General features: G+C 51.4%; 53 protein-coding genes and 1 pseudogene (1 of these 54 running past the window's edge). 34 read left to right on the forward strand and 20 right to left on the reverse strand.

The annotated features are described in order from the left end of the window. The 4 genes from phoR to malZ form a co-directional block, all read left to right on the forward strand. A protein-coding gene (gene phoR / locus A31E_RS20165) for a phosphate regulon sensor histidine kinase PhoR (protein ID WP_000893630.1) crosses the window boundary here: on the forward strand, positions 1–843 show its 3' portion. 453 nt of this gene lie to the left of the window's left edge; only the last 843 of its 1,296 coding nucleotides appear in the window; its start codon lies off the left edge, out of view; the stop codon is at positions 841–843. A gap of 406 nt (positions 844–1,249) precedes the next feature. Then, positions 1,250–2,569, forward strand: coding sequence for a branched-chain amino acid transporter carrier protein BrnQ (gene brnQ, locus A31E_RS20160; RefSeq protein ID WP_001515877.1), 1,320 nt, complete (start codon positions 1,250–1,252; stop codon positions 2,567–2,569). A gap of 75 nt (positions 2,570–2,644) precedes the next feature. Then, entirely contained in the window at positions 2,645–4,018 is a 1,374-nt protein-coding gene (gene proY, locus A31E_RS20155; RefSeq protein WP_001515878.1) for a proline-specific permease ProY, read from the forward strand. A gap of 154 nt (positions 4,019–4,172) precedes the next feature. Next, on the forward strand, positions 4,173–5,990 hold the full coding sequence (gene malZ, locus A31E_RS20150) for a maltodextrin glucosidase (protein WP_016248415.1): 1,818 nt from the start codon (positions 4,173–4,175) through the stop codon (positions 5,988–5,990). Positions 5,991–5,994: 4 nt separating this feature from the next. On the opposite strand, the gene acpH is transcribed toward malZ, so the two are convergent. Beyond that, positions 5,995–6,576, reverse strand: coding sequence for an ACP phosphodiesterase (gene acpH / locus A31E_RS20145; protein ID WP_001009874.1), 582 nt, complete (start codon positions 6,574–6,576; stop codon positions 5,995–5,997). 295 nt (positions 6,577–6,871) lie between these two features. Here acpH and queA point away from each other — a divergent pair, with 295 nt between their 5' ends. The 7 genes and pseudogenes from queA (at position 6,872) to yajD (ending at position 13,116) form a co-directional block, all read left to right on the forward strand. Further along, complete coding sequence (gene queA, locus A31E_RS20140; protein WP_001266487.1) at positions 6,872–7,942, forward strand: tRNA preQ1(34) S-adenosylmethionine ribosyltransferase-isomerase QueA; 1,071 nt, start codon at positions 6,872–6,874, stop codon at positions 7,940–7,942. A 54-nt stretch (positions 7,943–7,996) separates the two neighbouring features. Then, positions 7,997–9,124, forward strand: coding sequence for a tRNA guanosine(34) transglycosylase Tgt (tgt, locus tag A31E_RS20135; protein ID WP_000667317.1), 1,128 nt, complete (start codon positions 7,997–7,999; stop codon positions 9,122–9,124). A 22-nt stretch (positions 9,125–9,146) separates the two neighbouring features. After that, entirely contained in the window at positions 9,147–9,479 is a 333-nt protein-coding gene (yajC, locus tag A31E_RS20130) for a preprotein translocase subunit YajC (protein WP_000007629.1), read from the forward strand. Positions 9,480–9,506: 27 nt separating this feature from the next. Beyond that, positions 9,507–11,354 carry a protein translocase subunit SecD gene (gene secD / locus A31E_RS20125; RefSeq protein WP_032141503.1) on the forward strand — a complete coding sequence of 616 codons (1,848 nt, stop codon included), beginning with the start codon at positions 9,507–9,509 and terminating at the stop codon, positions 11,352–11,354. 10 nt (positions 11,355–11,364) lie between these two features. Then, a complete protein-coding gene (gene secF, locus A31E_RS20120; protein WP_000046634.1) occupies positions 11,365–12,336 on the forward strand; it encodes a protein translocase subunit SecF in 972 nt (323 codons plus the stop codon). Between the two features lie 192 nt (positions 12,337–12,528). Beyond that, a pseudogene (locus A31E_RS0122150) lies at positions 12,529–12,681 on the forward strand (type II toxin-antitoxin system RelE/ParE family toxin); the annotation flags it as partial. Between the two features lie 87 nt (positions 12,682–12,768). Continuing rightward, positions 12,769–13,116, forward strand: a complete 348-nt coding sequence (yajD, locus tag A31E_RS20115; protein ID WP_001515882.1) for an HNH nuclease YajD — start codon at positions 12,769–12,771, stop codon at positions 13,114–13,116. 38 nt (positions 13,117–13,154) lie between these two features. Here yajD and tsx read toward each other — a convergent pair whose 3' ends face one another. Next, entirely contained in the window at positions 13,155–14,039 is an 885-nt protein-coding gene (tsx, locus tag A31E_RS20110) for a nucleoside-specific channel-forming protein Tsx (protein ID WP_001515883.1), read from the reverse strand. Positions 14,040–14,336: 297 nt separating this feature from the next. Further along, on the reverse strand, positions 14,337–14,876 hold the full coding sequence (locus A31E_RS20105) for a SadB/YajI family lipoprotein (protein WP_016248416.1): 540 nt from the start codon (positions 14,874–14,876) through the stop codon (positions 14,337–14,339). Between the two features lie 149 nt (positions 14,877–15,025). Here A31E_RS20105 and nrdR point away from each other — a divergent pair, with 149 nt between their 5' ends. The 6 genes from nrdR to pgpA all read left to right on the forward strand — a co-directional run bounded on the left by nrdR (position 15,026) and on the right by pgpA (position 19,128). Continuing rightward, positions 15,026–15,475, forward strand: a complete 450-nt coding sequence (nrdR, locus tag A31E_RS20100; RefSeq protein WP_000543535.1) for a transcriptional regulator NrdR — start codon at positions 15,026–15,028, stop codon at positions 15,473–15,475. A 3-nt stretch (positions 15,476–15,478) separates the two neighbouring features. Then, positions 15,479–16,582 (forward strand): bifunctional diaminohydroxyphosphoribosylaminopyrimidine deaminase/5-amino-6-(5-phosphoribosylamino)uracil reductase RibD, encoded by a 1,104-nt coding sequence (gene ribD, locus A31E_RS20095; protein WP_001150410.1) that lies wholly within the window; start codon positions 15,479–15,481, stop codon positions 16,580–16,582. Positions 16,583–16,670: 88 nt separating this feature from the next. Beyond that, on the forward strand, positions 16,671–17,141 hold the full coding sequence (ribE, locus tag A31E_RS20090; RefSeq protein ID WP_001021161.1) for a 6,7-dimethyl-8-ribityllumazine synthase: 471 nt from the start codon (positions 16,671–16,673) through the stop codon (positions 17,139–17,141). 19 nt (positions 17,142–17,160) lie between these two features. Then, the gene (gene nusB, locus A31E_RS20085; protein WP_000801121.1) at positions 17,161–17,580 is read left to right on the forward strand and encodes a transcription antitermination factor NusB; all 420 of its coding nucleotides are present in this window, start codon (positions 17,161–17,163) and stop codon (positions 17,578–17,580) included. 77 nt (positions 17,581–17,657) lie between these two features. Next, positions 17,658–18,635 carry a thiamine-phosphate kinase gene (gene thiL / locus A31E_RS20080; protein ID WP_001515885.1) on the forward strand — a complete coding sequence of 326 codons (978 nt, stop codon included), beginning with the start codon at positions 17,658–17,660 and terminating at the stop codon, positions 18,633–18,635. After that, the gene (pgpA, locus tag A31E_RS20075; protein ID WP_001515886.1) at positions 18,613–19,128 is read left to right on the forward strand and encodes a phosphatidylglycerophosphatase A; all 516 of its coding nucleotides are present in this window, start codon (positions 18,613–18,615) and stop codon (positions 19,126–19,128) included. Before thiL ends, pgpA begins: the two co-directional genes overlap by 23 nt. A gap of 87 nt (positions 19,129–19,215) precedes the next feature. Here pgpA and yajO read toward each other — a convergent pair whose 3' ends face one another. The 4 genes from yajO to xseB form a co-directional block, all read right to left on the reverse strand. Further along, the gene (gene yajO, locus A31E_RS20070; protein WP_001199769.1) at positions 19,216–20,190 is read right to left on the reverse strand and encodes a 1-deoxyxylulose-5-phosphate synthase YajO; all 975 of its coding nucleotides are present in this window, start codon (positions 20,188–20,190) and stop codon (positions 19,216–19,218) included. Between the two features lie 256 nt (positions 20,191–20,446). Then, the gene (gene dxs, locus A31E_RS20065; RefSeq protein ID WP_000006775.1) at positions 20,447–22,309 is read right to left on the reverse strand and encodes a 1-deoxy-D-xylulose-5-phosphate synthase; all 1,863 of its coding nucleotides are present in this window, start codon (positions 22,307–22,309) and stop codon (positions 20,447–20,449) included. 24 nt (positions 22,310–22,333) lie between these two features. After that, positions 22,334–23,233 carry a (2E,6E)-farnesyl diphosphate synthase gene (gene ispA / locus A31E_RS20060; protein WP_000347244.1) on the reverse strand — a complete coding sequence of 300 codons (900 nt, stop codon included), beginning with the start codon at positions 23,231–23,233 and terminating at the stop codon, positions 22,334–22,336. Then, complete coding sequence (gene xseB, locus A31E_RS20055; protein WP_001124936.1) at positions 23,233–23,475, reverse strand: exodeoxyribonuclease VII small subunit; 243 nt, start codon at positions 23,473–23,475, stop codon at positions 23,233–23,235. The genes ispA and xseB overlap by 1 nt, the downstream gene beginning before the upstream one ends. Positions 23,476–23,680: 205 nt before the next feature. Here xseB and thiI point away from each other — a divergent pair, with 205 nt between their 5' ends. Further along, a complete protein-coding gene (thiI, locus tag A31E_RS20050; RefSeq protein WP_000668664.1) occupies positions 23,681–25,129 on the forward strand; it encodes a tRNA uracil 4-sulfurtransferase ThiI in 1,449 nt (482 codons plus the stop codon). Between the two features lie 52 nt (positions 25,130–25,181). On the opposite strand, the gene yajL is transcribed toward thiI, so the two are convergent. After that, entirely contained in the window at positions 25,182–25,772 is a 591-nt protein-coding gene (gene yajL / locus A31E_RS20045; protein ID WP_001276331.1) for a protein deglycase YajL, read from the reverse strand. Next, positions 25,735–26,646, reverse strand: a complete 912-nt coding sequence (gene panE, locus A31E_RS20040) for a 2-dehydropantoate 2-reductase (RefSeq protein WP_000705856.1) — start codon at positions 26,644–26,646, stop codon at positions 25,735–25,737. The genes yajL and panE overlap by 38 nt, the downstream gene beginning before the upstream one ends. Positions 26,647–26,813: 167 nt before the next feature. Between panE and yajQ the strand changes: the two genes are divergently transcribed. After that, positions 26,814–27,305 carry a nucleotide binding protein YajQ gene (gene yajQ, locus A31E_RS20035; protein WP_001138904.1) on the forward strand — a complete coding sequence of 164 codons (492 nt, stop codon included), beginning with the start codon at positions 26,814–26,816 and terminating at the stop codon, positions 27,303–27,305. A 138-nt stretch (positions 27,306–27,443) separates the two neighbouring features. Here yajQ and A31E_RS20030 read toward each other — a convergent pair whose 3' ends face one another. The 8 genes from A31E_RS20030 to A31E_RS19995 all read right to left on the reverse strand — a co-directional run bounded on the left by A31E_RS20030 (position 27,444) and on the right by A31E_RS19995 (position 36,309). Then, positions 27,444–28,808, reverse strand: a complete 1,365-nt coding sequence (locus A31E_RS20030; RefSeq protein WP_016248417.1) for an MFS transporter — start codon at positions 28,806–28,808, stop codon at positions 27,444–27,446. A gap of 149 nt (positions 28,809–28,957) precedes the next feature. Further along, entirely contained in the window at positions 28,958–29,848 is an 891-nt protein-coding gene (gene cyoE, locus A31E_RS20025) for a heme o synthase (RefSeq protein ID WP_000971348.1), read from the reverse strand. Between the two features lie 11 nt (positions 29,849–29,859). Beyond that, complete coding sequence (locus A31E_RS20020; RefSeq protein ID WP_000019804.1) at positions 29,860–30,189, reverse strand: cytochrome o ubiquinol oxidase subunit IV; 330 nt, start codon at positions 30,187–30,189, stop codon at positions 29,860–29,862. Further along, positions 30,189–30,803: a cytochrome o ubiquinol oxidase subunit III gene (locus A31E_RS20015; protein ID WP_000179822.1), complete on the reverse strand. Its 615-nt coding sequence runs from the start codon at positions 30,801–30,803 to the stop codon at positions 30,189–30,191. Before A31E_RS20015 ends, A31E_RS20020 begins: the two co-directional genes overlap by 1 nt. Further along, the gene (cyoB, locus tag A31E_RS20010; RefSeq protein WP_000467192.1) at positions 30,793–32,784 is read right to left on the reverse strand and encodes a cytochrome o ubiquinol oxidase subunit I; all 1,992 of its coding nucleotides are present in this window, start codon (positions 32,782–32,784) and stop codon (positions 30,793–30,795) included. The genes A31E_RS20015 and cyoB overlap by 11 nt, the downstream gene beginning before the upstream one ends. A 21-nt stretch (positions 32,785–32,805) precedes the next feature. Next, positions 32,806–33,753, reverse strand: coding sequence for a cytochrome o ubiquinol oxidase subunit II (gene cyoA / locus A31E_RS20005; protein ID WP_016248418.1), 948 nt, complete (start codon positions 33,751–33,753; stop codon positions 32,806–32,808). A gap of 458 nt (positions 33,754–34,211) precedes the next feature. Further along, positions 34,212–35,687 (reverse strand): muropeptide MFS transporter AmpG, encoded by a 1,476-nt coding sequence (gene ampG, locus A31E_RS20000; protein ID WP_016248419.1) that lies wholly within the window; start codon positions 35,685–35,687, stop codon positions 34,212–34,214. A 43-nt stretch (positions 35,688–35,730) separates the two neighbouring features. Next, the gene (locus A31E_RS19995; protein WP_000473501.1) at positions 35,731–36,309 is read right to left on the reverse strand and encodes a lipoprotein; all 579 of its coding nucleotides are present in this window, start codon (positions 36,307–36,309) and stop codon (positions 35,731–35,733) included. A gap of 304 nt (positions 36,310–36,613) precedes the next feature. Between A31E_RS19995 and bolA the strand changes: the two genes are divergently transcribed. The 9 genes from bolA to fadM all read left to right on the forward strand — a co-directional run bounded on the left by bolA (position 36,614) and on the right by fadM (position 46,954). Further along, positions 36,614–36,931: a transcriptional regulator BolA gene (gene bolA, locus A31E_RS19990; protein WP_032240659.1), complete on the forward strand. Its 318-nt coding sequence runs from the start codon at positions 36,614–36,616 to the stop codon at positions 36,929–36,931. A gap of 343 nt (positions 36,932–37,274) precedes the next feature. After that, a complete protein-coding gene (gene tig / locus A31E_RS19985; protein WP_001198397.1) occupies positions 37,275–38,573 on the forward strand; it encodes a trigger factor in 1,299 nt (432 codons plus the stop codon). A gap of 245 nt (positions 38,574–38,818) precedes the next feature. Beyond that, entirely contained in the window at positions 38,819–39,442 is a 624-nt protein-coding gene (clpP, locus tag A31E_RS19980; RefSeq protein ID WP_000122253.1) for an ATP-dependent Clp endopeptidase proteolytic subunit ClpP, read from the forward strand. Positions 39,443–39,567: 125 nt separating this feature from the next. After that, positions 39,568–40,842, forward strand: coding sequence for an ATP-dependent protease ATP-binding subunit ClpX (clpX, locus tag A31E_RS19975; protein ID WP_000130317.1), 1,275 nt, complete (start codon positions 39,568–39,570; stop codon positions 40,840–40,842). A gap of 187 nt (positions 40,843–41,029) precedes the next feature. After that, complete coding sequence (lon, locus tag A31E_RS19970; RefSeq protein WP_001295325.1) at positions 41,030–43,384, forward strand: endopeptidase La; 2,355 nt, start codon at positions 41,030–41,032, stop codon at positions 43,382–43,384. Between the two features lie 190 nt (positions 43,385–43,574). Beyond that, on the forward strand, positions 43,575–43,865 hold the full coding sequence (gene hupB, locus A31E_RS19965) for a nucleoid-associated protein HU-beta (protein WP_254892905.1): 291 nt from the start codon (positions 43,575–43,577) through the stop codon (positions 43,863–43,865). A gap of 191 nt (positions 43,866–44,056) precedes the next feature. Further along, positions 44,057–45,928: a peptidylprolyl isomerase gene (gene ppiD, locus A31E_RS19960; protein WP_000969351.1), complete on the forward strand. Its 1,872-nt coding sequence runs from the start codon at positions 44,057–44,059 to the stop codon at positions 45,926–45,928. A 150-nt stretch (positions 45,929–46,078) separates the two neighbouring features. Further along, on the forward strand, positions 46,079–46,450 hold the full coding sequence (locus tag A31E_RS19955; protein ID WP_000680305.1) for a helix-hairpin-helix domain-containing protein: 372 nt from the start codon (positions 46,079–46,081) through the stop codon (positions 46,448–46,450). A 105-nt stretch (positions 46,451–46,555) separates the two neighbouring features. After that, a complete protein-coding gene (gene fadM / locus A31E_RS19950; protein ID WP_001194532.1) occupies positions 46,556–46,954 on the forward strand; it encodes a long-chain acyl-CoA thioesterase FadM in 399 nt (132 codons plus the stop codon). Positions 46,955–47,048: 94 nt separating this feature from the next. Here the strand turns inward: fadM and queC are convergent, their stop codons facing one another. Both queC and A31E_RS19940 read right to left on the reverse strand, forming a co-directional pair. After that, complete coding sequence (gene queC / locus A31E_RS19945; RefSeq protein WP_001515891.1) at positions 47,049–47,744, reverse strand: 7-cyano-7-deazaguanine synthase QueC; 696 nt, start codon at positions 47,742–47,744, stop codon at positions 47,049–47,051. Positions 47,745–47,808: 64 nt separating this feature from the next. After that, positions 47,809–49,509, reverse strand: coding sequence for an SgrR family transcriptional regulator (locus A31E_RS19940; RefSeq protein ID WP_001238185.1), 1,701 nt, complete (start codon positions 49,507–49,509; stop codon positions 47,809–47,811). 99 nt (positions 49,510–49,608) lie between these two features. Here A31E_RS19940 and cof point away from each other — a divergent pair, with 99 nt between their 5' ends. From cof to amtB, 6 genes are all read left to right on the forward strand, one after another. Beyond that, a complete protein-coding gene (cof, locus tag A31E_RS19935) occupies positions 49,609–50,427 on the forward strand; it encodes an HMP-PP phosphatase (RefSeq protein WP_001515892.1) in 819 nt (272 codons plus the stop codon). A gap of 151 nt (positions 50,428–50,578) precedes the next feature. Beyond that, entirely contained in the window at positions 50,579–51,037 is a 459-nt protein-coding gene (gene decR / locus A31E_RS19930) for a DNA-binding transcriptional regulator DecR (RefSeq protein ID WP_000884589.1), read from the forward strand. Between the two features lie 29 nt (positions 51,038–51,066). Further along, positions 51,067–52,839 (forward strand): SmdA family multidrug ABC transporter permease/ATP-binding protein, encoded by a 1,773-nt coding sequence (locus A31E_RS19925; RefSeq protein ID WP_001515893.1) that lies wholly within the window; start codon positions 51,067–51,069, stop codon positions 52,837–52,839. After that, positions 52,832–54,613: a SmdB family multidrug efflux ABC transporter permease/ATP-binding protein gene (locus A31E_RS19920; RefSeq protein WP_001256183.1), complete on the forward strand. Its 1,782-nt coding sequence runs from the start codon at positions 52,832–52,834 to the stop codon at positions 54,611–54,613. The genes A31E_RS19925 and A31E_RS19920 overlap by 8 nt, the downstream gene beginning before the upstream one ends. A gap of 180 nt (positions 54,614–54,793) precedes the next feature. Beyond that, a complete protein-coding gene (gene glnK / locus A31E_RS19915; RefSeq protein ID WP_000780338.1) occupies positions 54,794–55,132 on the forward strand; it encodes a P-II family nitrogen regulator in 339 nt (112 codons plus the stop codon). A 29-nt stretch (positions 55,133–55,161) separates the two neighbouring features. Further along, the gene (gene amtB, locus A31E_RS19910) at positions 55,162–56,448 is read left to right on the forward strand and encodes an ammonium transporter AmtB (protein ID WP_000685045.1); all 1,287 of its coding nucleotides are present in this window, start codon (positions 55,162–55,164) and stop codon (positions 56,446–56,448) included. 181 nt (positions 56,449–56,629) lie between these two features. Here amtB and tesB read toward each other — a convergent pair whose 3' ends face one another. After that, a complete protein-coding gene (tesB, locus tag A31E_RS19905; protein WP_000075873.1) occupies positions 56,630–57,490 on the reverse strand; it encodes an acyl-CoA thioesterase II in 861 nt (286 codons plus the stop codon). Between the last annotated feature and the right edge of the window lie 181 nt (positions 57,491–57,671).

A 57,671-nucleotide genomic window follows, 5' to 3' on the forward strand; every position in this document is an offset into this window, starting at 1 on the left:
TTTACGCAATATCTGAAAACGCGTGATTTTTCTCGCCCGCTCAATCTGGTGCTCAACACCGGGCGGCATCTGGAAATTCGCGTCATGCCTTATACGCATAAACAACTGTTAATGGTGGCGCGTGATGTCACGCAAATGCATCAACTGGAAGGGGCTCGGCGCAACTTTTTTGCCAACGTGAGCCATGAGTTACGCACGCCATTGACTGTGTTGCAGGGTTACCTGGAAATGATGCATGAGCAGCCGCTGGAAGGTGCGGTACGTGAAAAAGCGTTGCACACAATGCGCGAGCAAACCCAGAGAATGGAAGGACTGGTGAAGCAGTTGCTGACGTTGTCGAAAATTGAAGCTGCGCCAACACAGTTACTCAATGAAAAGGTTGATGTACCTATGATGCTGCGTGTCGTTGAGCGTGAAGCCCAGACTCTGAGTCAGCACAAACAGACATTTACCTTTGAAATAGATAATGACCTAAAAGTGTCTGGCAATGAAGATCAGCTACGCAGTGCGATTTCGAATCTGGTCTATAACGCGGTGAATCATACGCCAGAAGGTACACATATCACGGTGCGCTGGCAGCGAGTGCCGCACGGTGCCGAGTTTAGTGTTGAAGATAATGGGCCGGGTATCGCACCGGAGCATATTCCACGGCTGACCGAGCGTTTTTATCGTGTTGATAAAGCGCGTTCCCGACAAACCGGTGGTAGTGGACTGGGGTTAGCAATTGTTAAACATGCGGTGAATCACCACGAAAGCCGCCTGAATATTGACAGTACGGTGGGCAAAGGTACGCGTTTCAGTTTTGTTCTGCCGGAACGTTTAATTGCCAAAAACAACGATTAATCTGCCTTTGTCATTTTTTGTTGCCATAAGCCAGCCGACGCTGGCTTTTTTTCTTTGCAGCCAAAAAATAAGCGCTAAATCTTACAAGGGTTGGTTATTTTTTGTTCGCATGATTAGCCATGACTTTTTCGCTGAAATAGCGTTTTATACTGGTTAGTGATTTCTTATCGTTATATCCCTCTGGTTTTTAGATCCCATCTTGCTTTAAAACGTTATAAGCGTTTAAATTGCGCTTCAGGTGCTGTCATACTGACTGCATTCAAGCGGTAAATCGAAAAACTATTCTTCGCCGCGTCAGGTTGGGAGTATTTCCCGCTGAAATTGTTTAAAAATACCGCTGTATCATCCCCAGGGATTGGCACAAAAATTTAACGTTACAACACCACATCCACAGGCAGTATGATTTATGACCCATCAATTAAGATCGCGCGATATTATCGCTCTGGGCTTTATGACATTTGCGTTGTTCGTCGGCGCAGGTAACATTATTTTCCCTCCTATGGTCGGCTTACAGGCAGGCGAACACGTCTGGACTGCTGCGTTTGGCTTTCTCATTACCGCCGTTGGTCTGCCGGTATTAACGGTAGTGGCGCTGGCGAAAGTTGGCGGCGGCGTTGATAGCCTGAGCACCCCCATCGGTAAAGTTGCTGGCGTGTTACTGGCAACCGTCTGCTATCTGGCGGTGGGGCCGCTGTTCGCTACGCCACGTACGGCAACCGTCTCCTTTGAAGTCGGTATTGCGCCGCTGACGGGTGATTCTGCACTGCCGCTGTTTATCTACAGCCTGGTCTATTTCGCTATCGTCATTCTGGTTTCGCTCTATCCGGGCAAACTGCTGGATACCGTCGGTAACTTCCTTGCGCCGCTGAAAATTATCGCGCTGGTCATTCTGTCTGTTGCTGCAATTGTCTGGCCTGCGGGTTCTATTAGCACCGCGACTGAGGCTTATCAAAACGCTGCGTTTTCTAACGGCTTTGTTAATGGCTATCTGACGATGGATACGCTGGGTGCGATGGTGTTTGGTATCGTTATTGTTAACGCGGCGCGTTCTCGCGGCGTTACTGAAGCGCGTCTGCTAACCCGTTACACCGTCTGGGCTGGCCTGATGGCGGGCGTTGGTTTAACTCTGCTTTATCTGGCGTTGTTCCGTCTGGGTTCAGACAGCGCGTCGTTGGTTGACCAATCCGCAAACGGTGCGGCTATTCTGCATGCTTACGTTCAGCACACCTTTGGCGGCGGCGGGAGCTTCCTGCTGGCAGCGTTAATCTTCATCGCCTGCCTGGTCACGGCGGTTGGCCTGACCTGTGCCTGTGCGGAGTTCTTCGCCCAGTATGTACCGCTCTCTTATCGTACCCTGGTATTTATCCTCGGCGGCTTCTCGATGGTGGTGTCTAACCTTGGTTTGAGCCAGTTGATTCAGATCTCTGTGCCGGTGCTGACTGCCATTTATCCGCCATGTATCGCACTGGTTGTATTAAGTTTTACACGCTCATGGTGGCATAATTCGTCCCGTGTGATTGCTCCGCCGATGTTTATCAGTCTGCTTTTTGGTATTCTCGACGGGATCAAAGCATCTGCATTCAGCGATATCTTACCGTCCTGGGCGCAGCGTTTACCGCTGGCCGAACAAGGTCTGGCGTGGTTAATGCCAACAGTGGTGATGGTGGTTCTGGCCATTATCTGGGATCGCGCGGCAGGTCGTCAGGTGGCCTCCAGCGCTCACTAAATCACTGAAAATTTGTTTTAACCACGGGGCTGCGATGCCCCGTGGTTTTTTATTGTGTTGATGGGTTAGGAATTGATGGAAAGTAAGAACAAGCTAAAGCGTGGGCTAAGTACCCGACACATACGCTTTATGGCACTGGGTTCAGCAATTGGCACCGGGTTGTTTTACGGTTCGGCAGACGCCATCAAAATGGCCGGTCCGAGCGTGTTGTTGGCCTATATTATCGGTGGTGCCGCGGCGTATATCATTATGCGTGCGCTGGGGGAAATGTCGGTACATAACCCTGCTGCCAGCTCTTTCTCGCGTTATGCGCAGGAAAACCTTGGCCCACTGGCAGGTTACATTACCGGCTGGACCTACTGCTTTGAAATCCTTATTGTCGCCATCGCTGATGTGACCGCTTTCGGTATCTATATGGGCGTCTGGTTTCCGACGGTGCCGCACTGGATTTGGGTGCTGAGCGTAGTGCTGATTATCTGCGCCATCAACCTGATGAGCGTGAAAGTGTTTGGCGAGCTGGAGTTCTGGTTCTCGTTCTTTAAAGTCGCCACCATTATCATCATGATCGTTGCTGGTTTCGGCATCATCATCTGGGGGATTGGCAACGGCGGGCAACCGACAGGTATCCATAACCTGTGGAGCAACGGCGGCTTCTTCAGTAACGGCTGGCTAGGCATGGTGATGTCGTTGCAAATGGTGATGTTTGCCTACGGTGGGATCGAAATTATCGGGATCACCGCCGGTGAAGCAAAAGATCCTGAGAAATCTATTCCGCGTGCGATCAACTCAGTGCCGATGCGTATTCTGGTGTTCTATGTCGGTACGCTGTTCGTCATTATGTCTATCTATCCGTGGAATCAGGTCGGCACTGCCGGTAGCCCGTTTGTGCTGACGTTCCAGCATATGGGCATTACTTTTGCCGCCAGCATTCTTAACTTCGTTGTGCTGACTGCCTCGCTGTCGGCAATTAACAGCGACGTGTTTGGCGTAGGCCGTATGCTGCACGGCATGGCAGAGCAGGGTAGTGCGCCGAAAATCTTCAGCAAAACGTCGCGTCGTGGTATTCCGTGGGTCACAGTGCTGGTAATGACCACCGCGTTGCTGTTTGCGGTGTATCTGAACTACATCATGCCGGAAAACGTCTTCCTGGTGATCGCTTCGCTGGCGACCTTCGCTACCGTGTGGGTGTGGATTATGATCCTACTGTCGCAGATAGCCTTCCGTCGCCGTCTACCGCCAGAAGAAGTTAAGGCGCTGAAATTTAAAGTCCCAGGTGGGGTGGCAACGACTATCGCGGGGCTGATTTTCCTGATCTTTATCATCGGACTGATTGGTTATCACCCTGAAACGCGCATCTCTCTGTACGTTGGTTTCGCGTGGATTGTTGTGCTGTTGATTGGCTGGATGTTTAAACGCCGCCACGACCGCCAGTTGGCTGAAAACCACTAATTCCCGCTTTTGTCAGCCGGATCAGGACACATCCTGATCCGGCTATTCCGAAAGTTATCCGCCCCCGTCCTCCTCCCCCCAAATATCCTTCAGATGATGATTGATCCTGAATCAGGCTGTGGCAAGGTGATCATATTTTAATCACAGGGGATTTATGATGTTGAATGCATGGCACCTGCCGGTGCCCCCGTTTGTTAAGCAAAGCAAAGATCAACTGCTTATTACACTGTGGTTGACAGGCGAAGAGCCGCCACAGCGCATTATGCTGCGCATGGAAAACGATAACGAAGAAACATCAGTGCCGATGCATAAACAGCGCAGTCAGCCGCATCCAGGCGTAACAGCATGGCGGGCTGCGCTCTCTCTCTCCACCGGGCAGCCACGGCGGCGCTACAGTTTCAAATTGCTGTGGCACGATCGCCAGCGATGGTTTACGCCGCAAGGTTTTAGCCAAATACCGCCAGCACGGTTGGAGCAGTTTGCCGTCGATGTGCCGGATATCGGGCCACAATGGGCAGCGGATCAAATCTTTTATCAGATCTTCCCGGATCGTTTTGCCCGAAGTCAGTCACGTGAAGCAACGCAGGATCATGTCTATTATCATCACGCAGCCGGACGGGAGATCATACTGCGTGGCTGGGACGAACCCGTCACGGCACAAGCGGGCGGATCAACGTTCTATGGCGGTGATCTGGACGGGATAAGCGAAAAACTGCCGTACCTGAAAAAACTCGGCGTGACAGCGCTGTATCTCAATCCGGTATTCAAAGCTCCCAGCGTGCATAAGTACGATACCGAAGATTATCGCCACGTCGATCCGCAGTTTGGCGGCGACGGGGCGTTGCTGCGTTTGAGGCACAATACGCAGCAACAGGGAATGCGGCTGGTACTGGACGGTGTGTTTAACCACAGTGGTGACTCTCATGCCTGGTTTGACCGGCACAATCGTGGAACGGGCGGCGCTTGTCACAACCCCGAATCGCCCTGGCGTGACTGGTATTCATTTAGTGATGATGGCACGGCGCTCGACTGGCTGGGCTATGCCAGTTTGCCGAAACTGGACTATCAGTCGGAAAGTCTGGTGAATGAAATTTATCGCGGTGAAGACAGCATTGTTCGTCACTGGCTGAAAGCGCCGTGGAATATGGACGGCTGGCGGTTGGATGTGATGCATATGCTGGGAGAAGCGGGTGGTGCGCGCAATAATTTGCTGCATGTCGCCGGGATCACCAGGGCTGCGAAAGAAACCCAGCCGGAAGCGTACATTGTGGGTGAATATTTTGGTGATGCGCGGCAGTGGTTGCAGGCAGATGTGGAAGATGCCGCCATGAACTACCGTGGCTTTACATTCCCGTTGTGGGGATTTCTGGCCAACACCGATATCTCTTACGATCCCCAGCAGATTGACGCCCAAACCTGTATGACCTGGATGGATAATTATCGCGCCGGGCTTTCTCATCAACAGCAATTGCGTATGTTTAATCAGCTCGACAGCCACGATACTGCGCGATTTAAAACGCTGCTCGGACGAGACGTCGCGCGTCTGCCGTTGGCCGTTGTCTGGTTGTTTACCTGGCCAGGCGTGCCTTGTATTTATTACGGTGATGAAGTGGGGTTGGATGGTAACAATGATCCGTTTTGCCGTAAGCCATTTCCGTGGCAGGTGGAAAAACAAGATGCGGAGCTATTCTCGTTGTACCAGCGAATGATTGCGCTGCGTAAGAAGAGCCTGGCACTGCGTCGCGGTGGCTGTCAGGTGCTGTACGCGGAAGATAATGTGGTGGTGTTTGTGCGCTTGCTAAATCAGCAGCGTGTGCTGGTGGCGATTAACCGTGGCGAAGCGTGTGAAGTGGTGCTGCCCGCGTCACCGTTGCTCAATGTTACAGCGTGGCAACGCAAAGAAGGGCACGGGCAACTGGCGGACGGGATTCTGACATTGCCAGCGATATCGGCCACTGTGTGGATGAATTAACGCCTTACAACGCTTTGCGTGAAGCCTGCGCCATCATCCGCGGATAAAACTGCCAGAAGCGGCTTTCGAGCGCGTCGTAATGGGTGTCTAAATCGTACCAGGAGTCACGCAGGGCATCCAGGCGTGGGCGACGGCTTGCCATGCCGTTTAACACACTCTGGATGAAATCCATATCGCGATAACGCACCAGCCACTGCTCTGACCATAAGTAATTGTTCAAATTGATAAAGCGTGGTGGTGAATCCGGCAGAATAGTGATTACTTGCTCGCGGGCATAACAGACAAATTCCTCTAACGGAAAATCGGGCGATAGCTGCGACCAGTGGCGGGAAAGAAAGTGATCCCACATGACATCCAGCGTGATAGGCGCAACCCGGCGGGTTTCACGACGAAACCACTCACGTGCTTCGCGGACTTCCGGCAGATTGTCGGTCAAAACGTCGATACGCCGATGCATATGAATGCCAGCCACGACGTCGGGTGGAAAACTTTCTTCAGGGTTTCCACGAACAAAATCAGCCAGTAAGTTGCCAGAAAGTGAGCTTTCAGCGAGATGGGCTAAATGCAGGTGAGCTAAAAAATTCATATACACTTCATCCTTCAAACTGCCTCTTCGTTGGCTGCTAGTTACTCGGCTCATCCATGAGCCTCGCCCTTACGGGCCACCGTTACACGGTGTTCAAATCTGTTACGGACAGATTTGTCACTCACCCCAGTCACTTACTTAATGTAAGCTCCTGGGGACTCATTCAGTTGCCATCTCGATGCATCTTGAATGATTTTGTGTATAGATTATGTCATCCATCAAGGAGGGTAAAGGTTGCAGGGAGGACGCCCCGGCACTAGACTACCCGCCTCTTATTTTAGTCTGAGTCAGTGTCATGCGCGTTACCGATTTCTCTTTTGAATTGCCCGAATCCCTGATTGCCCACTATCCCATGCCTGAACGCAGTAGCTGTCGTTTACTGTCGCTGGACGGGCCGACGGGCGCGCTGACGCACGGTACTTTCACCGATTTACTCGATAAGCTCAACCCTGGCGATCTTCTGGTTTTTAATAATACCCGGGTGATCCCGGCGCGCCTGTTTGGTCGTAAAGCCAGCGGCGGCAAGATTGAAGTGCTGGTTGAGCGGATGCTCGATGACAAACGTATTCTCGCGCATATTCGTGCCTCAAAAGCACCAAAGCCGGGCGCTGAACTGCTGCTGGGTGATGACGAAAGCATTAAAGCAACGATGACTGCCCGCCACGGCGCGCTGTTTGAAGTCGAATTTAATGATCAACGTTCGGTGCTGGATATTCTCAACAGCATCGGTCATATGCCGCTGCCGCCGTACATCGACCGTCCGGATGAAGATGCAGACCGTGAACTTTATCAGACGGTATATAGCGAAAAACCGGGCGCAGTTGCGGCCCCGACCGCCGGACTGCATTTCGACGAACCGCTGTTGGAAAAATTACGCGCTAAAGGCGTTGAGATGGCGTTCGTGACTCTGCACGTTGGCGCGGGCACCTTCCAGCCGGTACGCGTCGACACGATTGAAGATCACATCATGCACTCGGAGTACGCCGAAGTGCCGCAGGATGTGGTAGACGCGGTGCTGGCAGCGAAAGCGCGCGGAAATCGGGTAATTGCGGTTGGCACCACCTCTGTGCGCTCGCTGGAAAGCGCGGCCCAGGCGGCGAAAAACGCTCTCATCGAACCGTTCTTTGACGATACCCAAATCTTTATCTATCCGGGCTTTCAGTACAAAGTGGTCGATGCGCTGGTGACTAACTTCCATTTGCCGGAGTCGACGCTGATTATGCTGGTTTCGGCATTTGCCGGTTATCAACACACCATGAACGCCTATAAAGCGGCGGTTGAAGAGAAATATCGCTTTTTTAGTTACGGTGATGCGATGTTTATCACGTACAATCCGCAGGCAATTAATGAGCGCGTCGGGGAGTAATTCCGCGGCGCTGGTTTAAACGTTGGACTGTTTTTCTGACGTAGTGGAGAAAAAATGAAATTTGAACTGGACACCACCGACGGTCGCGCACGCCGTGGCCGCCTGGTCTTTGATCGCGGCGTAGTGGAAACGCCTTGTTTTATGCCCGTGGGCACTTACGGCACCGTAAAAGGGATGACGCCGGAAGAAGTTGAAGCCACTGGCGCACAAATTATCCTCGGCAATACTTTCCACCTGTGGCTGCGCCCGGGCCAGGAAATCATGAAACTGCATGGCGATCTGCACGATTTTATGCAGTGGAAAGGCCCAATCCTCACCGATTCCGGTGGTTTCCAGGTCTTCAGCCTTGGCGATATCCGTAAAATCACCGAACAGGGCGTGCACTTCCGTAACCCTATCAACGGCGACCCGATTTTCCTCGATCCTGAAAAATCGATGGAGATTCAGTACGATCTTGGTTCAGATATTGTCATGATTTTTGACGAGTGTACGCCGTATCCCGCTGACTGGGATTACGCAAAACGTTCCATGGAGATGTCTCTGCGTTGGGCGAAGCGTAGCCGTGAGCGTTTTGACAGTCTCGGAAACAAAAATGCGCTGTTTGGCATCATTCAGGGCAGCGTTTACGAAGATTTACGTGATATCTCTGTTAAAGGTCTGGTAGATATCGGTTTTGATGGCTACGCTGTCGGCGGTCTGGCTGTGGGTGAGCCGAAAGCAGATATGCACCGTATTCTGGAGCATGTGTGCCCGCAAATTCCAGCAGACAAACCGCGTTACCTGATGGGCGTTGGTAAACCGGAAGACCTGGTTGAAGGCGTGCGCCGCGGTATCGATATGTTTGACTGCGTAATGCCAACACGTAATGCGCGTAACGGTCATCTGTTCGTGACCGATGGCGTGGTGAAAATTCGCAACGCGAAGTATAAGAGCGACACCGGGCCGCTCGATCCTGAGTGTGATTGCTACACCTGTCGCAATTATTCACGTGCCTACTTGCATCATCTCGACCGTTGCAACGAAATATTAGGCGCGCGACTCAACACCATTCATAACCTTCGTTACTACCAGCGTTTGATGGCGGGTTTACGCAAGGCTATTGAAGAGGGTAAATTAGAGAGCTTCGTAGCTGATTTTTACCAGCGTCAGGGGCGAGAAGTACCACCTTTGAACGTTGATTAATATTAATAATGAGGGAAATTTAATGAGCTTTTTTATTTCTGATGCGGTAGCGGCAACGGGTGCTCCGGCACAAGGTAGCCCGATGTCTTTGATTTTGATGCTGGTGGTATTCGGTCTGATTTTCTATTTCATGATCCTGCGCCCACAGCAGAAGCGCACCAAAGAACACAAAAAGCTGATGGACTCCATCGCCAAAGGTGATGAAGTGCTGACGAACGGTGGCCTGGTAGGTCGCGTAACCAAAGTAGCGGAAAACGGCTACATTGCTATCGCACTGAATGACACCACTGAAGTAGTTATTAAACGTGACTTCGTAGCCGCCGTTCTGCCGAAAGGCACCATGAAGGCGCTGTAATTAAAATTTTTCCCTAAGGGAATTGCCGTGTTAAACCGTTATCCTTTGTGGAAGTACGTCATGCTGATCGTGGTGATTGTCATCGGTCTGCTCTACGCGCTTCCCAACCTGTTTGGTGAGGATCCGGCTGTTCAGATCACTGGCGCGCGCGGAGTCGCCGCCAGTGAGCAAACGCTGATCCAGGTCCAGAAAACGTTACAAGAAGAAAAAATAACTGCTAAGTCTGTGGCACTGGAAGAGGGCGCTATTCTTGCGCGCTTCGACTCCACTGACACCCAACTGCGCGCTCGTGAAGCATTAATGGGCGTTATGGGTGACAAATACGTCGTGGCGCTTAACCTTGCCCCGGCAACGCCGCGCTGGCTGGCAGCTATTCACGCTGAGCCGATGAAGCTCGGTCTTGACCTGCGTGGTGGCGTTCACTTCCTGATGGAAGTGGATATGGACACTGCGCTGGGCAAACTCCAGGAACAAAATATCGACAGCCTGCGCAGCGACTTGCGCGAAAAAGGCATCCCGTATACCACTGTTCGTAAAGAAAATAATTACGGTCTGAGCATCACCTTCCGTGACTCTAATGCGCGTGATGAAGCCATTGCGTATCTGAGCAAACGCCATCCCGATCTGGTCATTAGCAGCCAGGGTAGTAACCAACTGCGTGCGGTGATGAGCGATGCGCGTCTCAGTGAAGCGCGTGAATATGCGGTGCAGCAGAATATCAACATCCTGCGTAACCGTGTAAACCAGCTTGGTGTCGCTGAGCCTGTGGTACAACGCCAGGGTGCAGATCGTATCGTTGTTGAATTGCCTGGTATTCAGGACACTGCGCGTGCGAAAGAGATTCTGGGGGCGACTGCAACGCTGGAATTCCGTCTGGTAAACACCAACGTTGACCAGGCTGCTGCCGCATCTGGCCGCGTACCGGGTGACTCTGAAGTGAAACAGACCCGCGAAGGTCAGCCGGTTGTGCTGTACAAACGCGTGATCCTGACCGGTGACCATATCACCGACTCCACTTCCAGCCAGGACGAATACAACCAGCCGCAGGTTAACATCTCGCTCGACAGCGCTGGTGGCAACATCATGTCTAACTTCACCAAGGACAACATCGGTAAACCGATGGCAACCCTGTTCGTGGAGTACAAAGACAGCGGTAAGAAAGATGCTAACGGTCGTGCGGTTCTGGTGAAACAGGAAGAGGTGATTAACATCGCGAATATCCAGTCTCGTCTGGGTAACAGCTTCCGTATCACCGGTATCAACAACCCGAACGAAGCGCGTCAGTTGTCGCTGCTGCTGCGTGCCGGTGCGTTGATTGCGCCGATTCAGATTGTTGAAGAACGTACCATTGGTCCGACTCTGGGTATGCAGAACATTGAGCAGGGGCTGGAAGCGTGTCTCGCCGGTCTGCTGGTTTCTATTCTGTTCATGATCCTCTTCTATAAGAAGTTTGGTCTGATTGCGACCAGTGCACTGATTGCCAACCTGATCTTGATCGTCGGCATTATGTCGCTGTTGCCAGGTGCAACGCTGAGTATGCCGGGTATTGCGGGTATCGTCTTAACCCTTGCGGTGGCGGTCGATGCGAACGTACTGATCAACGAACGTATTAAAGAAGAGTTGAGCAACGGACGTACCGTTCAGCAGGCGATTGACGAAGGTTATCGTGGCGCGTTCAGTTCTATCTTCGATGCGAACATCACCACGCTGATTAAAGTCATCATCCTGTATGCGGTTGGTACTGGGGCAATTAAAGGGTTCGCGATTACTACCGGTATCGGTGTGGCGACGTCGATGTTTACCGCGATTGTCGGTACGCGTGCCATCGTAAACCTGCTATATGGCGGCAAGCGCGTCAAGAAGCTGTCAATCTGAGGAGTGCGATGTGGCACAGGAATATACTGTTGAACAACTAAACCACGGTCGTAAAGTCTATGACTTTATGCGCTGGGACTACTGGGCCTTCGGCATCTCTGGTCTGCTGTTAATTGCTGCTATCGTCATTATGGGCGTGCGTGGCTTTAACTGGGGGCTGGATTTTACCGGTGGTACGGTTATCGAAATTACGCTCGAAAAACCGGCTGAAATTGACGTAATGCGTGATGCATTGCAGAAAGCGGGCTTTGAAGAGCCGATGCTGCAAAACTTCGGTAGCAGCCACGACATCATGGTCCGTATGCCGCCTGCTGAAGGCGAAATAGGCGGTCAGGTGCTGGGTAGTCAGGTTCTGAAAGTTATTAACGAATCTACCAACCAGAATGCGGCGGTGAAGCGTATTGAGTTCGTCGGCCCGAGCGTGGGGGCAGACCTTGCGCAAACCGGTGCGATGGCGTTGATGGCGGCGCTGTTGTCTATCCTTGTCTACGTGGGTTTCCGCTTTGAGTGGCGACTGGCGGCAGGGGTAGTTATCGCGCTGGCACACGACGTTATCATTACGCTGGGTATTTTGTCGTTATTCCATATCGAGATTGACCTGACCATTGTGGCATCGTTGATGTCGGTCATCGGTTACTCACTTAACGACAGTATCGTGGTATCGGACCGTATTCGTGAAAACTTCCGCAAAATCCGTCGCGGTACGCCTTACGAAATCTTTAACGTGTCCTTGACCCAGACGCTGCACCGTACTTTGATCACATCCGGTACTACTTTGATGGTTATCCTGATGCTGTATCTCTTCGGTGGCCCGGTGCTGGAAGGCTTCTCGCTGACCATGCTAATTGGTGTTTCCATCGGTACGGCATCTTCTATCTACGTAGCATCGGCACTGGCTCTGAAACTGGGCATGAAGCGTGAGCACATGCTGCAGCAGAAAGTGGAAAAAGAAGGGGCGGATCAACCGTCAATTCTGCCGTAAGGGTGTTTTAAAGCCGTTCAGTTAAAAAAAACCGTGGCGTTTTTGCGCTGCGGTTTTTTTTGGTTATTGCATATTGAACTGAATACAGCTTTGGTTGTAGAGATAGTTCTGACATATACTTTGTATTAATAGTTAATACGTGGAGATCGCTTATGCGCAAAATTACCTTAGTAAGCGTTGGCGAATAACTAGAAAATGCCCGGGATAGGGCAAGACTATGATGCGGTTCCAGAGGTAAAGAATATCGCATTTAGGTTTCATACTGTTTATTACGTTATAAGAGTAGATGACATTCTCATTGCGCGTATTCTTCATCAGCAGATGGAACCTCGCCGTCACTGGTAATGTGAGAATTTATTTACTCAGGATTGCGAAAATCCCTACATCTTGGGAAACTGCGCGTAACCCTACATTTCTTCCAGGTAATTTATTATGGCTGTCATCCCCAAAAACTATGCGCGGTTAGAAAGCGGTTATCGTGAAAAGGCGCTGAAACTCTATCCGTGGGTGTGTGGACGTTGTTCCCGCGAGTTTGTCTATTCCAACCTGCGTGAGCTAACTGTGCACCATATTGATCACGACCATACCAACAACCCGGAAGATGGTAGTAACTGGGAATTACTGTGTCTTTATTGCCACGATCATGAACATTCGAAATATACCGAGGCAGATCAGTATGGTACGACCGTTATCGCAGGGGAAGATGCGCAGAAAGATGTTGGCGAAGCGAAATACAACCCGTTCGCTGATTTAAAAGCGATGATGAACAAGAAGAAGTGATAAAAAAATGCCGGATACAAGATCCGGCATTTTCATAATCAGAAGTTGTAACCTACCACCAGGTAACCACCCCAACCGGTAGAGCGAACGTTGAAGTTGCCGTTACCGAAGTTCAGTTCTGCATCGTCGTTCCACTGACCACCGTCATGCCAGTAACGCGCGACGACAGAGTAGTGCCAGTGATCATAGTTCAGCGCCAGAATATGGCTGGAAGCGATAGAGTTATTGCTACGCGTTTTAATACCGTTGATTGCGTTACCGCTGTCATCACCCAGATCGGAACCCCAGTCGAAGTTGGTGAAACCGATGTAGCTCAACTGGCCGCCCCACAGATCGGTAATCGGTACAAAGTATTTCACTTTAAAACGGTAGCCGTCCCACTCGTTTTCGTTCGCTGCGCCGTAGTTCTGCCACTGGTATTTCGCATACACGTTCAGGGACAGGCTCATCGGCAGGCCAGTATCGATGTCCGTACCCAGACCCATATACCAGGTGCTCTGGCGACCATCTTTGTTACGGCCCATGTCGTAGATGTAGTTGTTCGCGAAGTACCACTCTTTGAACGGACCGAAGCTGAGATCGGTATTAGTCAGTTTGTCGATGGAGAAACGCGGTTCGATTTCCATAAACAGCGGAGAACCGTGGTTCCAGATACCTTTTGCATCGGAGTTACCGCCGAAGAATACCGGCGCATCCGCGTAACCATAGAAGTCGAACCAGTCTTTTTTAGCGAATGCTTCGTACTCCAGGTAGGTATCGTTGCGGATCTGCGGTCCGAAACGGGTGTGATAGCTTCCGACAACGTTAACGCTCTGGTGCCACCAGTCGGAAAGGTACTGCGGTTTGTCGTTTTCAGCTGCGTTGACAGTAAAAGACGAAGAGAGCGCCAGTACCGCACCGGCTGCCAGTAATGTTTTTTTCATATGTATGCCACTGTTTGAAAATCCCTTACGGGAGTGAAAAAGGCGCAAATTGCGTTTCTAAATATTTCGTATACAGAGGAGCCTATTATAAAAATCATTGCTCACAAAAATATGTTTCGTTTCACAGTTCTATCATTTACGTAATCGATTGCGTTCACGTTTACACACATTCGGGCGGGGATTGTACTGACTTTCACCTTTGTTGCAAACTTTTACTATCAATCCGGGTGATGTAAGCGGAATAACAAAATGATGGGGAAAGATGTTGCGGGACACACAAAATGCCCCGCGAAACGTTTACTGCATAACAGGTTGAATGTCGTGGATGCGTATAAAGCCTAACTGATCCACTGAAATGCCATTTAACTGTAACGGAATATCAACATCACTGGGCGCGAGGACACTGGCAGGGGCGTTAATCAATTGATTCTGCACATTGATCTCCTGAAAGTTGTCGATTGTTCCCTGAATTTTCCCATATTCAACGGTTCCGCTGAACGCGGGTAAGGGATCATTGGATTCGCCCTGAATACGCAGCGTCAGCGTAGTGCCATCTGCATTTGGCGTAATATTCACCAGCGACATACGTAAGGTGCCGATCTGGCTTTCCAGACGCGCTGGTGTCTTTGCTCCCGGCAGAAGGTAAACCCCACTGCTGGATTGTGCATTCAGCCTGTTTTGCTGAGTGATTTTGACGGTCTCTTTATTGAGTTGTGTCATCTCTTGATTCAGCGTGCTGACGCTTTGTTTCATCTGTCGTACTTCGCTTTGCTGTACACAGGCGCTTAAGCTGAACAGGCTTCCCAGCAAGAGCAGTCGAAAAACGTGAGTGTTCATGGTTGTCCCTTTCTCGTCGCAATTAGCCTAATGGTAGAGGGAAAAAGCAGCGAAAACATCGATCCTTTGTCTCAAAAGCGTTGCGCCTTTGTTGTATCGTCAGTTCAGGGTAAAATAGATTTCTGTTAACCACCTGGTCAGGATGCCGTATGCATTGCCCATTCTGTTTCGCCGTGGACACTAAGGTTATTGACTCTCGTCTCGTGGGCGAGGGTTCATCCGTACGCCGCCGTCGGCAGTGTCTGGTGTGTAATGAACGTTTCACCACGTTTGAAGTGGCGGAACTGGTTATGCCACGCGTTGTTAAAAGCAACGACGTGCGCGAACCGTTTAATGAAGAAAAATTGCGTAGCGGAATGCTGCGGGCGCTGGAAAAACGTCCGGTAAGTTCCGATGACGTCGAAATGGCGATTAACCATATAAAGTCACAGCTCCGCGCCACCGGTGAGCGCGAGGTGCCGAGCAAGATGATTGGCAATCTGGTGATGGAGCAATTGAAAAAACTCGATAAAGTCGCCTATATCCGTTTTGCCTCTGTCTATCGCAGTTTCGAAGATATCAAAGAATTTGGCGAAGAGATCGCGCGCCTGGAGGACTAAACCGTGCAGGATGAGTATTACATGGCGCGGGCGCTAAAGCTGGCGCAACGAGGACGTTTCACCACGCATCCCAATCCGAATGTCGGATGCGTCATTGTCAAAGATGGCGAAATTGTCGGTGAAGGTTATCATCACCGTGCGGGTGAACCACATGCCGAGGTACACGCGTTGCGCATGGCGGGTGAAAAAGCTAAAGGTGCAACTGCGTATGTGACACTCGAACCTTGTAGCCATCATGGTCGTACACCACCGTGCTGTGATGCGCTAATTGCTGCTGGCGTGGCGCGTGTGGTTGCCGCAATGCAGGATCCTAACCCGCAGGTCGCAGGGCGTGGACTTTATCGTCTGCAACAAGCAGGGATTGACGTCAGCCACGGCCTGATGATGAGCGAAGCCGAGCCGTTGAATAAAGGCTTTCTTAAGCGGATGCGCACTGGCTTTCCTTATATCCAACTGAAACTTGGCGCGTCGCTTGATGGCCGCACGGCGATGGCCAACGGCGAAAGCCAGTGGATCACTTCACCCCAGGCGCGTCGCGATGTTCAGCGTTTGCGTGCGCAAAGTCATGCTATTTTAACCAGCAGCGCCACGGTGCTGGCGGACGATCCGGCTTTAACGGTGCGTTGGTCTGAACTGGATGAACAAACTCAGGCGCTTTATCCGCAACAAAATCTACGCCAGCCGGTACGCATTGTGATTGATAGCCAAAATCGCGTAACGCCGGAACATCGCATTGTGCAGCAGCCGGGTGAAACCTGGTTCGCGCGCACTCAGGATGATTCTCGTGAATGGCCGGAAACGGTGCGCACCTTGCTGATTCCAGAACATAAAGGTCATCTGGATCTGGTTGTGCTGATGATGCAACTGGGTAAACAGCAAATTAACAGCATCTGGGTGGAAGCGGGGCCAACGCTCGCTGGAGCACTACTACAGGCGGGTTTAGTCGATGAACTGATTGTCTATATCGCACCTAAACTATTAGGCAGCGACGCCCGCGGATTATGTACGCTGCCGGGGCTTGAGAAATTAGCCGACGCGCCCCAATTTAAATTCAAAGAGATACGTCATGTAGGCCCGGATGTTTGCCTGCATTTAGTGGGCGCATGATCTCCCGGCTCGAAAGGGAAGCAGCGCACGAAATATTATGCTAAAATCCGCCCCCCTGCGGGGCCATACTCGAACCCGAAGGAAAAAAATGAACATTATTGAAGCTAACGTTGCTACCCCGGACGCTCGCGTCGCCATCACCATTGCGCGTTTCAACAACTTTATCAATGACAGCCTGCTGGAAGGTGCGATTGACGCACTGAAACGTATCGGTCAGGTAAAAGATGAAAACATTACCGTTGTTTGGGTGCCTGGTGCCTATGAGCTGCCGCTGGCGGCAGGCGCACTGGCAAAAACCGGTAAATACGACGCGGTGATTGCGTTGGGAACCGTTATTCGTGGTGGCACTGCCCACTTTGAATATGTCGCTGGCGGTGCAAGCAACGGCCTGGCGCATGTTGCCCAGGACAGCGAAATTCCGGTTGCTTTTGGTGTGTTGACCACCGAAAGCATTGAACAAGCGATCGAACGTGCTGGCACCAAAGCTGGTAACAAAGGTGCAGAAGCTGCACTGACCGCGCTTGAAATGATTAATGTATTGAAAGCCATCAAGGCCTGAAATTAGTAAGGGGAAATCCGTGAAACCTGCTGCTCGTCGCCGCGCTCGTGAGTGTGCCGTCCAGGCGCTCTACTCCTGGCAGTTGTCCCAGAACGACATCGCTGATGTTGAATACCAGTTCCTGGCTGAACAGGATGTAAAAGACGTTGACATCCTGTACTTCCGTGAGCTGCTGGCCGGGGTGGCGACTAACACCGCATACCTCGACGGACTGATGAAGCCATATCTGTCTCGCCTGCTGGAAGAGCTGGGCCAGGTAGAAAAAGCGGTACTGCGCATTGCACTGTACGAGCTGTCTAAACGTAGCGATGTGCCGTACAAAGTGGCTATTAACGAAGCGATCGAGCTGGCGAAATCGTTCGGCGCAGAAGACAGCCATAAGTTCGTCAACGGTGTACTCGATAAAGCAGCACCTGTGATTCGCCCTAACAAAAAGTGATATCCAGGCCGGTAGAGTAACGGAAAACAGTTCCGCACTCGCCGGCCTTTTCTTTTTTACCTGCTGAGGCGTAACGTATGGCATGTGGCGAGTTCTCCCTGATTGCCCGTTATTTTGACCGAGTAAGAAGCTCTCGTCTTGATGTCGAACTTGGCATCGGTGACGATTGTGCACTTCTCAATATCCCCGAGAAACAGACCCTGGCAATCAGCACTGATACGCTGGTGGCGGGTAACCATTTCCTCCCTGACATCGATCCTGCTGATCTGGCGTATAAAGCACTGGCGGTAAACTTAAGCGATCTGGCGGCGATGGGGGCCGATCCAGCCTGGCTGACGCTGGCATTGACTTTACCGAACGTGGACGAAGCGTGGCTTGAATCCTTCAGCGACAGTCTTTTCGAGCTCCTCAATTATTACGATATGCAGCTCATTGGCGGCGATACCACGCGTGGACCGCTATCAATGACGTTGGGTATCCACGGCTTTGTCCCGATGGGACGAGCTTTAACGCGCTCAGGTGCGAAACCGGGTGACTGGATCTATGTGACCGGTACGCCGGGCGATAGCGCCGCCGGGCTGGCGATTTTGCAAAACCGTTTGCAGGTTGCAGATGCTAAAGATGCGGAGTATTTAATAAAACGTCATCTCCGCCCATCGCCGCGTATTTTACAGGGGCAGGCACTGCGCGATCTGGCGAGTTCAGCTATCGATCTCTCTGACGGTCTGATCTCCGATCTCGGGCATATCGTGAAAGCCAGCGACTGCGGCGCACGAATTGATCTGACATTGTTGCCATTCTCTGACGCACTTTCACGTCATGTTGAACCGGAACAGGCGCTGCGTTGGGCGCTCTCTGGTGGCGAAGATTATGAGTTGTGCTTTACTGTGCCGGAGCTTAACCGTGGCGCGCTGGATGTTGCTCTGGGGCACCTGGGCGTACCGTTTACTTGTATCGGGCAAATGACCGCCGATATCGAAGGGCTTTGTTTTGTGCGTGACGGCGAACCTGTCACGGTTGACTGGAAAGGATATGACCATTTTGCCACGCCATAAAGATGTCGCGAAAAGTCGCCTGAAGATGAGTAACCCGTGGCACTTGTTGGCTACAGGGTTTGGGAGTGGGTTAAGCCCGATTGTTCCAGGTACGATGGGCTCGCTGGCGGCGATCCCCTTCTGGTATCTGATGACTTTTTTGCCCTGGCAACTCTACTCACTGGTGGTAATGCTGGGGATCTGCATCGGCGTCTATCTTTGCCATCAGACGGCGAAAGATATGGGTGTGCACGATCACGGCAGTATCGTCTGGGATGAGTTTATCGGCATGTGGATCACCCTGATGGCGCTGCCGACCAATGACTGGCAGTGGGTCGCTGCCGGGTTTGTCATTTTCCGGATTCTGGATATGTGGAAACCGTGGCCGATCCGCTGGTTTGATCGCAATGTGCATGGTGGCATGGGGATCATGATCGACGATATTGTCGCCGGAGTGATTTCCGCTGGAATACTCTATTTTATCGGCCATCACTGGCCGATGGGTATTCTGTAGCAGGCCGGGTAAGGCGTTCACGCTGCATCCGGCGGTTGTGCGCGATGTCTGATATGACGCTTGCCGCGTCTTATCAGACCTGCATACCTATTTAAATCCCACTATCGGATGCGGTTTATATGGCGTTTCCAGCTCGGCAATTTGTTCCGGCTTCAACGTGATATCCACCGCATTCAGTAACTCATCTAGCTGTTCTTCCCGCGAAGTTCCGATAATCGGTGCGGCAATGCCGGGTTTGCTCAATAGCCATGCCAGTGCAACTTGTGCCCGCGTAACGCCCAGTTCTTCACTTACACCGGCTAAACGGGCAGCTATTTGCGCGTCATTCTCATCGCTTTCTTTATAGAGATTTTTTCCCACTTCGTCAGAAACCAGTCGTGCAGTGGTTTCACCCCACGGACGCGTCAGACGGCCCCGTGCCAGCGGGCTCCACGGAATAACCGCCACGCCTTCCTGATAACACAGCGGCAGCATCTCGCGCTCTTCTTCACGATAAATCAGATTATAGTGATCCTGCATACTGACAAACTGCGCCCAGCCGTGCTGTTTTTGCAGTTCCAACGCCTGAGCAAACTGGGAGGCGTACATTGATGACGCGCCGATATAACGCGCTTTTCCGGCTTTTACGACGTCGTTCAGGGCTTCAAGCGTCTCTTCAATCGGCGTGTTGTAATCCCAGCGATGAATTTGCAGGATATCGACATAATCCATGCCGAGACGACGCAGGCTGTCGTCAATAGAGCGCAAAATTTGCGTGCGGGATAATCCTTCTGGTAAGTCACCGACACGATGGAAAACTTTTGTCGCGACGACCACGTCATCGCGACGGGCGAAATCCCGCAATGCGCGACCGACGATCTCTTCGCTGCTGCCATCGGAATAGCTATTCGCGGTATCAAAAAAGTTAATGCCGCCCTCAAGGGCGCGTTTGATTATTGGGCGACTGCTTTCTTCCGGCAGCGTCCATGCGTGATTACCGCGATCTGGCTCGCCAAAGGTCATACAGCCGAGGCAAAGTCGGGAAACGCGAAGGTCGGTTTTCCCTAAGAGGTTGTATTGCATGCTGCCACTCCCGTTATACTCGTCATACTTCAGGTTGCATGTGCTGCGGCTGCGAGTTATTCGGCCCATCCATGCCCTCACCCTTAACAGGGCCGCTGCAAACAGCGTTCAAATCCGCTCCATGCGGATTTGTCTTTCACCCCAGTCACTTACTTATGTAAGCTCCTGGGGCTTCACTCGTTTGCCGCCTTCCTGCAACTCGAATTATTTAGAGTCTATGAACAATCTTTTAAGCATAGCAGGAGTGGAGTAGGGATTATGCCAGCCAGGCTTTGATTTTGGCTTCCATTCCGGCGGCATCGAGGCCGAGCTCGGCGCGCATTTCTTCCTGCGTTCCTTGTGGAATAAAGAAGTCCGGTAGGCCAATATTCAGCACTGGCACCGGTTTACGATGTGCCATCAATACTTCGTTCACGCCGCTGCCTGCGCCGCCCATAATGGCGTTCTCTTCAACGGTGACCAGCGCCTCATGGCTGGCGGCCATTTCCAGAATTAACGCTTCATCAAGCGGCTTCACAAAACGCATATCGACCAGCGTAGCATTTAGCGATTCAGCGACTTTCACCGCTTCCTGCATCAAAGTACCAAAGTTGAGGATCGCCAGTTTTTCACCGCGACGCTTCACGATACCTTTACCAATCGGCAGTTTTTCCAGCGGCGTCAGTTCCACGCCAACTGCATTGCCGCGCGGGTAACGCACCGCTGACGGGCCATCGTTGTAGTGGTAACCGGTGTAAAGCATTTGGCGACATTCGTTTTCATCGCTTGGGGTCATAATGACCATTTCCGGGATGCAGCGCAGGAAGGAGAGATCAAAAGCCCCCTGGTGGGTTTGACCATCAGCACCAACAATGCCCGCGCGGTCGATGGCGAACAGAACCGGTAGCTTTTGAATTGCGACGTCATGCAGCACCTGATCGTAGGCGCGTTGCAGGAAGGTGGAGTAAATAGCCACGATCGGTTTGTACCCGCCAATCGCCAGACCAGCGGCAAAAGTCACCGCGTGTTGCTCAGCGATTGCCACGTCAAAGTAGCGATCCGGGAATTTCCGCGAAAACTCGACCATGCCGGAACCTTCACGCATCGCCGGCGTAATCGCCATCAGCTTGTTGTCTTTCGCTGCCGTTTCGCACAACCAGTCGCCAAAGATTTTTGAATAGCTCGGCAGACCGCCGCTGCTTTTGGGCAGGCAACCGCTGGACGGGTCAAATTTAGGCACGGCGTGGAAAGTGATTGGGTCTTTTTCTGCTGGTTCATAACCACGACCTTTTTTGGTCATGATATGCAGGAACTGCGGGCCTTTCAGGTCGCGCATATTTTTTAGCGTGGTGATAAGCCCCAGCACGTCGTGACCGTCAACCGGGCCGATGTAGTTAAAGCCCAGCTCTTCAAACAGCGTGCCAGGCACTACCATGCCTTTGATATGTTCTTCAGTGCGTTTGAGCAGTTCTTTAATTGGCGGCACGCCAGAGAAGACTTTTTTACCGCCTTCGCGCAGTGACGAGTAAAGTTTACCGGAAAGTAGCTGTGCCAGATGGTTGTTGAGCGCGCCGACATTTTCGGAAATCGACATTTCGTTGTCGTTGAGGATCACCAGCATATCAGGACGAATATCGCCCGCATGGTTCATCGCTTCAAACGCCATGCCTGCGGTAATCGCGCCGTCGCCAATTACGCAGACGGTGCGGCGATCCTTACCTTCTTTCTCGGCAGCCACCGCAATACCGATTCCGGCACTGATGGAGGTTGATGAATGCCCGACGCTTAACACGTCATATTCGCTTTCGCCGCGCCACGGGAACGGGTGTAGGCCGCCTTTCTGGCGGATAGTACCGATTTTGTCGCGGCGTCCGGTTAAAATTTTATGCGGATAAGCCTGATGCCCCACATCCCAGATTAACTGGTCAAATGGAGTGTTATAGACATAGTGCAGCGCCACGGTCAGTTCGACCGTGCCCAGCCCAGAGGCGAAGTGTCCGCTGGAACGGCTCACGCTGTCGAGTAAATAACGGCGCAGTTCGTCGCAGAGTTTCGGTAAACTCTCTTTTGGTAGCAGTCGCAACTCCTGGGTGGAGTCGACCAGTGCCAGGGTCGGGTATTTGGCAATATCAAAACTCATCAGAGGCCTATTAATACTTATTGTTTATTTATTACGCTGGATAATGTAGTCCGCTAGCGCTTCCAGTGCCGAGGTATCGAGCGACTGTTCAGCCAGTTGTTTCAGCGACTGGCGAGCATCGTCGATAAGATCTCTGGCTTTCTTCCGGGCTTGCTCAAGTCCCAGAAGTGCAGGGTAAGTACTTTTGCCAAGCTGCTGGTCGGCACCCTGACGTTTACCCAACGTTGCAGTATCTCCCACCACATCCAGGATGTCATCCTGAACCTGGAAGGCAAGACCGATGCTCTCTGCATACTTGTCGAGTATTGGCAGGGCATGACGTCCTTTATCTCCGGCGCTTAACGCACCAAGACGAACGGCGGCACGAATTAACGCACCTGTTTTATGACGATGAATACGTTCAAGTGCGTCCAGAGGTACGTGTTTGCCTTCCGCGTCTAAATCTAACGCCTGGCCGCCACACATTCCGGCAATACCGCTGGCATTTGCCAGTTCTGAAATCATCGCGATTCTGTCACGGTCTGAAACTTCTGGCATATCCGCATCGCTTAAAATCGAGAATGCTAACGTTTGTAAAGCATCCCCGGCGAGGATGGCGTTCGCTTCGCCAAACTTCACATGACAGGTGGGTAAACCACGACGTAAATCGTCATCATCCATTGCCGGTAGATCATCATGAATTAATGAGTAAGCGTGGATACACTCTACGGCTGCTGCTGGTGCGTCCAAAGTATTCAGACTTACGCCGAGCATTTGACCAGTAGCATAAACCAGGAAAGGTCGCAGGCGCTTACCACCTAATAATGCGCCATACTGCATGGTTTCTACCACGGGAGTGTTCTGAAAGGGCAGTGGGGCGATAAAACGGCTCAGCGCCTGGTTGGCCTGCTTAACGCAGGCTTCGAGTTGCTGCGGAAAGTCCATTACTCATTGTCCGGTGTAAAAGGTGTTGGAGAGGCGTCTTCGTTGTCAGACAGCAGGATCTGTACGCGCTGTTCGGCTTGTTGTAATTTGGCCTGCCCCTGACGTGCAAGCTGCACGCCACGTTCGAACTCATTCAGTGCCTCTTCCAGCGGCAGGTCGCCACTTTCCAGACGGGTCACAATCTGTTCCAGCTCGCTTAGCGCCTTTTCAAAGCTGGCGGGCGCCTCATTTTTCTTCGGCATAATGAATGTCTGACTCTCAATATTTTACGCCCCGTCATGGTAACGGACTCAGGGCAAATAGCAAATAACGCGCAATGGTAAGGTGATATGCGCAGCAAAGCGATGTTAGTGGTATACTTCCGCGCCTGGATGCAGCCGCAGGTGTGGGCTGCTGTATTTTTCCCCAAACAAGTCGCTTAAGACTTGCCAAAGAACCATTGCCGCCATGAAGTTTATCATTAAATTGTTCCCGGAAATCACCATCAAGAGCCAATCTGTGCGCTTGCGCTTTATAAAAATCCTTACCGGGAATATTCGTAACGTTTTAAAGCACTATGATGAGACGCTCGCAGTTGTCCGTCACTGGGATAACATCGAAGTTCGCGCGAAAGATGAAAACCAGCGTCTGGCAATTCGCGACGCTTTGACCCGCATTCCGGGTATCCACCATATTCTCGAAGTCGAAGACGTGCCGTTTACCGACATGCACGATATTTTCGAGAAAGCGTTGGTTCAGTACCGTGACCAACTGGAAGGTAAGACCTTCTGTGTACGCGTGAAGCGTCGCGGTAAGCACGATTTTAGCTCGATTGATGTGGAACGTTACGTCGGCGGTGGCTTGAATCAACATATTGAATCCGCTCGCGTGAAGCTGACTAACCCGGATGTGACTGTCCATCTGGAAGTGGAAGACGATCGTCTGCTGCTGATCAAAGGCCGCTACGAAGGTATTGGTGGTTTCCCGATAGGCACCCAGGAAGATGTGCTGTCGCTGATCTCTGGTGGTTTCGACTCTGGCGTTTCCAGTTATATGCTGATGCGCCGCGGTTGCCGTGTGCATTACTGCTTCTTTAACCTCGGCGGCGCGGCACACGAAATTGGTGTTCGTCAGGTGGCACATTATCTGTGGAATCGCTTTGGCAGCTCTCACCGCGTGCGTTTTGTCGCCATTAACTTCGAACCGGTAGTCGGTGAAATTCTTGAGAAAATCGACGACGGTCAGATGGGCGTCATTCTCAAACGTATGATGGTGCGTGCCGCATCTAAAGTGGCTGAGCGTTACGGCGTACAGGCGCTGGTGACCGGCGAGGCGTTGGGCCAGGTGTCCAGTCAGACGCTGACCAACCTGCGTCTGATTGATAACGTTTCTGACACGCTAATCCTGCGTCCGCTGATCTCTTACGACAAAGAGCACATCATTAACCTTGCTCGTCAGATTGGCACTGAAGACTTTGCCCGCACGATGCCGGAATATTGCGGCGTGATCTCCAAAAGCCCGACGGTGAAAGCGGTTAAGTCGAAGATTGAAGCGGAAGAAGAGAAGTTCGACTTCAGCATTCTCGACAAAGTGGTTGAGGAAGCGAATAACGTTGATATTCGCGAAATCGCCCAGCAGACCGAGCAGGAAGTGGTGGAAGTGGAAACCGTCAATGGCTTCGGCCCGAATGACGTGATCCTCGATATTCGCTCTATCGATGAACAGGAAGATAAACCGCTGAAAGTCGAAGGGATCGATGTAGTTTCCCTGCCGTTCTACAAATTGAGCACTAAATTTGGCGATCTCGACCAGAGCAAAACCTGGCTGTTGTGGTGTGAGCGCGGGGTGATGAGCCGCTTGCAGGCGCTCTATCTGCGCGAGCAGGGCTTTAAGAATGTGAAAGTGTATCGCCCGTAATTATGGGTATTTACGTCGCATCTGGCCAGATGCGACGCTTACCGCATCGACATTACTCGTAATAATTATAAATCCCTGCCGCCATCACCAGTTGTGATGCGACTTCATGGGCTTTCTCGCGCCCAACCAGCAGGTCGATAATTTTCAGACCAAAATCAATAGCCGTGCCTGGCCCCTGGCTGGTCAGCAATTTTACGCGTGCGTCCCAGACGACGCGCTTGTCTTGCCATTGTTCTGCGGGAATTTTATCTTTCAGCGTCGGGAAACCGGTCATATTGCCAATCGGGAAGATGTCGTGCGGCACCAACACCGTGGCTGGCACAGCACAAATCGCCGCAACGATACGCCCGGAACGGTGGAACTGTTTAACCGTTTCGACCAGTAGGGTGCTGTCACGAAAACACTCTGCACCTTTGATCCCACCAGGCAGTACAATCACATCATATTCGCCATCGGCCACTTCGACCAGCGGCGCATCCGCCAGCAGCTTCACGCCGCGCGAGCAGGTAATTGCCAGGTTGCCATCGCTGGCGACGCTGGCAGTAGTGACATTAATGCCACCGCGAACCAACAGGTCGATAGTGGTGACCGCTTCAGTCTCTTCACTACCAGGGGCGAGGCAAACCAGTGCCGATGCGCTCATATTCACTCTCCTTTCTTTTTACCATTTCAAACAGGCGGGTGTTTTCCGGTACAGCAATCCCATGCGCGCGGGCACGACGTAGCAGAAAACCGTTGATATAGTCGATTTCTGTATGGCGCAACGCGCGAATATCCTGCAGCATCGACGAGATGTTTTCTGCCGTAGCATCAATCACCTGCATCACATAATCACGCAGATCTTCCGCAGAAGTATGATGTCCTTCGCGTTCAATCACCGCCGCAACTTCTTCGCATATCTGCATAATTTCTTGCGGATGATGACGTAATTCGCCATTCGGGCAATTCCAGATGGCAGTCAGCGGATTAATCACACAGTTAACCGCCAGTTTTCGCCACAGCTCGGCGCGAATATTGTTATGCCAGGCGACGTCAGGTAAAACGGTTTGCAAAATATCTGCCAGATAGCTGTAATCACCATCCTGTTGACGCGCCGGGCCTATATGAGTAATACCGCTTGCCACGTGAATGATGACGTTGCCGTCGCGGCGCGCTGCATGGGTGGTCGTGCCCATCAGTAAAGGTTGCTCAATGTTCTGTAACTCTTCAATGGTGCCCATGCCGTTGTGGATCAGCAAAATTGGTGTGGTTACAGGTAGTGTTGATGCCAGACTTTTGACGGCATCAGACACCTGCCAGGCTTTCAACGTCACCAGTAACAGATCGCTGGTGGCCAGAAAATCTGGATCATTGGCGGTCAGAGATTCGTTAAATATCGAACCGTCTGTTTCAACCAGATTCACGCTACAGTACGGTTGTGGCACCCGCAGCCAGCCCTGAACTTCGTGGCCCTGTTTGCAAAGTGCTGTAAGCCATAATTGCCCTAAGGCACCGCATCCCAATACGGTAATTTTCATTGTTCCTCCTCACCCGCAACCACACCGGGTGTTCAATAAGGCTATCCCTTAATTGTGCATGGTGTTGTGACCATGCACAATTAAGGGATGCGTCCTGGCGCAGGACTGTCTGTTATTTAACTTTGCAGGTATTATGCTTCGCATCAAAAATGAAGGGAGAGAAAAAGATGCCATCTTTCGATATTGTCTCTGAAGTTGATCTTCAGGAAGCGCGTAACGCGGTCGATAACGCGAGTCGCGAAGTAGAGTCTCGTTTTGACTTCCGTAACGTTGAAGCGTCGTTTGAGCTGAACGATGCCAGCAAAACCATTAAAGTGTTGAGCGAGTCCGATTTCCAGGTCAATCAGTTGCTGGACATTCTGCGTGCCAAATTGCTGAAACGCGGCATTGAAGGCAGCTCGCTGGATGTACCGGAAAATATCGTTCATAGCGGTAAAACCTGGTTTGTGGAAGCGAAACTGAAGCAGGGCATTGAGAGCGCGACCCAGAAGAAAATCGTCAAGATGATCAAAGACAGCAAACTGAAAGTGCAGGCGCAAATTCAGGGTGATGAGATCCGTGTTACTGGCAAATCTCGTGACGATTTGCAGGCAGTGATGGCGATGGTGCGTGGTGGCGATCTCGGCCAGCCATTCCAGTTCAAAAATTTCCGCGATTAATCGCGATAACATACGCTTTGTTCATGCCGGCTGCGGCATGAACGCCTTATTCGGCCTACAAAAGTTTGTGAATTCAAAAGATTGCTGCAACTTTGTAGGCCAGATAAGCATAGCGCATCAGGCAATTTCGCCTCGTTTTTATGCCTGACGAATTGCCTGTTCAACCTCAAAGCGATTCGTCACTTTGCTGTCGATTTTCACGTAAGCTGAATGTTCTTCTTCTGCAATCAACACTTCTTTGACGCCTGCAGTTTCCTGTAAACGCACTTTTAACGCCTCGTTTGCGGCAATATCCGCCGGGATTTCAATGCGCAAACTGCTGACATACGGCGGTTCTTTCATGGTACTGGCGACTGCCAGCCACACTGCTGCCAGCATTGCGCCCGCGAGAAATACGCCCTGGCCGTCAAACATGCCGTCAATCCAGCCGCCGAGCGAACCGCCAATCGCCACGCCAAGAAACTGGCTGGTGGAGTAAACGCCCATCGCCGTACCTTTGTAACCTGCTGGCGACTCTTTACTGATAAGCGAGGGCAGGAGGGCTTCCATCAGGTTAAACGCCACAAAGAAAAGCTGCACGCCGACCACCAGTTGCCAGAACTGCGTTTGCGCGTTCCACAGCACGATTTCCGCAACCACGATCAGCCCGACGCAGAAGACAAAGACTTGCTTCATCTTACGCTTAACTTCAGCGTAGATAATGAAAGGCACGACAGAGCCAAAGGCGATTAACATCGTTGCCAGATAGACTTTCCAATGTTCCGCTGCCGGAAAACCCGCGCCAGCAAGTTGCCCAGGAAGAGCGACAAACGTCGACATCAGTAGCATGTGCAGACACATAATGCCAATGTTGAGTTTCAGTAGTCGCGGTTCTGCCAGCACTTTGCTGAAACTGCCTTTCACCATCCCGGACTCACGATTAAGTACGTGCGTGCTGCTGTTGGGTACAACCCAAATGGTCAACGCAATGCCGGTCGTTGCCAGAATAGCGATCATCCAGAACAGCGCATGTAGCCCAAGTTTGTGAGTGATAATTGGGCCAAGCACCATCGCAATGGCGAAGGTAATGCCAAAGCTAACGCCGATAAACGCCATCGCTTTGGTACGGTTTTGTTCGCGGGTGAGATCGGACAGCAACGCCATAACGGCAGCAGCAATTGCACCGGAACCTTGTAACGCCCGGCCCAGAATAATTCCCCAGATGGAGTCAGAGAGCGCGGCGATAACGCTACCGGCGACAAATACGGCTAACCCGCCGACAATTAATGGCTTGCGACCAATGCGGTCAGAAAGCAGGCCAAACGGAATCTGAAAAACGGCCTGAGTCAGACCGTAAATGCCAATCGCAATACCGATCAACGCTTCGCTGGCGCCTTGCAGAGCCATACCATACGTGGTCAGAACCGGCAGAACCATAAACATGCCCAGCATGCGCAATGAAAATACGATCCCTAAACCCCAGGTCGCGCGCCGCTCACCTGGCGTCATTTTATAATCGTTCATTACCACCTCTATTTTAAATTCGCGACTAGTGTAAAGCGGTAAACGAATGGGGTAAACAAGCGGATTTTTTAGTAAATATTTCGTGGGGGATATGTTTCTAATGCTAAGAAAAAAGGTGCCGTAGCACCTTTTTTAACAGGGATGTTGCGTTACCAGACGGCAGCCAGCAGCGTATGCGAGTCCGGCACCATAAAATCAATGGACATCATTACCGAGAGAGCAGTGATGGCGATGATCGAGAAGCCGAACAGTTTACGCGCCCAGACTCTGTCATCAGCGACTTTATAACCGCGCAGGGCCATACCTAACCACCAGACGCTAACTGCCGCGGCGACCACCAGATATTTATACCCTGCGTAACCGCCGAGAGAGAGCATCAGTGTGGCAACGGCAAAGGCGATGATGTACAGCGTGATGTGATTCTTCGCCACGGAAATGCCTTTCACTACCGGCAGTACCGGAATGTTTGCCGCCTGATAATCTTTAAAGCGGAAAATGGCGATAGCATAAGAGTGAGGCATTTGCCACAGGCTGAAGATAGCCAGCAGAATCGCTGCGCCACTATCGAAATCACCGGTCACTGCACAATAGCCAATCACCGGCGGCGCAGCGCCGGAGAGAGAACCAATCAACGTGCCGTAGACCGAGTGGCGTTTCATGTACAGGCTATAAACGCCGACATAAACCACAAAGCCCATTACCCCCAGCCAGCAGGCCAGCGGATTCGCGCCAAACCACAGCAGCATAAAGCCAGCAATACCCAGCACGGTGGCGTACACCAGCGAGACAGCAGGAGAGATCAGGCCTTTAACCAGCACCCGGTTCTTCGTCCTTTCCATCTTTCTGTCGATATCCCTGTCGATGTAGTTGTTAAACACACAACCCGACGCCACAACCAGTGACACCCCAACCAACGTGTAGATAAACAGGGGATAATCAATGCTGCCCTTTGAGGCCAGCAGGAATCCCCCAATCACCGAGATCAGGTTGCCAAAGATGATGCCTGGTTTCGTTACTTGCAGGTATTGCTTAAACATCATAACCGCCGCTCTTAGTGCATCATCATGTTGTAGTTGAGGTTCCACATAATCCAGATGGAGCCTACAACCAGAATAGCGATGATTAGCACGGTGAAGACAAACGCCGTCATGTTCCAGCCTTCATCTGATTTGGTATTCATGTGCAGGAAGCACACCAGATGCACCAGAACCTGTACCACTGCCATTGCCAGGATCGTTCCCAGAATTACGGCCGGGGAGGCAGTTCCTGTCATTACCATCCAGAACGGGATCACCGTCAGGATTATCGACAGGATAAAGCCTGTCATGTAGGTTTTTACGCTGCCATGGGACGCGCCGCCGCTCACGTTAGAATGACTCATTACATCGCCCCCATCAGATAAACAACAGTGAACACACAGATCCACACCACATCGAGGAAGTGCCAGAACAGACTCAGACACATGATGCGGGTACGGTTAGTGCTGGTCAGGCCGCGACGCGCGATTTGCACCATCAGCACCGCCATCCAGATAAGACCGGAAGTGACGTGCAGACCGTGCGTACCCACTAGCGCAAAGAACGCTGACAGGAAGCCGCTGCGATCCGGGCCCATGTCGTTAACAATCAGGTGATGGAATTCATAGAGTTCCATCCCGATAAATCCAGCACCAAACAACCAGGTCAACGCCAGCCAGGAGATAACCTGGCTTTTGTTGTTTTTGTACATGGCGATAGCCGCCATGCCGTAGGTGATGGAGCTGAACAACAGCAAGAAAGTTTCAACCAGAACGAACGGCAGTTCGAAAATGTCCTTACCTGTCGGGCCGCCTGCGGTGCCGTTCACCAGAACGGCATAGGTAGCAAACAAGATAGAAAACAGAATGCAGTCGCTCATCAGGTAGATCCAAAATCCGAAGATTTTGGTTCCGCCTGCATCGTGGTGCCCGTGTTCGTGCGCGTGGGCAGTCGCGTGCGTCAAAGTATCAGTTGCCATTTTTCAGCCCTGCCTTAGTAATCTCATCGAAATGCTGATTTTCCAGTTTTTCGATTTCTGCCACCGGCACGTAGTAATCCACGTCCTCGTCGAAGCTTTTCACGATCCAGGTGATGATCATGCCTGCGAAGCCAACAATCGCCAGCCACCAGATATGCCAGATCATGGCGAAACCGAAGATGGTGGAGAAAGCAGCGATGACGATACCGGCGCCGCTGTTTTTCGGCATATGAATTTCTTCATAGTGGTCAGGCTTTTTGTACGCTTCGCCTTTCTCTTTCATTTCCCAGAATGCATCACGCTCGTGAACGTGCGGCACAACGGCAAAGTTATAGAACGGAGGCGGGGAAGAGGTTGCCCACTCCAGCGTGCGGCCACCCCACGGGTCGCCAGTCAGGTCACGGTTCTGGTCGCGGTCACGAATAGAAACGTACATCTGAATCACGAGGCAGAGAATACCCAGCGCAATCAGTACCGCACCGCTGGCTGCAATCATCAGCATCGTGTGGAACTGCGGGTCAATCTGCTGGCTCAAACGACGGGTCATGCCCATGAAGCCCAGCGCGTACAGCGGCATAAAGGCAACGAAGAAGCCGATAATCCAGAACCAGAACGCGCGTTTACCCCAGGTCTCGTTCAGTTTGAAACCGAACGCTTTAGGCCACCAGTAGGTCATCCCTGCGAAGCAGCCGAAGACCACGCCGCCGATGATAACGTTATGGAAGTGTGCAATCAGGAACAGGCTGTTATGCAGAACGAAGTCTGCGCCCGGTACTGCCAGCAGCACGCCAGTCATACCGCCCACTGAGAAGGTGACGATAAAACCGATGGTCCACAGCATCGCAGAATGGAACACGATGCGACCCTGATACATGGTGAACAGCCAGTTGAAGATCTTCACCCCGGTCGGAATGGCGATAATCATCGTGGTGATACCGAAGAAGGCATTTACGTTCGCGCCCGCACCCATCGTAAAGAAGTGGTGCAGCCAGACGATGAACGACAGCACGGTAATACAGACAGTCGCCCATACCAGCGAGGTATAACCAAACAGACGTTTACGCGAGAAGGTCGCTGCAATTTCGGAGAACACACCGAAAACAGGCAGGATCAGGATGTAAACTTCCGGGTGTCCCCATGCCCAAATCAGGTTGATGTACATCATCATGTTGCCACCCATATCGTTGGTAAAGAAATGGGTGCCCAGATAGCGATCCAGGGTTAGCAACGCGACGGTAACCGTCAGAATTGGGAAGGAGGCGATAATCAGAATGTTTGCGCACAGTGATGCCCAGGTAAATACCGGCATCTTGAACATGGTCATGCCCGGTGCACGCATCTTCAGAATGGTAACGAAGAAGTTAATACCGGTTAGCGTCGTACCTATACCGGATAGCTGGAGACTCCATATCCAGTAATCGACACCGACTCCCGGACTGTACTCTATTCCCGATAGCGGTGGATAGGCCAGCCAGCCAGTCTGCGCGAATTCGCCCACGCCGAGAGAAACGTTAACCAGAATCACACCAACAACGGTAAACCAGAAGCTTAAGTTGTTGAGGAACGGGAACGCAACGTCACGCGCGCCAATTTGCAGCGGAACCACCAGGTTCATCAGACCGATAACGAAAGGCATCGCCACGAAGAAGATCATAATCACACCGTGAGCGGTGAAAACTTGATCATAGTGGTGTGGCGGCAGGAAGCCTGCTTCGCCAGCCGAGGCCAGTGCCTGTTGACTACGCATCATAATGGCATCTGCAAAACCACGCAGCAGCATCACAATCGCTACGATGATATACATGATACCAAGGCGTTTATGGTCGACAGAGGTCAGCCACTCTTTCCACAGGTAGGTCCACTTACCGAAGTAAGTGATCAGGCCAACGAGCGCCAGACCTCCCAAAATAATGCCAGCGATCGTAACCATGATGATAGGTTCATGGAACGGGACTGCATCAAGTGTTAATTTTCCGAACATCTTTATTCTTCCTCAACCCCTTTAATGGGCGGATTCCGCGTGGCTCATGTCCATGCCTTCCATACCTTCGTGTGCGCTGTGCTCACCTTCGGGCTGAGTCATGTCCATGCTCTTACCGTGAGCCATAAACTTGTTAATCACATCGGCAAACAAGTCGGGTTTCACGTTGGAGAAATATTCCACCTGGTTGTATTCGCTAGGCGCAGCCAGTTTTTCGAAGGTGGCCATGTCAGACATGGTTTTCGTCGACTGTTTTGCTTTTGCGACCCATTGGTCGAATGCGGCACGATCCGGTGTGGCGATAGCGTTGAACTTCATGCCGGAGAAGCCCTGACCGCTATAGCTGGCGGAAATACCGTCATAAGCACCGGGTTCGTTGGCGATCAGATGCAAGCGAGTCTGCATACCGGCCATGGCATAAATCTGGCTACCCAGACGCGGAATAAAGAAGGAGTTCATCACGGAGTTGGAGGTCACTTTGAAGTACACCGGAGTGTTCGCCGGGAAAGCGATTTCATTCACGGTAGCAATGCCCTGTTCCGGGTAGATGAAGAACCATTTCCAGTCCATGGAAACCACTTCGATGGTAATGGGCTTCTCGTCGTGTGCCAGCGGCTTGCTAGGCTCAAGAGCGTGAGTGGTTTTCCAGGTCAATACCGCAAGGAAGATGATGATTAAGATTGGCACCGTCCAGACCACAGCTTCCACTTTATTGGAGTGTGACCAGTTCGGGCTGTACTTAGCATCTTTATTGCTCGCACGGTACTTCCAGGCGAAACCAACAGCCATCAAGATTGCGGGAATAACGACAATCAACATCAGGCCAAATGCCGTCAGTATCAGCGAACGTTGCTCCAGACCAATCTGTCCTTTGGGATCTAACAGCGCAGAATTACAGCCACTGAGCAATACAGAGCCTGCAAATAATGACAACCATCCCAAACTTTTATTGTATTTCCTGAGTCTCATTTAACGACCTCAATTCCACGGGATCTGGTGGCGTTTAAAGTGTGTGGGCATTTTACGGGAAGGTTACATTACTGTAAACATGATTAAATTACTGTTACTTGAATTTGGCTCGCAGGTCACATATGTTTCAAAACATATCGGATTGATTTTAAGAAGCTGTTGCAAAAGGGCGTTATAACGAAAGGGGACTGAAGGAGGGGGTGGGGATGGCAATTGGTATAACCAATCTCAAAATAAAACAATTATTTAACAAATAATTATCATTAAGGTGACAAAACGGGCGTGGGGAAATAAAGAGTCATTAGCTGAATCGTGTAAAAAATAAAATATATAGATGGGGTCAATAATTTCCGAAAGCTAAGCCGCACAAAAGAACAAATATTATTAAGCGCTGCTGATGTTTATTTAGCCGTAATAATTACGCCGGGTGATTACTACAGCTAAATAATATTCACTGATTACGTCAAATGCGTTTTTCGTAGTGCCAGATAGTCCAATAAACCACCAAGTATGACACCACCCAGAGCGACTAAAACGCCGATTTCCAGCAGTGCAGGCAGGAAAGAGAAGTGAGTCAAATCCAGCGCATTCATCGTTAACAGCAGTAACCACACGGCCAACAGACTGACGCCTGCTGCCAGTGTCCACATGGCAAAGGTATAACCAGATGGATACTCGGTACGTGGGATAAAGTTGTCGTTGACCCGCGTGTACTCCAGCGTCTGGCGGCAAACCAGCAGCAAAATAAGTCCAGGTACAGCGGCCGCAACAGAGAACAGATAGAATGTCGACCAGCCGTGAGCTTCAACAAACCAGCCCGCTACGGGGCCTACATAAACCCGTCCTACAGCAGAAAGCGCTGAGAGCAGGGCGAACTGAGTAGCGGAAAATGACTTATTACACAGGGTCATTAACAGCGCCACAAATGCCGATGTGCCCATCCCGCCACACAGGTTTTCGAAAAAGACTGCCGCGCCCATGCTGTAGAGATGCTTATCAGTCACAGAAAGCAGCCAGTAACCGGCGTTGGACGCACCTTGTAAAAGGCCGAAAATCAGCAGCGCACGGAACAGTGAAAGACGCTGCATCAAAATACCGCCGTACAATGCGCCGACGATGGTCGCCAGCAAGCCGAGCGTTTTGTTAACCACGCCCACTTCGCCGGCATCAAATCCGACACCGCGAATCAAAAAGGTGGTTGTCAGGCTCATGGCGAAAGCATCGCCCAGCTTATACAGCACAATTAAAAGCAGAATTAACCATGCGTTATTGCGACCAAAGAAATCACGTAGTGGCGCAACAACAGCTTGCTCCAGCGTTTTGGGTACAGGAATGGTGTCGGTTGGTTCTGGCGCAAGCAAAGTCGCAATGATGCACGGGATTAACAGAGCTGCCATTAGCCAGTACATGCCTTGCCAGCCCAACCATTTATCCGCCAGCCATAAGGCTAAACCGCCGGAAACCAGCATCCCTAAACGGTAACCCAGCACGCTGATTGCCGCACCTGCGCCGCGTTCTTCCGCGGGAAGCACATCCGTTTTCCACGCATCAAAGACGATATCCTGGGAGGCCGAGCAAAAAGCGATAACGACTGCCAGTGCCGCCATCCAGCGAAGTTGCGTACCAGGTTCGAGAAAACCCATCGCCGCAATCGCCAGCAACAATAACGCTTGCGTGGCGAGCAGCCAGCCGCGCCGTCGCCCGAGAAACGGCGGAGTATAGCGGTCCATCAGCGGCGACCAGAGAAATTTAAATACGTAAGCCTGACCCACCAACGAGAAGAAACCAATGGTTTTAAGATCGATATTCTCGACTGTCATCCACGCCTGTAACGTGCCGGATGTCAGGGCGAGCGGCAGCCCGGAAGCAAAACCCAGAATCAACAAAATAGCTGAACGAGGCTGTTGGAAAATACGTAAATATTGACTGGACATGGGCGTCTACAGGCCCGACTTGCACCGGGCCAGAGGGCAGAAATTAACGTGCGTTCTGCTTAATGAATTCGTGGATGCTGGTGTCCTGAGACATGTCAGCGATGGTGTCGGTCAGCACGCTGTTAACCGCGTCAGCGATGTTTTTGTTAGAGGCCTGAAAAGCGCCCTCAACGTTGTAGCTGGCACGATAGTTTTTGGTCATTTTGTTGCCATTCTGCGCGGTGGCGATGATGGCGATATCCGCTTTGGTAGCAATGTTGTAGCGCACATTGCCCTGGGACACGTCGGCATACAACTGGCTAACGATGATTTGCAGATTAACCGGGCCATTCGGGCCAACCATATAACCGCGAGCGGTCATTTGTTTTTCCAGCACTTCTTGCAGCAGGAAACGCAGATCGCGGGACGCGGTCAGGGTAACAATTTGGTTGTCACGGGTGACTTTTGCTAACGCCTGATCGGTACGCTGATCGGCACCATTAATGCTAACGGTGACGCCCATCAGACTTGGATCTTGCTGTGGCAGTGTCATCGTCGGAGAAACTTCAATGGTTGTTGGCGGTTTCGCGCATCCTGCAAGCATAAACAGAGCAACTAACGGGAAGAGGATTTTTTTGAACATGTTCTGGCTCTCAGAGACTTTTAAGCGTGTTTGGTAAAGATTCCCGCCATCATAACATCGCCAACGACGAGGGGAAGTGGGTAAGACATGTAAATTCATTATGTTGACGAAATAATCGCCTTAGGTAAAAGAAACACCGATGTGAAGCCGGTGAATCAATCTTTAAATCAGTAAACTTCATACGCTTGACAGAAAAAACAGGATGAAAGCTAATTATTTGTTGTTAAGCTGTAATGGAAACGGTTAAAGCGGCTAGTATTTAAAGGGATGGGTGACATCTCAGCGTTGTCGGAGGAGATATTTCATGATGATACGTGAGCGGATAGAAGAAAAATTAAGGACTGTGTTCCAACCCGTATTCCTCGAAGTTGTGGATGAAAGCTATCGTCACAATGTCCCAGCCGGCTCTGAAAGCCATTTTAAAGTTGTGCTGGTCAGCGATCGTTTTATGGGTGAACGTTTTCTGAATCGTCATCGAATGATTTACAGTACTTTAGCGGAGGAACTCTCTACTACCGTTCATGCGCTGGCTCTGCATACTTATACCATTAAGGAGTGGGAAGGATTGCAGGATACCATCTTTGCTTCTCCTCCTTGTCGTGGAGCGGGAAGCATCGCCTAAAAACGCATTTGCAACAGTTAGCGTTTTTCCAGTATGTTGCTAAAGATTTTATGAAAAACGGCCTGCGGGCCGTTTTGTTTTGTCTGGATTTTGCGCTTTTTGCCCAGCATTCAGACGAAAATTGCCCGGGAATTGTGAAAAAATACGCGGCAGCGCGCAATAACCGTTCTCGACTCATAAAAGTGATGCCGCTATAATGCCGCGTCCTATTTGAATGCTTTCGGGATGATTCTGGTAACAGGGAATGTGATTGATTATAAGAACATCCCGGTTCCGCGAAGCCAACAACCTGTGCTTGCGGGGTAAGAGTTGACCGAGCACTGTGATTTTTTGAGGTAACAAGATGCAAGTTTCAGTTGAAACCACTCAAGGCCTTGGCCGCCGTGTAACGATTACTATCGCTGCTGACAGCATCGAGACCGCTGTTAAAAGCGAGCTGGTCAACGTTGCGAAAAAAGTACGTATTGACGGCTTCCGCAAAGGCAAAGTGCCAATGAATATCGTTGCTCAGCGTTATGGCGCGTCTGTACGCCAGGACGTTCTGGGTGACCTGATGAGCCGTAACTTCATTGACGCCATCATTAAAGAAAAAATCAATCCGGCTGGCGCACCGACCTACGTTCCGGGCGAATACAAGCCGGGTGAAGACTTCACCTACTCTGTAGAGTTTGAAGTTTATCCGGAAGTTGAACTGCAGGGTCTGGAAGCGATCGAAGTTGAAAAACCGATCGTGGAAGTGACCGACGCTGACGTTGACGGCATGCTGGATACTCTGCGTAAACAGCAGGCGACCTGGAAAGAAAAAGACGGCGCTGTTGAAGCTGAAGACCGCGTGACCATCGACTTCACCGGTTCTGTAGACGGCGAAGAGTTCGAAGGTGGAAAAGCGTCTGATTTCGTACTGGCGATGGGCCAGGGTCGTATGATCCCGGGCTTTGAAGACGGTATCAAAGGCCACAAAGCAGGCGAAGAGTTCACCATCGACGTGACCTTCCCGGAAGAATACCACGCAGAAAACCTGAAAGGTAAAGCAGCGAAATTCGCTATCAACCTGAAGAAAGTTGAAGAGCGTGAACTGCCGGAACTGACTGCTGAATTCATCAAACGTTTCGGCGTTGAAGATGGTTCCGTAGAAGGTCTGCGCGCTGAAGTGCGTAAAAACATGGAGCGCGAGCTGAAGAGCGCCATTCGTAACCGCGTTAAGTCTCAGGCGATCGAAGGTCTGGTAAAAGCTAACGACATCGACGTTCCGGCTGCGCTGATCGACAGCGAAATCGACGTTCTGCGTCGCCAGGCTGCACAGCGTTTCGGTGGCAACGAAAAACAAGCTCTGGAACTGCCGCGTGAACTGTTCGAAGAACAGGCTAAACGCCGCGTAGTTGTTGGCCTGCTGCTGGGCGAAGTTATTCGCGCTAACGAGCTGAAAGCTGACGAAGAGCGTGTTAAAGGCCTGATCGAAGAGATGGCTTCTGCGTACGAAGATCCGAAAGAAGTTATCGAGTTCTACAGCAAAAACAAAGAGCTGATGGACAACATGCGTAACGTGGCTCTGGAAGAACAGGCTGTTGAAGCCGTTCTGGCGAAAGCGAAAGTGACTGAAAAAGAAACCACTTTCAACGAGCTGATGAACCAGCAGGCGTAATTTGCGCAGCCTAACGCGCTAAATTCGCACAAAGGCCCGTCACCGCCAGGTGGTGGGCTTTTTTTTGTCATGAATTTTGCATGGAACCGTGCGAAAACCCTCTTTCGGTGTTAGCGTAACAACAAAAGATTGTTATGCTTGAAATAGGATGATGCCGTACCCATAACACAGGGACTAGCTGATAATCCGTCCATAAGGTTACAATCGGTACAGCAGGTTTTTTCAATTTTATCCAGGAGACGGAAATGTCATACAGCGGCGAACGAGATAACTTTGCACCCCATATGGCGCTGGTGCCGATGGTCATTGAACAGACCTCACGCGGTGAGCGCTCTTTTGATATCTATTCTCGTCTACTTAAGGAACGCGTTATTTTTCTGACTGGCCAGGTTGAAGACCATATGGCTAACCTGATTGTGGCGCAGATGCTGTTCCTGGAAGCAGAAAACCCGGAAAAAGATATCTATCTGTACATTAACTCCCCAGGTGGGGTGATCACTGCCGGGATGTCTATCTATGACACCATGCAGTTTATCAAGCCTGATGTCAGCACCATTTGTATGGGCCAGGCGGCCTCAATGGGGGCATTCCTGCTGACCGCAGGGGCAAAAGGTAAACGTTTCTGCCTGCCGAATTCGCGCGTGATGATTCACCAGCCGTTGGGCGGCTATCAGGGCCAGGCGACTGATATCGAAATTCATGCCCGTGAAATTCTGAAAGTTAAAGGGCGGATGAATGAACTTATGGCGCTTCATACGGGTCAATCATTAGAACAGATTGAACGTGACACTGAGCGCGATCGCTTCCTTTCCGCGCCTGAAGCGGTGGAATACGGTCTGGTCGATTCGATTCTGACCCATCGTAATTGATGCCAGAGGCGCAACTGTGCCGCTATACTTATTCAGGTTGGCACAACGCTGTAAGCGGCTTGCGCCTGAGAATGGCATTTGCGTCGTCGTGTGCGGCACAAAGAACAAAGAAGAGGTTTTGACCCATGACAGATAAACGCAAAGATGGCTCAGGCAAGTTGCTGTATTGCTCTTTTTGCGGCAAAAGCCAGCATGAAGTGCGTAAGCTGATTGCCGGTCCATCCGTGTATATCTGCGACGAATGTGTTGATTTATGTAACGACATCATTCGCGAAGAGATTAAAGAAGTAGCACCGCATCGTGAACGTAGTTCGCTACCGACGCCGCATGAAATTCGCAACCACCTGGACGATTACGTCATCGGTCAGGAACAGGCGAAAAAAGTGCTGGCGGTCGCGGTGTACAACCACTACAAACGTCTGCGCAACGGCGATACCAGCAATGGCGTCGAGTTGGGCAAAAGTAACATTCTGCTGATTGGTCCGACTGGCTCTGGTAAAACGTTGCTGGCGGAAACGTTGGCGCGTCTGCTGGACGTTCCGTTCACTATGGCTGATGCCACCACCCTGACCGAAGCGGGTTATGTGGGTGAAGATGTTGAAAACATCATTCAGAAGCTGTTGCAGAAGTGCGACTACGACGTACAGAAAGCGCAGCGCGGGATTGTCTACATCGATGAAATCGACAAGATTTCGCGTAAGTCTGACAACCCGTCCATTACCCGTGACGTTTCCGGTGAAGGCGTACAGCAGGCACTGTTGAAACTGATCGAAGGTACGGTTGCCGCCGTTCCACCGCAGGGCGGACGTAAGCATCCGCAGCAGGAATTCTTGCAGGTTGATACCTCCAAGATCCTGTTTATCTGTGGCGGTGCATTTGCCGGTCTGGATAAAGTGATTTCCCATCGTGTCGAAACTGGCTCCGGCATTGGTTTTGGTGCGACGGTAAAAGCGAAATCTGACAAAGCAAGCGAAGGTGAGTTGCTGGCGCAGGTTGAACCGGAAGATTTGATCAAATTTGGTCTGATCCCTGAGTTCATCGGTCGTCTGCCAGTTGTGGCAACGCTGAATGAACTGAGCGAAGAAGCTTTGATTCAGATCCTCAAAGAGCCGAAAAACGCCCTGACCAAGCAGTATCAGGCGTTGTTTAACCTTGAGGGCGTGGATCTGGAATTCCGTGACGAAGCGCTGGATGCTATCGCCAAGAAAGCGATGGCGCGTAAAACCGGTGCCCGTGGTCTGCGTTCCATCGTAGAAGCTGCGCTGCTTGATACCATGTATGATCTGCCTTCTATGGAAGATGTGGAAAAAGTGGTTATTGACGAGTCGGTTATTGAAGGGCAAAGCAAGCCACTGCTGATTTATGGCAAGCCGGAAGCGCAACAGGCGTCTGGTGAATAATTAACCATTCCCATACAATTAGTTAACCAAAAAGGGGGGATTTTATCTCCCCTTTCATTTTTCCTCTATTCCCGACGTTGAATGTGGGAGAAACATCCCCATATACTGACGTACATGTTAATAGATGGCGTGAAGCACAGTCATGTCATCTGATTACCTGGCGGACATTAAACTAAGAGAGAGCTCTATGAATCCTGAGCGTTCTGAACGCATTGAAATCCCCGTATTGCCGCTGCGCGATGTGGTGGTTTATCCGCACATGGTCATCCCCTTATTTGTCGGACGGGAAAAATCTATCCGTTGTCTGGAAGCGGCGATGGACCATGATAAAAAAATTATGCTGGTCGCGCAGAAAGAAGCTTCAACGGATGAGCCGGGTGTAAACGATCTTTTCACCGTCGGGACCGTGGCCTCTATATTGCAGATGCTGAAACTGCCTGACGGCACCGTCAAAGTGCTGGTCGAGGGGTTACAGCGCGCGCGTATTTCTGCGCTCTCTGACAATGGCGAACACTTTTCTGCGAAGGCGGAGTATCTGGAGTCCCCGACCATTGATGAGCGCGAACAGGAAGTGCTGGTGCGTACCGCAATCAGCCAGTTCGAAGGCTACATCAAGCTGAATAAGAAAATCCCACCAGAAGTGCTGACGTCGCTGAACAGCATCGACGATCCGGCGCGTCTGGCGGACACCATTGCCGCACATATGCCGCTAAAACTGGCTGACAAACAGTCCGTTCTTGAGATGTCCGACGTTAACGAACGTCTGGAATATCTGATGGCTATGATGGAGTCGGAAATCGATCTGCTGCAGGTTGAGAAACGTATTCGCAACCGCGTCAAAAAGCAGATGGAGAAATCCCAGCGTGAGTACTATCTGAACGAGCAAATGAAAGCTATTCAGAAAGAACTCGGTGAAATGGACGACGCGCCAGACGAAAATGAAGCGTTGAAGCGCAAAATCGACGCGGCGAAAATGCCAAAAGAGGCAAAAGAGAAAGCGGAAGCAGAATTGCAGAAGCTGAAAATGATGTCTCCAATGTCGGCAGAAGCGACCGTGGTGCGAGGTTATATCGACTGGATGGTGCAGGTGCCGTGGAATGCACGTAGCAAGGTCAAAAAAGACCTGCGTCAGGCGCAAGAAATCCTCGATACCGACCATTATGGTCTGGAACGTGTGAAAGATCGCATCCTTGAGTATCTCGCGGTTCAAAGCCGCGTAAATAAAATCAAGGGGCCGATCCTCTGCCTGGTTGGACCGCCGGGGGTAGGTAAAACTTCTCTGGGGCAGTCCATCGCTAAAGCTACCGGGCGTAAATATGTCCGTATGGCGCTGGGCGGTGTGCGTGACGAAGCGGAAATCCGTGGTCACCGCCGTACTTACATCGGTTCTATGCCGGGTAAATTGATCCAGAAAATGGCGAAAGTGGGCGTGAAAAACCCGCTGTTCCTGCTCGATGAGATCGACAAAATGTCTTCTGACATGCGTGGCGATCCAGCTTCCGCACTGCTTGAAGTGCTGGATCCAGAGCAGAACGTGGCGTTCAGCGACCACTATCTGGAAGTGGATTACGACCTTAGCGACGTGATGTTTGTTGCGACGTCGAACTCCATGAATATTCCGGCGCCACTGCTGGATCGTATGGAAGTTATTCGTCTCTCTGGTTATACCGAAGATGAAAAACTGAACATCGCCAAACGTCACCTGCTGCCGAAGCAGATTGAACGTAATGCACTGAAAAAAGGTGAGCTGACCGTCGACGATAGCGCCATTATTGGCATTATTCGTTACTACACCCGTGAGGCGGGCGTGCGTGGTCTGGAGCGTGAAATCTCCAAACTATGCCGTAAAGCGGTTAAGCAGTTGTTGCTCGATAAGTCATTAAAACATATCGAAATTAACGGCGATAACCTGCATGACTACCTCGGTGTTCAGCGTTTCGACTATGGTCGCGCGGATAACGAAAACCGCGTTGGTCAGGTAACTGGTCTGGCGTGGACGGAAGTCGGCGGCGACTTGCTGACCATCGAGACAGCGTGTGTTCCAGGCAAAGGTAAACTCACTTACACCGGTTCGCTGGGCGAAGTGATGCAAGAGTCCATTCAGGCGGCGTTAACTGTGGTTCGCGCGCGTGCGGAAAAACTGGGGATCAATCCAGATTTTTACGAAAAACGCGACATCCACGTGCACGTACCGGAAGGTGCGACGCCGAAAGATGGTCCGAGCGCCGGTATTGCCATGTGCACCGCACTGGTTTCTTGCCTGACCGGTAACCCGGTTCGCGCCGATGTGGCGATGACTGGTGAGATTACTCTGCGTGGTCAGGTGTTGCCAATCGGCGGTTTGAAAGAAAAACTGCTGGCAGCGCACCGCGGCGGGATTAAAACAGTGTTAATTCCGTTTGAGAACAAACGCGATCTGGAAGAGATTCCGGACAACGTGATTGCCGATCTGGACATTCATCCTGTGAAGCGCATTGAGGAAGTTCTGACTCTGGCGCTGCAAAATGAACCGTCTGGAATGCAGGTTGTAACTGCAAAATAGTGACTTCGCGCAAATTGCACTAATAAAAAAAGGGCTGGTGGGTCAATTCGGGCTTGCCAGCCTTTTTTTGTCTCGTTAAGTTAGAGGGCGGATTAGGCTTGCCCTTATTAAGGGGTGTTGTAAGGGGATGGCTGGCCTGATATAACTGCTGCGCGTTCGCACCTTGAAGGATTCAAGTGCGGGATAAATTATAAAGAGGAAGAGAAGAGTGAATAAATCTCAATTGATTGACAAGATTGCTGCAGGGGCTGATATCTCTAAAGCTGCGGCTGGCCGTGCGTTAGATGCTATTATTGCTTCCGTAACTGAATCCCTGAAAGAAGGGGATGATGTAGCACTGGTTGGTTTTGGTACTTTTGCCGTTAAAGAGCGTGCTGCCCGTACTGGTCGCAACCCGCAGACCGGTAAAGAGATCACCATCGCTGCAGCTAAAGTACCGAGCTTCCGTGCAGGTAAAGCGCTGAAAGACGCGGTAAACTAAGTATTGTCCCCATTGGGGATGTGACGAAGTTCAAGGGCGCATCTACTGATGTGCCTTTTTTATTTGTATTCCGTGACTTTCTGCAAGTTGTGGGCTGACAATTGCCCCCGTTTCTTGTCACAATAGGCCTTTGCACGCAGCGATATGTTGCGTGAGGTATACAGTCACCTACAGCGGAGTGTTGTTACACCATGATGGACAGCTTACGCACGGCTGCAAACAGTCTCGTGCTCAAGATTATTTTCGGTATCATTATCGTGTCGTTCATATTGACCGGCGTGAGTGGTTACCTGATTGGCGGAGGCAATAACTACGCCGCAAAAGTGAATGACCTGGAAATCAGCCGCGGGCAGTTTGAGAACGCTTTCAACAGCGAGCGTAATCGGATGCAGCAACAGCTTGGCGATCAATACTCTGAGCTGGCTGCGAACGAAGGCTACATGAAAACCCTGCGTCAACAGGTGCTGAATCGTCTGATCGACGAGGCGCTGCTGGATCAGTACGCCCGCGAACTAAAACTGGGTGTCAGCGATGAGCAGGTTAAACAGGCTATTTTCGCAACCCCAGCCTTTCAGGTTGACGGCAAGTTTGATAACAGCCGCTATAACGGTATCCTCAACCAGATGGGGATGAGTGCCGATCAGTACGCACAGGCGCTGCGTAACCAGCTTATGACCCAACAACTGATTAACGGCGTTGCGGGCACTGACTTTATGCTAAAAGGTGAAACCGACGAGCTGGCAGCGCTGGTTGCTCAACAACGTGTAGTGCGTGAAGCGACTATCGACGTTAACGCTCTGGCGGCTAAGCAGGCAGTGACCGAACAGGAAATCGCCAGCTACTACGAGCAAAACAAAAACAGCTTCATGACTCCGGAACAATTCCGCGTGAGCTACATCAAACTGGATGCCGCAACGATGCAGCAACCGGTTAGTGATGCGGATATCCAGAGTTACTACGATCAGCATCAGGATCAATTCACCCAGCCGCAGCGTACCCGTTACAGCATCATCCAGACCAAAACTGAAGATGAAGCGAAAGCGGTACTTGATGAGCTGAACAAAGGTGGTGATTTTGCTGCGTTAGCAAAAGAAAAATCTGCCGATATTATCTCTGCCCGTAACGGCGGCGATATGGGGTGGTTAGAAGATGCCACTATCCCGGATGAACTGAAAAATGCTGGTCTGAAAGAAAAAGGCCAACTGTCCGGCGTCATCAAATCTTCGGTGGGTTTCTTGATCGTGCGTCTGGACGATATTCAGCCTGCGAAAGTGAAGTCGTTAGACGAAGTCCGTGACGACATCACGGCGAAAGTGAAACACGAAAAAGCCCTGGATGCGTACTACGCGCTGCAGCAGAAAGTGAGCGATGCGGCAAGCAACGACACCGAATCTCTGGCCGGTGCAGAGCAGGCTGCGGGTGTTAAAGCCACCCAGACTGGCTGGTTTAGTAAAGATAAACTGCCGGAAGAGTTAAACTTTAAGCCGGTTGCGGACGCTATCTTCAACGGCGGTCTGGTTGGTGAAAACGGTGCGCCGGGCATCAACTCTGACATCATCACCGTAGACGGCGATCGCGCATTCGTGCTGCGCATCAGCGAGCATAAACCAGAAGCGGTTAAACCATTGGCAGATGTTCAGGAACAGGTTAAAGCGCTGGTTCAGCACAACAAAGCTGAACAGCAGGCGAAAATCGATGCTGAAAAACTGCTGGTTGATCTGAAAGCGGGCAAGGGTGCGGAAGCTATGCAAGCTGCCGGTTTGAAATTTGGCGAGCCGAAAACCTTAAGTCGTTCCGGCCGTGACCCAATTAGCCAGGCCGCGTTTGCACTGCCTCTGCCAGCGAAAGACAAACCGAGCTACGGTATGGCGACCGATATGCAAGGTAATGTGGTTCTTCTGGCGCTGGACGAAGTGAAACAAGGCTCAATGCCGGAAGATCAGAAAAAAGCGATGGTGCAGGGTATCACCCAGAACAACGCACAAATCGTCTTTGAAGCGCTGATGAGTAACCTGCGTAAAGAGGCGAAAATCAAAATTGGCGACGCGCTGGAACAGCAATAATCCTGAAGCCGCTTCGCAAAAAAATGCTTTGTAGCTGTAACAAGAAAAGGTCGCTTTCGCGGCCTTTTCCATTTCTGAATATTGCCATTTGTTTACTGTTTTCACTGCCGTTAAGGTGATTCCACTGTTAACAAACAAGGAGAAAACAGTATGAAACACGGAATCAAAGCACTTCTCATTACTCTGTCTCTGGCTTGTGCCGGAATGTCTCATAGCGCGCTGGCGGCTGCCCCTACGGCGAAACCGGCAGCGGTAGAAACCAAAGCGGAGGCACCCGCAGCACAAAGCAAAGCGGCAATACCGGCGAAAGCCAGTGACGAAGAAGGCACCAGAGTCAGTATTAACAATGCCAGTGCGGAAGAGTTAGCCCGCGTTATGAATGGTGTTGGCCTGAAGAAAGCGCAGGCGATTGTCAGTTATCGGGAAGAGTACGGTCCGTTTAAAACGGTGGAAGATTTAAAACAGGTGCCGGGGATGGGCAATTCGCTGGTGGAACGTAACCTTGCGGTATTAAGTCTGTAATTAATTTGCATAGTGGCAATTTTTTGCCAGACTGAAGAGGTCATACCAGTTATGACCTTTGTGCTTATAACTGTTCTTATAACAACAACGTAAGGCTATTGCGCTATGCAAACACAAATCAAAGTTCGTGGATACCATCTCGATGTTTACCAGCACGTTAACAACGCCCGCTACCTTGAGTTTCTCGAAGAAGCCCGCTGGGATGGACTGGAAAATAGCGACAGCTTTCAATGGATGACCGCCCATAACATCGCTTTTGTGGTAGTCAATATCAATATTAACTATCGCCGCCCGGCGGTGTTGAGCGACCTGCTGACCATTACCAGTCAGTTGCAGCAATTAAACGGTAAAAGCGGCATTTTAAGTCAACTAATCACCCTTGAGCCGGAAGGACAGGTGGTGGCGGATGCGCTCATCACCTTTGTTTGTATTGATCTCAAAACGCAGAAAGCATTAGCCCTGGAAGGGGAACTGCGCGAAAAGCTGGAGCAGATGGTTCAGTAAACGTTTTGTTGTGCCGGATGCGACGCGGGGTGCGTCTTATCCGGCCTCCAGGCGTGATACAATCGTAGATCGGATCAGGCGACACCCCGAATAATTACTTCAATCCGGTCTTCTGTTTCATCGCCGTCATCACCGCCGATTTATCGGCCAGATAATGATTCAACCCGTTGGCACGCAGATTACACGCAGCACAATGACCGCAACCGTCGCCTTTAATGCCGTTATAGCAGGTCAACGTTTCGTTACGGACTAAATCCAGCTTGCCGTAATAATCCGCCAGCGCCCAGGTTTCCGCTTTATCAATCCACATCAACGGTGTTTCAAAGCGAATATCTTTCGCCATGCCCAGACTGACGGCATGGTTCAGTGCTTTCACAAACTCATCGCGGCAATCCGGGTAACCGGAGAAATCCGTTTCGCAGACGCCGGTAATTACTGCTTCTGCTTTTACCTGATACGCATATATTGCCGCCAGCGTCAGGAACAAAATATTACGCCCTGGGACAAACGTATTCGGGATACCATCGGCTTCAGGTTCATAATCTGGCACTGGAATGCTGTCACGCGTCAGGCTGCTAACCGCCAGCTCGTTGAGCAGCGTCACATCCAGCACCTTATGCGCGCGTGCCCCTAGTTTTAGCGCCAGTTCGCGGGCCACGTCGATCTCTGCGCGATGGCGCTGGCCGTAATCAAATGTCACGCAATGGACTTCATCATATTGCTGCAATGCCTGTACCAGACAGGTGGTGGAATCCTGGCCTCCACTGAACACAACGACAGCACGTTTCATAAATCATCCTGCTAAATCGGTAAAAACCTTATGGTAACGCCTGTGGTTAACCCCGACCAGTGCTTCATTGCGACGGTGCGGGAAGCCAGGCTTCGGTAAATTCAAACCAGCCGCGCGGCGTCAGACGGACACCGTTAACACCGGGCGGCGCGCTAATGCGATAGTGATAGTTAAACAGTGGTGTCAGCGTGGCGTTATCCATTAATTGTGTGAAGACCGCTTTCAGGGCGTTATGTCGGTTTTCCTCATCAGGCATCAATTGCACGGCATCCAGTGTTGAGTGCAGATGTGCATATGTGCTGGCAGTGAAAACATGTGGCCAGAGCGGATCGCAACGCAGCCATTGCTCAAGGGTATATTCCGGTGCTTCGCCAATTAATCTATCGCCCATCATCAAATCTGCCTGAGCCAGTGGGGTTGTGTCATCCCAGTTTTTCGCATGATGAAAAATAATCTTTAATTCGCAACCTTCTGCTGCCAGCGTCGTCCGTAGCTGTTCTGCCATAGCATGAAGTTCCACTGGCAGGTGATAAGCCAGCGTCAATGTTTCCGGTAGTTTGACCTCATCTGGCACTTCCCATTGCGGAATAGTCCAGCCAGGCAGCAATGCATTACTGGCGGTGATCAGGTTTTCTCCGACTTCTAACGTTTGCAGTAAACCAGATTGATGAATAATGGTGATCACTTTTCGCGCCTGCCAGAGGGTTAGTCGGGAGCTTTTGCGCAACGTTAAATAGCAAAAACCTAAACTGATGCCGCTACTGACCTGGCTGACCAGAGGCAGATCCTCGGGTTTACCGATAGTGATTTGCACTGGATGCTGGCAACTGGTTCCCAAATCTTTTTCAAAAAGCGGTGGAGTTATCCAGTATTCAACCGCTTTTAGCAGTGGATGACGTAAATGGTAATAATCGTGACTTTCCAGACGCACCAGTTCCGCTGTGAATTGTGTTAAGCGAAAAGGACCGGTTCCCACCTGCGGGAATTGTGGATGCGCGAGATGACTGCAATAGCTTGCCAGCCGGTGGGCAAGCCAGTAATCGGGGCGATGTAAAAAGAAGGTCAGGCACTGCGGATGGGGGACTTCAATACGCTTCACGCTAATAAATAATTTACCCAATGCAGGTAGCTGGAGCAGCATCAACAACCGCTGATGCAGTTGCGTTGCTTTTACAGCATCGCCGTTATGCCAGTGCAGTGTTGAACGAAGATAAAAATCCCAGCGTAGCCCGTCAGTAGACGTTTCCCAGTGGTGCGCTAAATCGCCAATTGGGCGTTGCGTATTATTGTCGAAGCGGGTCAGGCCGGAAAAAACTTGCCCGGCGAGATGCTGTTCGGCACGGCCGGGCAAAAAGCCCGGTTGTAGCGGTTCGAGTGGGCGATAATAGGGGATACGCAACGTCGGTGTATCGTTATGCCATTGCCCGCCCATAAACGGTTGTAACAGGGTACGCAGCTCGCCAGGAGCCAGTTGCGCCAGCTCCAGCACATCCTGCTGTTTCCCGGTTTCCAGCGCCTGTTCCATCATCGTATTGCGCAGGAATTGCGGCGTCACCAGAAAGCGTAGTTGCCCGCGCTTTCCGCGTCCTGATTGCGCCTGCCACTCCAACCATCCAGCCTCCTGTGCCTGACGTAACAGTGTGCGCACATGCCGTTCGCTGCAAAAACAGCGTTCGGCCAGTTCGCTGACGGTCACGGACTGCGTCTCTCCCGCGGAAGGTTGCCACAGACGTTGATACTGGTTAAGACGGTTAAGCAGTCGCATATAAACCCGGAACAATATTATTTAACTATTCACTATTACTTCCGTATATATCAGGTGATACTCAATCACCATTAACCCTGTCACAGAGTGGAGAAAGAAATGGCTCGTCTGGCAGCATTTGATATGGACGGCACTTTATTGATGCCTGACCACCACTTAGGTGAGAAAACCCTCTCTACTCTGGCGCGCCTGCGTGAACGCGATATCACCCTTACTTTTGCTACGGGTCGCCATGCGTTGGAGATGCAGCACATTCTCGGGGCGCTATCGCTGGATGCGTATTTGATTACCGGCAACGGTACGCGCGTGCATTCTCTGGAAGGTGAATTGTTACATCGTGATGATTTACCTGCAGATGTAGCGGAACGGGTGCTCTATCAGAAGTGGGATACCCAGGCCAGCATGCATATCTTCAATGATGATGGCTGGTTTACCGAACGCGAAATTCCGGCGTTGTTGCAGGCATTTGTCTATAGCAAGTTTCGTTATCAGATTATCAATGTCAAAAAAATGCCTCTCGACCGCGTCACCAAGGTCTGTTTCTGTGGCGATCATGACGATCTTACGCGCTTGCAGATCCAACTACAGGAAGCATTAGGCGAGCGGGCACATTTGTGTTTTTCCGCGATTAATTGCCTGGAAGTACTGCCGGTGGGGTGCAATAAAGGCGCAGCGTTGGTGGTGCTGACCCAATATTTAGGTTTTTCGCTGCGCGACTGCATGGCCTTTGGCGATGCGATGAACGATCGTGAAATGTTAGGCAGCGTCGGCAGCGGCTTTATTATGGGCAATGCGATGCCGCAACTTCGCGCGGAACTCCCTCATTTACCGGTGATTGGACACTGCCGAAATCAGGCTGTCTCTCACTATTTGACGCACTGGCTGGACAATCCACATCTACCTTATTCCCCCGAATAACGAGATCCCTTCCAGCACCGGGCAATAGCCCGGTTTTTTTGCTTTGAATTTGTCATTTTGTGCAGTGGCGTTTAAACCGCACAGAATAAATTGTCGGTATTTGACCTTTAAAATAGAATGAAAAGAGAAAATAATTCTCTGTGGGTGGGCTATGTTAGATAAAATTGATCGTAAGCTGCTGGCCTTACTACAGCAGGATTGTACCCTCTCTTTGCAGGCTCTGGCAGAAGCCGTTAATCTGACAACCACGCCTTGCTGGAAGCGTCTGAAACGGCTGGAGGATGACGGTATCCTTATCGGCAAAGTTGCCTTACTGGACCCGGAAAAAATTGGCCTCGGGCTGACCGCTTTTGTACTGATTAAAACGCAACATCACAGCAGCGAATGGTATTGCCGCTTTGTCACGGTGGTAACGGAAATGCCAGAAGTGCTGGGGTTCTGGCGCATGGCCGGTGAATACGATTATCTGATGCGTGTCCAGGTTGCCGACATGAAACGCTACGACGAGTTTTATAAGCGTCTGGTAAACAGCGTGCCAGGGCTGTCGGACGTTACTTCCAGTTTCGCGATGGAACAGATTAAATACACCACTTCTTTACCCATCGAATAAATATCCAAAATCAGGTCAGGACACAACGCGTGCGATTATTTGCTCAACTAAGCTGGTATTTCCGTCGGGAATGGCGTCGCTATCTCGGGGCTGTGGCCTTGCTTGTCATTATCGCGATGCTGCAACTGGTTCCGCCGAAAGTAGTCGGGATTGTGGTCGATGGCGTGACGGAACAACACTTTACGACCGGACAGATCCTGATGTGGATCGCCACTATGGTGCTGATTGCAGTCGTGGTTTATCTACTGCGTTATGTCTGGCGTGTACTGTTGTTCGGTGCGTCTTATCAACTGGCTGTTGAACTGCGTGAAGATTATTACCGCCAGTTAAGCCGCCAGCATCCAGAATTTTACCTGCGTCACCGGACGGGGGACTTAATGGCCCGCGCGACGAATGACGTTGATCGCGTGGTATTTGCCGCCGGGGAAGGGGTGCTGACGCTGGTGGATTCGCTGGTGATGGGCTGCGCGGTGCTGATTATGATGTCAACGCAAATTAGCTGGCAGTTGACCTTAATAGCGCTGCTGCCGATGCCGGTGATGGCGATCATGATCAAACGTAATGGCGACGCTTTGCATGAGCGTTTTAAGCTGGCGCAGGCGGCGTTTTCCAGCCTCAACGACCGCACCCAGGAGAGCCTCACCAGTATCCGTATGATTAAAGCCTTTGGTCTGGAAGATCGCCAGTCGGCGCTATTTGCCGCAGATGCCGAGGACACTGGCAAGAAAAACATGCGTGTGGCACGTATTGATGCCCGTTTCGATCCGACCATCTATATCGCTATTGGGATGGCGAATTTACTGGCGATTGGTGGGGGAAGCTGGATGGTTGTGCAGGGCAGTTTAACGCTGGGACAGCTCACCAGTTTTATGATGTATCTTGGCCTGATGATCTGGCCGATGCTGGCGCTGGCATGGATGTTTAACATTGTGGAACGCGGCAGCGCGGCGTACAGCCGTATTCGAACGATGCTGGCGGAAGCGCCGGTCGTCAAAGATGGTAGCGAAAGTGTGCCGGAAGGACGCGGTAAACTGGATGTGAATATTCGCCAGTTTACCTATCCGCAAACTCACCATCCTGCGCTGGAAAACGTCAGTTTCGTATTGAAGCCCGGTCAGATGCTGGGCATTTGCGGGCCGACCGGTTCCGGCAAAAGTACCGTGCTGTCACTCATTCAACGTCATTTCGACGTCAGCGAGGGGGATATTCGCTTTCATGATATTCCTCTGACGCAGCTACAACTCGACAGTTGGCGTAGCCGCCTGGCAGTCGTCAGTCAGACGCCGTTCCTTTTTTCCGACACCGTGGCGAATAACATTGCGCTGGGTTGCCCGAATGCTACCCAGCAAGAGATTGAGCACGTAGCGCGTTTGGCCAGTGTGCATGACGATATTCTTCGTCTGCCGCAAGGTTACGACACAGAAGTGGGCGAACGTGGCGTGATGCTTTCCGGTGGCCAAAAACAGCGTATCTCCATTGCCCGGGCGTTACTGGTGAATGCGGAAATCCTCATTCTGGATGATGCGCTTTCTGCGGTGGACGGACGCACAGAGCACCAGATCCTGCATAACCTGCGCCAGTGGGGACAGGGGCGAACGGTCATCATCAGCGCCCATCGTCTTTCTGCACTGACAGAAGCCAGTGAAATAATTGTGATGCAGCACGGGCATATCGCTCAACGCGGCGATCATGATGTGCTGGCGCAACAAAGCGGCTGGTATCGCGATATGTATCGCTATCAACAACTGGAGGCGGCGCTTGACGATGCCCCTGAAATTCACGAGGAGGCCGTTGATGCGTAGTTTTAGCCAACTGTGGCCGACTCTGAAGCGCCTGTTAGCATACGGTTCGCCGTGGCGTAAGCCGCTGGGTATTGCGGTTCTGATGATGTGGGTTGCAGCAGCGGCAGAAGTGAGTGGGCCGCTGCTCATCAGCTATTTTATCGACAATATGGTGGCGAAAAATAATCTGCCGTTGAAGATGGTTGTTGGTCTGGCGGTGGCGTATGTTGGGCTGCAACTGCTTGCCGCCGGACTGCACTACGCGCAGTCGTTGTTGTTTAACCGGGCGGCGGTTGGCGTTGTACAACAGTTGCGTACCGACGTGATGGATGCTGCGCTACGCCAGCCATTAAGTGAGTTTGATACCCAGCCGGTCGGGCAGGTCATTTCCCGCGTCACCAATGACACAGAAGTGATCCGCGATCTCTACGTTACCGTGGTAGCAACCGTTTTGCGTAGCGCCGCACTTGTGGGTGCGATGCTGGTGGCGATGTTCAGTCTCGACTGGCGAATGGCGCTGGTGGCAATAATGATCTTCCCGGTCGTGCTGGTGGTGATGGTGATATACCAGCGTTACAGTACGCCGATTGTCCGCCGCGTGCGCGCCTATCTGGCGGATATCAACGACGGTTTTAACGAAATCATCAATGGCATGAGCGTTATCCAGCAGTTCCGTCAGCAGGCGCGATTTGGTGAACGTATGGGGGAGGCCAGCCGTTCGCACTATATGGCGCGAATGCAAACCTTGCGGCTCGACGGCTTTTTACTGCGACCACTGCTTAGTCTGTTTTCATCGCTCATTCTTTGCGGTTTGTTGATGCTGTTTGGTTTCTCTGCCAGTGGCACTATTGAAGTGGGCGTGTTGTATGCGTTTATCAGCTATCTGGGGCGACTTAACGAACCATTAATCGAACTGACCACGCAACAGGCAATGCTGCAACAGGCTGTTGTCGCAGGTGAGCGTGTATTTGAACTGATGGACGGGCCGCGCCAGCAATATGGCAATGATGATCGCCCGTTACAGAGCGGCACCATTGACGTCGATAATGTGTCGTTTGCCTATCGTGATGACAATCTGGTACTGAAAAACATTAATCTGTCTGTGCCTTCGCGCAACTTTGTGGCGCTGGTCGGGCATACCGGCAGTGGCAAAAGCACTTTGGCAAGTTTGCTGATGGGCTATTACCCGCTAACGGAAGGCGAGATTCGTCTCGACGGACGTCCGTTAAGTTCGCTAAGTCACAGCGCGCTGCGCCAGGGCGTGGCAATGGTGCAGCAAGATCCGGTTGTGCTGGCGGATTCCTTCCTGGCGAACGTTACGCTGGGGCGTGATATCTCCGAAGAACGCGTCTGGCAAGCGCTGGAAACGGTGCAACTGGCAGAGCTGGCGCGCAGCATGAGCGACGGCATTTATACGCCGTTGGGCGAGCAGGGGAATAATCTCTCAGTCGGGCAAAAACAGTTGCTGGCGCTGGCGCGCGTGCTGGTAGAAACACCGCAAATCCTGATCCTTGATGAAGCAACCGCCAGTATTGATTCCGGTACTGAACAGGCGATTCAGCACGCCCTGGCGGCGGTGCGCGAACATACTACGCTGGTGGTGATCGCTCACCGCTTATCGACCATTGTTGATGCCGACACCATTCTGGTGCTTCATCGTGGACAAGCCGTGGAGCAGGGGACGCACCAGCAACTGCTTGCGGCTCAGGGACGTTACTGGCAGATGTACCAACTGCAACTTGCAGGAGAAGAACTGGCTGCCAGCGTACGTGAAGAGGAATCGTTGAGCGCCTGATTAGCGCAAAATTTCATCGTTGGTGCAAAAATGCAACGCACTGTGCACTGTCATAGTGCGTTTTTGTTTTCAATCACCTTTGCGTCCTGCTTTCCCTCTCGTTTTTCATTTCTGGCACACCGCTTGCAATACCTTCTTCGTGTAGCAGAACCATTACCGAATTCTGACCGGAGGGGATCTATGAAGCTGGTGACCGTGATAATCAAACCATTCAAGCTGGAAGACGTTCGTGAAGCGTTATCTTCCATTGGCATCCAGGGCCTGACCGTCACTGAAGTGAAAGGTTTCGGGCGTCAGAAAGGGCATGCTGAGCTGTACCGTGGCGCGGAATACAGCGTCAATTTCCTGCCAAAAGTAAAAATCGATGTGGCGATTGCCGATGATCAACTCGATGAAGTGATCGATATCGTCAGCAAGGCGGCTTACACCGGAAAAATTGGCGACGGCAAAATCTTTGTCGCTGAATTGCAACGCGTCATTCGTATCCGTACCGGCGAAGCCGACGAAGCGGCGCTGTAATCTCTGGCACACAGCAACAGGACTGAAAAATGAAGATAGCGACGATAAAAACTGGGCTTGCTTCACTGGCGATGCTGCCAGGACTGGTAATGGCTGCTCCTGCGGTGGCAGATAAAGCCGACAATGCGTTTATGATGATTTGTACTGCGCTGGTGCTGTTTATGACTGTTCCGGGTATCGCGCTGTTTTATGGTGGTCTGATTCGCGGTAAAAACGTGCTGTCGATGCTGACACAGGTGACCGTGACCTTTGCATTGGTTTGTATTCTCTGGGTGGTTTACGGCTACTCACTGGCGTTTGGCGAGGGCAACAACTTCTTTGGCAACATTAACTGGTTAATGTTGAAAAATATCGAATTGACCGCGGTAATGGGCAGTATCTATCAGTATATCCACGTGGCGTTTCAGGGATCGTTTGCCTGTATTACCGTTGGCTTGATCGTCGGGGCGCTGGCGGAGAGGATTCGCTTCTCGGCAGTGTTAATCTTCGTGGTGGTGTGGTTGACGCTCTCTTACATTCCGATTGCGCATATGGTCTGGGGAGGCGGTTTGCTGGCTTCCCACGGTGCGCTGGATTTTGCCGGTGGCACAGTGGTGCACATTAACGCCGCAATCGCCGGTCTGGTAGGCGCGTATCTGGTCGGTAAACGCGTGGGCTTTGGCAAAGAGGCGTTTAAACCGCACAACCTGCCGATGGTCTTTACCGGAACTGCCATTCTTTATATCGGGTGGTTTGGTTTTAACGCCGGGTCTGCGGGCACGGCAAACGAAATTGCGGCACTGGCGTTTGTTAACACCGTGGTAGCAACGGCGGCGGCAATTCTTGGCTGGATCTTCGGTGAATGGGCACTGCGCGGTAAACCTTCTCTGCTGGGGGCTTGCTCTGGTGCGATTGCCGGTCTGGTCGGCGTGACGCCTGCCTGTGGTTACATTGGTGTTGGCGGCGCGTTGATTATCGGCGTGGTAGCTGGTCTGGCAGGCTTGTGGGGCGTTACTATGTTGAAACGTCTGCTGCGGGTGGATGATCCCTGCGATGTCTTCGGTGTACACGGCGTTTGCGGTATTGTCGGCTGTATCATGACCGGAATTTTTGCCGCCAGTTCGCTGGGCGGTGTGGGCTTCGCGGAAGGTGTGACGATGGGCCATCAGGTGTTGGTACAACTGGAAAGTATCGCCATTACGATCGTCTGGTCTGGTGTGGTGGCGTTTATCGGCTACAAACTGGCGGATTTGACGGTTGGCCTGCGTGTACCGGAAGAACAGGAACGTGAAGGGCTGGACGTCAACAGCCACGGCGAAAATGCCTATAACGCGTAACCTGCAATCAAATACAAATTTGCCTGATGCGCTGTGCTTATCAGGCCGACAATAAAAATCACAATTTATTGAATTTACAAGAATTGGTAGGCCGGATAAGGCGTTTACGCCGCCACCGGCATCAACAAAAGCACGTTACCAACAATCTGACAGCCGGACGGTTTTCACCTCCGGCTGTTTTTTAATTGTGATTACGCATTACCCCTTCCTGAACGGTCGAGGCAATCAGCATGCCGTCCTGGGTATAAAACTCACCACGCACAAATCCGCGGGCACTGGACGCTGACGTGCTCTCCACGCTATACAGCAGCCATTCGTTTAAATTAAACGGTCGATGGAACCACATGGAATGGTCGATGGTAGCAATTTGAATCCCCGGTTCGAGAAAACCGATGCCGTGCGGCTGTAAAGCTACTGGCAAGAAATTGAGGTCAGAGGCATAACCGAGCAGGTACTGATGAACGCGCAGATCATCCGGCACGCTGCCGTTCGCGCGGATCCACACCTGACGATGGGGGGCTGCGACGTGGCCTTTCAGTGGGTTATGAAACTCCACCGGACGGACTTCCAGCGGACGATCACAGATAAATTTATCTTTCAGCACTGGCGGTAACAAGTGGGCCAGCGACTGGGCGATTTGCGTTTCCGAAGGCAGACCATCAGGCGCAGGGGCTGGAGGCATCTCTTTTTGGTGTTCGAAACCCGCTTCCGGTGCCTGGAAAGAGGCCGTCATATAAAAGATCGGTTTGCCGTTTTGAATAGCAGCCACACGACGGGCGCTGAAACTGTTGCCGTCGCGCAGCGTTTCGACATCGTAAATAATCGGCTTTTTACTGTCGCCAGGGCGAAGAAAGTAGCTGTGGAACGAATGCACCAGACGCTCTTCGGGAACTGTCTCTTTTGCAGCATACAGCGCCTGACCCACGACCTGGCCACCAAACACCTGGCGTAAACCTAAATCTTCACTCTGGCCGCGAAAGAGTCCTTCCTCAATTTTTTCCAGATTCAACAATGTCAGTAAATTTTTTAAGGCCTGACTCATATTAACTCTCCAGTAACAAAGCTGCCGCAGCAAGCCAAAGTGAGTTGAGTATAACGCAATTTTGTTACTGGTCCGATGGGTGCAATGGTCTGAATTACTGGCTAAATGCAGGCGTTAATACGTGACATGTGCCACACTTATTGACGTTACTATTTTGTTAACCACTCTTCCGGCGAGGAAA

The sequence above is a fragment of the Escherichia sp. KTE159 genome (genome assembly GCF_000408805.1).
GTDB lineage: Bacteria > Pseudomonadota > Gammaproteobacteria > Enterobacterales > Enterobacteriaceae > Escherichia > Escherichia marmotae.

What these genes read in the sequence shown, in the direction of transcription:
- brnQ (WP_001515877.1), top strand. Translation starts at nt 1,250, where the DNA reads ATGACCCATCAATTAAGATCGCGCGATATTATCGCTCTGGGCTTTATG.
- proY (WP_001515878.1), top strand. Translation starts at nt 2,645, where the DNA reads ATGGAAAGTAAGAACAAGCTAAAGCGTGGGCTAAGTACCCGACACATA.
- malZ (WP_016248415.1), top strand. Translation starts at nt 4,173, where the DNA reads ATGATGTTGAATGCATGGCACCTGCCGGTGCCCCCGTTTGTTAAGCAA.
- acpH (WP_001009874.1), bottom strand. Translation starts at nt 6,576, where the DNA reads ATGAATTTTTTAGCTCACCTGCATTTAGCCCATCTCGCTGAAAGCTCA.
- queA (WP_001266487.1), top strand. Translation starts at nt 6,872, where the DNA reads ATGCGCGTTACCGATTTCTCTTTTGAATTGCCCGAATCCCTGATTGCC.
- tgt (WP_000667317.1), top strand. Translation starts at nt 7,997, where the DNA reads ATGAAATTTGAACTGGACACCACCGACGGTCGCGCACGCCGTGGCCGC.
- yajC (WP_000007629.1), top strand. Translation starts at nt 9,147, where the DNA reads ATGAGCTTTTTTATTTCTGATGCGGTAGCGGCAACGGGTGCTCCGGCA.
- yajD (WP_001515882.1), top strand. Translation starts at nt 12,769, where the DNA reads ATGGCTGTCATCCCCAAAAACTATGCGCGGTTAGAAAGCGGTTATCGT.
- tsx (WP_001515883.1), bottom strand. Translation starts at nt 14,039, where the DNA reads ATGAAAAAAACATTACTGGCAGCCGGTGCGGTACTGGCGCTCTCTTCG.
- A31E_RS20105 (WP_016248416.1), bottom strand. Translation starts at nt 14,876, where the DNA reads ATGAACACTCACGTTTTTCGACTGCTCTTGCTGGGAAGCCTGTTCAGC.
- nrdR (WP_000543535.1), top strand. Translation starts at nt 15,026, where the DNA reads ATGCATTGCCCATTCTGTTTCGCCGTGGACACTAAGGTTATTGACTCT.
- ribE (WP_001021161.1), top strand. Translation starts at nt 16,671, where the DNA reads ATGAACATTATTGAAGCTAACGTTGCTACCCCGGACGCTCGCGTCGCC.
- thiL (WP_001515885.1), top strand. Translation starts at nt 17,658, where the DNA reads ATGGCATGTGGCGAGTTCTCCCTGATTGCCCGTTATTTTGACCGAGTA.
- pgpA (WP_001515886.1), top strand. Translation starts at nt 18,613, where the DNA reads ATGACCATTTTGCCACGCCATAAAGATGTCGCGAAAAGTCGCCTGAAG.
- yajO (WP_001199769.1), bottom strand. Translation starts at nt 20,190, where the DNA reads ATGCAATACAACCTCTTAGGGAAAACCGACCTTCGCGTTTCCCGACTT.
- dxs (WP_000006775.1), bottom strand. Translation starts at nt 22,309, where the DNA reads ATGAGTTTTGATATTGCCAAATACCCGACCCTGGCACTGGTCGACTCC.
- ispA (WP_000347244.1), bottom strand. Translation starts at nt 23,233, where the DNA reads ATGGACTTTCCGCAGCAACTCGAAGCCTGCGTTAAGCAGGCCAACCAG.
- xseB (WP_001124936.1), bottom strand. Translation starts at nt 23,475, where the DNA reads ATGCCGAAGAAAAATGAGGCGCCCGCCAGCTTTGAAAAGGCGCTAAGC.
- thiI (WP_000668664.1), top strand. Translation starts at nt 23,681, where the DNA reads ATGAAGTTTATCATTAAATTGTTCCCGGAAATCACCATCAAGAGCCAA.
- yajL (WP_001276331.1), bottom strand. Translation starts at nt 25,772, where the DNA reads ATGAGCGCATCGGCACTGGTTTGCCTCGCCCCTGGTAGTGAAGAGACT.
- panE (WP_000705856.1), bottom strand. Translation starts at nt 26,646, where the DNA reads ATGAAAATTACCGTATTGGGATGCGGTGCCTTAGGGCAATTATGGCTT.
- yajQ (WP_001138904.1), top strand. Translation starts at nt 26,814, where the DNA reads ATGCCATCTTTCGATATTGTCTCTGAAGTTGATCTTCAGGAAGCGCGT.
- A31E_RS20030 (WP_016248417.1), bottom strand. Translation starts at nt 28,808, where the DNA reads ATGAACGATTATAAAATGACGCCAGGTGAGCGGCGCGCGACCTGGGGT.
- cyoE (WP_000971348.1), bottom strand. Translation starts at nt 29,848, where the DNA reads ATGATGTTTAAGCAATACCTGCAAGTAACGAAACCAGGCATCATCTTT.
- A31E_RS20020 (WP_000019804.1), bottom strand. Translation starts at nt 30,189, where the DNA reads ATGAGTCATTCTAACGTGAGCGGCGGCGCGTCCCATGGCAGCGTAAAA.
- A31E_RS20015 (WP_000179822.1), bottom strand. Translation starts at nt 30,803, where the DNA reads ATGGCAACTGATACTTTGACGCACGCGACTGCCCACGCGCACGAACAC.
- cyoB (WP_000467192.1), bottom strand. Translation starts at nt 32,784, where the DNA reads ATGTTCGGAAAATTAACACTTGATGCAGTCCCGTTCCATGAACCTATC.
- cyoA (WP_016248418.1), bottom strand. Translation starts at nt 33,753, where the DNA reads ATGAGACTCAGGAAATACAATAAAAGTTTGGGATGGTTGTCATTATTT.
- ampG (WP_016248419.1), bottom strand. Translation starts at nt 35,687, where the DNA reads ATGTCCAGTCAATATTTACGTATTTTCCAACAGCCTCGTTCAGCTATT.
- A31E_RS19995 (WP_000473501.1), bottom strand. Translation starts at nt 36,309, where the DNA reads ATGTTCAAAAAAATCCTCTTCCCGTTAGTTGCTCTGTTTATGCTTGCA.
- bolA (WP_032240659.1), top strand. Translation starts at nt 36,614, where the DNA reads ATGATGATACGTGAGCGGATAGAAGAAAAATTAAGGACTGTGTTCCAA.
- tig (WP_001198397.1), top strand. Translation starts at nt 37,275, where the DNA reads ATGCAAGTTTCAGTTGAAACCACTCAAGGCCTTGGCCGCCGTGTAACG.
- clpP (WP_000122253.1), top strand. Translation starts at nt 38,819, where the DNA reads ATGTCATACAGCGGCGAACGAGATAACTTTGCACCCCATATGGCGCTG.
- clpX (WP_000130317.1), top strand. Translation starts at nt 39,568, where the DNA reads ATGACAGATAAACGCAAAGATGGCTCAGGCAAGTTGCTGTATTGCTCT.
- lon (WP_001295325.1), top strand. Translation starts at nt 41,030, where the DNA reads ATGAATCCTGAGCGTTCTGAACGCATTGAAATCCCCGTATTGCCGCTG.
- ppiD (WP_000969351.1), top strand. Translation starts at nt 44,057, where the DNA reads ATGATGGACAGCTTACGCACGGCTGCAAACAGTCTCGTGCTCAAGATT.
- A31E_RS19955 (WP_000680305.1), top strand. Translation starts at nt 46,079, where the DNA reads ATGAAACACGGAATCAAAGCACTTCTCATTACTCTGTCTCTGGCTTGT.
- fadM (WP_001194532.1), top strand. Translation starts at nt 46,556, where the DNA reads ATGCAAACACAAATCAAAGTTCGTGGATACCATCTCGATGTTTACCAG.
- queC (WP_001515891.1), bottom strand. Translation starts at nt 47,744, where the DNA reads ATGAAACGTGCTGTCGTTGTGTTCAGTGGAGGCCAGGATTCCACCACC.
- A31E_RS19940 (WP_001238185.1), bottom strand. Translation starts at nt 49,509, where the DNA reads ATGCGACTGCTTAACCGTCTTAACCAGTATCAACGTCTGTGGCAACCT.
- cof (WP_001515892.1), top strand. Translation starts at nt 49,609, where the DNA reads ATGGCTCGTCTGGCAGCATTTGATATGGACGGCACTTTATTGATGCCT.
- decR (WP_000884589.1), top strand. Translation starts at nt 50,579, where the DNA reads ATGTTAGATAAAATTGATCGTAAGCTGCTGGCCTTACTACAGCAGGAT.
- A31E_RS19920 (WP_001256183.1), top strand. Translation starts at nt 52,832, where the DNA reads ATGCGTAGTTTTAGCCAACTGTGGCCGACTCTGAAGCGCCTGTTAGCA.
- glnK (WP_000780338.1), top strand. Translation starts at nt 54,794, where the DNA reads ATGAAGCTGGTGACCGTGATAATCAAACCATTCAAGCTGGAAGACGTT.
- amtB (WP_000685045.1), top strand. Translation starts at nt 55,162, where the DNA reads ATGAAGATAGCGACGATAAAAACTGGGCTTGCTTCACTGGCGATGCTG.
- tesB (WP_000075873.1), bottom strand. Translation starts at nt 57,490, where the DNA reads ATGAGTCAGGCCTTAAAAAATTTACTGACATTGTTGAATCTGGAAAAA.